The sequence below is a fragment of the Burkholderia sp. LMG 13014 genome (genome assembly GCF_905232215.1).
GTDB lineage: Bacteria > Pseudomonadota > Gammaproteobacteria > Burkholderiales > Burkholderiaceae > Burkholderia.
The window spans coordinates 1-52,355 of sequence record NZ_CAJNKE010000007.1; the positions used below are offsets into that span (position 1 = coordinate 1).

Below are 52,355 nucleotides of genomic sequence, written 5' to 3' on the forward strand. Positions count from 1 at the left end.
GTGTTCGGGGTGGGGTAGAGCATTGCACTCGTTGATCACCACCGCCACCGGCGAGATCAACCTCCCTCTTGTGGAGCGGAGCAGCTCCTATCGGCACCGCTGAGCGCTGCGCTTTATCAGCCAGCAGAGGCGGATGTTGCTAAAGCGGCACGGACGACGTACCGCGACCGAGCAAAGGGCCGGCCGTCGAAGTCGGATGTAACGCTACTTCGTTGCCTTGAAAGCAACGTTTCCGTTCTGAAGGTTTGGGCTGCGTATCGAAAGTCGTCGCACGCGATTGTCAGTGCTGCGACAGGGAGCACGACTTCGTCGGTTTCCGAAGGCGTCGCCATTCCCACCGGGATCCTGATCGTTAAGGGCCCTCGCCGAACGGGGAGGGCCTTGGAAATGATCACCAGTTGAAGGGCCCTTGAACGCGGTGCGCGACGTTTCCGCCTTCCGGCATGTAGTGGATCACGAATGACTTGCGCGTGCTCCCTGGGGCGACATAATCGGCGCCGCCGTGCACGAGCATCCCATGCCAGAAAAGGACCTCGCCCTTTTTCGCGAGGAACTCTTTGCGCTCGTATTTCGATGCAACCTCTTCAACGTACTCTTGATACCGATCTGATTGCTCGGGGGATGATGTGCGGCGTTGAGTCTGCGGGTAGTTATCGAACTCGCTGAAAAGTGGCTCGCGGTGCGATTTCGGGAAATAGACCAGCGGCCCAGAGCCGGGCTTGATGTCTTCGAGCGCAACCCACACGCCGATAAGCGCATTCATCGGCCATGTGTGGAAGACGCATGTGTCCTGATGCAGAAGTTGCATGCTTCCCTTTGAAAAGGTCAGCGAGAAGTGCGGCACGGCTGCGCGATCGAGTAGTGCGGAACAGATGCGGATAGCCTGCTTGTTGCGAAAGATCTTCGCGGCGGCCTGGTTATACAGATGGAACTCGCCGATGCGCCAGTTCGATTCCTCTCTCGCTTGACTGCGAGTTTCGCGCGGAAGGGAAAGTAGGTCGTTATGCGGCATGTGAGTCGTCTTGACTCCGTCGACGATGACGTCCGAGATGGCCAGGCCGTCGATCGCTTTGTCGGCGAACCAGGCGCTATCGACTTCTGAGGCATAGGCTTCCAGGTCGGCGAGGCCAAATACGTCCGGCATCGTGAAGTAGCCGTCTGTTACCCATTTAGACAGCAAATCGCGCTCGTCTGCGCTGAGCCCCCACCGAGCCGCGATTTCCGGAACTCGCGTTAACGCGTCGGGTTCTTCAAACCAAAGCTTGTAAGTCCGCTCGTTTTTCCAGTCGATGATGCCTGACCGGGTTGCCGCCCGTCGTTCAAAGGCTCTTTTAACTTTTGAGATTATCGAGTTCATGCAGGTCCTCGGAAATAACGCAGGAGTTTGAAAGTCCAGACGGTGTGGCTGCTCGCAGAATATCGACGAATGGATTTAACCGCCGCCTTCGGGCGGATTTTTTATGGGATTTCTGGTGGATACTGAGGCGCTCGCCGAAGCCGGGTGCGCTACTTTAAGTGAACTGGGCGTAGTCTTCGCGGACCCCCGGCGCCGCTCGGAGGGGCAGCACGACCGAACGATTCTACAGTACGGGATGCGATTTTGAGCCAGGCGAAGTCGTAAAGCGCATTCGAGATTTTTTGCAGTGCACACATATATGACGAGTTATGCGTTCGGAACGGCAATCGGCAACTTCAATCGAGCCGTCAAAGCGGTTTCCGAGAAACTCGACAAGCTCGACAAAAAGGCGGACAAGCATTGACCCTAAGCGCCAGCCCAGCTGGTCGGGTCGCGGCGTGCGGGGCAAGCGCAGCGAAGTTCGCTGTCTTGTTGCCGTGCTCGAGCGTTCCGCAGCACTAACCTCGATTCAGTACTAGAAGCAAGGCTTCGCTGTTCGGCGCAACGACCGGGAGGCGCGCGCAAACCCACCCGCGCGTCGCCTCCGAGGCGGCACCGAGGCATTCGACGCGAGGCTGCGGTGTTCCCCAGCAATGGTGCTAAAACCCCTACGAATACGGGGAGCAACGTTGGCGGAGCCCCCCGGCACGATATTTGCAAAAATTTTGTGTCTACCCGCTTGGCAGAGTGCTCAAGAGGTCGTATGATGGCGGTCTTTCGTTTTCAGCGTAGATGCAGATCGACGTTGAGGGCGGAGTCTGACGAAGATGTGGCACTGATCAGTAGCAACCATGCTTGCCTTAGCCGGGCAAGGGCGGGAGATCGGTGGTCAAGTAGGTGTCGGGAAGAGAGTGAAAATAATCTTCCGGATGTGCTTGACAGGTGTGCGATGCACCCCCATAATCGTCAGTTCTCTACGGAGGGGTGCCCGAGTGGCTAAAGGGGGCAGACTGTAAATCTGTTGGCTTACGCCTACGTTGGTTCGAATCCAACCTCCTCCACCAAGATTATCAGCGCAGTGAGCGGTAAGGAATCGGTTGTGGCCCGTGCGGGTGTAGCTCAATGGTAGAGCAGAAGCCTTCCAAGCTTACGACGAGGGTTCGATTCCCTTCACCCGCTCCAGACCGCGAAGTTGAAGCGTTAAGCGCCCATGTGGCTCAGTGGTAGAGCACTCCCTTGGTAAGGGAGAGGTCGGCAGTTCGATCCTGCCCATGGGCACCAGCAGTAAAAAGTCAGTGTCTTGTTTGCGCGCGGCGCAACCTGTGAAATTCCTTTTGGGAGTCGAAAATGGCCAAGGGTAAATTCGAGCGGACCAAGCCGCACGTGAACGTTGGTACGATTGGTCACGTTGACCACGGCAAGACGACGCTGACGGCAGCGATCACGACGGTTCTGACGAAGAAGTTCGGCGGCGAAGCGAAGGCATACGACCAGATCGACGCGGCACCGGAAGAAAAGGCGCGCGGCATCACGATCAACACGGCACACGTCGAGTACGAAACGGCTAACCGCCACTACGCACACGTCGACTGCCCGGGCCACGCTGACTATGTGAAGAACATGATCACGGGCGCAGCGCAGATGGACGGCGCGATCCTGGTTTGCTCGGCAGCTGACGGCCCGATGCCGCAGACGCGTGAGCACATCCTGCTGGCCCGTCAGGTTGGCGTTCCGTACATCATCGTGTTCCTGAACAAGTGCGACATGGTGGACGACGCTGAACTGCTCGAGCTGGTCGAGATGGAAGTTCGCGAACTCCTGTCGAAGTACGACTTCCCGGGCGACGACACGCCGATCGTGAAGGGTTCGGCGAAGCTGGCGCTGGAAGGCGACACGGGCGAGCTGGGCGAAGTGGCGATCATGAGCCTGGCCGACGCGCTGGACACGTACATCCCGACGCCGGAGCGTGCAGTTGACGGCGCGTTCCTGATGCCGGTGGAAGACGTGTTCTCGATCTCGGGCCGTGGTACGGTTGTGACGGGTCGCGTTGAGCGCGGCATCGTGAAGGTCGGCGAAGAAATCGAAATCGTCGGTATCAAGCCGACGGTGAAGACGACCTGCACGGGCGTTGAAATGTTCCGCAAGCTGCTGGACCAAGGTCAAGCAGGCGACAACGTTGGTATCCTGCTGCGCGGCACGAAGCGTGAAGACGTGGAGCGTGGCCAGGTTCTGGCGAAGCCGGGTTCGATCACGCCGCACACGCACTTCACGGCTGAAGTGTACGTGCTGAGCAAGGACGAAGGCGGCCGTCACACGCCGTTCTTCAACAACTACCGTCCGCAGTTCTACTTCCGTACGACGGACGTGACGGGCTCGATCGAGCTGCCGAAGGACAAGGAAATGGTGATGCCGGGCGACAACGTGTCGATCACGGTGAAGCTGATCGCTCCGATCGCGATGGAAGAAGGTCTGCGCTTCGCAATCCGCGAAGGCGGCCGTACGGTCGGCGCCGGCGTCGTCGCCAAGATCATCGAGTAAGCCAGTTATTCGTTGATCGACAGTTTTGGGGCTGGCAACAGCCGGCCCCAGCATGGTTTAGGGGTATAGCTCAACTGGCAGAGCGTCGGTCTCCAAAACCGAAGGTTGGGGGTTCGATTCCCTCTGCCCCTGCCAAAAAATAGCCACGTGTCCTACGTGGCATTTGTTTTAAGGTGTTATGGCGAATCCATCCGTCGAAACTGTAAATACCTCCGGCGATAAGCTGATGCTGGCCCTGGGCGTATTGCTGGTCTTGGCCGGATTCGTGGGCTTCTTCTGGCTGGCCAATCAGCAGTGGTATGTCCGCGGTGCCGCGTTGGCGGTAGGTATCATCGCCGGCGTGGCCGTCGGGCTGATGTCCGCCCCTGGCAAGAGCCTCATCGCCTTTGCCAAGGATTCGTACAAGGAAGTCCGGAAGGTCGTTTGGCCCACCCGCAAGGAAGCAACGCAAACCACACTCGTCGTGTTCGGTTTCGTGCTCGTGATGGCGATTTTCCTCTGGTTGAGTGACAAATCGATCGAATGGGTGATTTTCTCGGCGATTCTGGGTTGGAAATGATATGAGCGATACTCCGGCATCCCCGAGCGGAAAGCGTTGGTACGTCGTGCACGCCTACTCCGGTATGGAGAAGAGCGTGCAACGCGCGCTTCAAGAGCGCATCGAACGTGCTGGCATGCAGGACAAATTCGGTCAGATCCTGGTTCCGACCGAAGAAGTGGTCGAAGTCAAAGGCGGCCACAAGGCTGTGACCGAGCGTCGTTTCTTCCCTGGCTACGTGCTGGTGGAGATGGAAATGACGGACGAAACGTGGCACCTCGTGAAGAACACCGCGAAGGTCACCGGTTTCGTCGGCGGTGCACGTAACCGCCCGACCCCGATTTCCCCGAAGGAAGTCGAAAAGATCATGTCGCAGATGCAGGAAGGCGTCGAAAAGCCGCGCCCGAAGACCCTGTTCGAAGTCGGCGAGATGGTGCGTGTCAAGGAAGGCCCGTTCACGGACTTCAACGGCACCGTCGAAGAAGTCAACTACGAAAAATCGCGCGTGCGTGTGTCGGTCACCATCTTTGGCCGATCCACTCCGGTCGAACTCGAGTTCGGCCAGGTCGAAAAAGTTTGATCCCGATTCGGTGGGCAGCCTCGGCTGCCCACCTTCGCGCTTACGGCCCGCGTCATGGCCGTTGAGGAGCGTCAGTAGCCAGTGGCGAAAGCGCGTTATTACTCACCGAACGCCTTCTCTGGCGTTCCAATGAGGTTCACAAATGGCAAAGAAGATTATCGGCTTTATCAAGCTGCAGATCCCTGCAGGTAAAGCCAACCCGTCGCCGCCGGTCGGTCCGGCACTGGGCCAGCGCGGCCTGAACATCATGGAGTTCTGCAAGGCGTTCAACGCGCAGACTCAAGGCATGGAGCCGGGTCTGCCGGTGCCGGTGGTCATCACGGCATTCGCTGACAAGAGCTTCACGTTCGTGATGAAGACGCCGCCGGCGACCGTCCTGATCAAGAAGGCGGCGAAGGTGGACAAGGGCTCGAGCAAGCCGCATACCGACAAGGTCGGTTCGATCACGCGCGCTCAAGCCGAAGAAATCGCGAAGACCAAGATGCCGGACCTTACGGCAGCTGATCTGGACGCAGCCGTTCGCACCATCGCTGGTAGCGCACGCTCGATGGGCATCACTGTGGAGGGCGTGTAAATGGCTAAGATCTCCAAGCGCCGTCAGGCATTTGCCGCCAAGGTCGATCGTCAGAAGCTGTACGCGATCGAAGACGCACTGAGCCTCGTGAAGGAATGCGCGAGCGCGAAGTTCGACGAGTCGATCGACGTCGCAGTCCAGCTCGGCATCGATGCGAAGAAGTCGGACCAGGTCGTTCGTGGTTCGGTCGTTCTGCCGGCAGGTACGGGCAAGTCGGTTCGCGTTGCAGTGTTCGCGCAAGGCGAGAAGGCTGAACAAGCGCGTGCAGCAGGCGCGGAAATCGTCGGTATGGAAGACCTGGCAGAGCAGATCAAGGCTGGCCAGATGGACTTCGACATCGTGATCGCTTCGCCGGACACGATGCGTATCGTCGGTACGCTCGGTCAGATCCTCGGCCCGCGCGGCCTGATGCCGAACCCGAAGGTCGGTACGGTCACGCCGGACGTCGCAACCGCCGTCAAGAACGCGAAGGCTGGTCAGGTGCAATTCCGTGTCGACAAGGCCGGTATCATCCACGCGACCATCGGCCGTGCATCGTTCGAGCCGACAGCACTGCGTTCGAACCTGTCGGCGCTGATCGAAGCGCTGCAGAAGGCTAAGCCGGCAACGAGCAAGGGCGGCTACCTGCGCAAGATCGCACTGTCGAGCACGATGGGCGTCGGCGTGCGTGTCGACCAGGCTACGCTGGCAGCACAGTAAGCAAGTATTCGGGCCGCTTCGTTCGCGAAGCGGCCTACATGGGCTTTGGGCGGTTGTTCGTGCAGCAGGGCGAACAACCGGTTATCAAAGACCGTTGGTGGGGCGCAGCAGTCAGGTGATCCCTTAATTCAAGCCAACGCAGATGGCGAACCCGAAAAAGTTTTGCAGTGGTGAAGCCGCAGGCCGTGAAGCGATTCCCGGCGTGAGGTGGAAATACTCCTAACGAGGTCGGACGCCGTTGTTGAACGAGGTACGTGAGGTTTCGGCCATGCCGGCCGCGCCGAACGTATCGTTTCTGGAGGCTAACCGTGCCGCTTAATAGAGAAGACAAGCAAGCCGTCGTCGCTGAGGTTGCCGCGCAAGTCGCGAAGGCCCAGACCGTTGTGCTGGCTGAGTATCGTGGAATTGCGGTTGGCGATCTGACCAAGCTGCGCGCGAAAGCGCGTGAGCAACAGGTTTACCTGCGCGTGTTGAAGAACACGCTGGCGCGTCGCGCTGTTGAAGGTACGCCGTTTGCTCCGCTGGCAGAGCAGATGACTGGCCCGTTGATCTACGGCATCTCGGAAGATGCAATTGCTGCTGCTAAGGTCGTCAACGACTTCAGCAAGAGCAATGACAAGTTGGTCATCAAGGCTGGTTCGTTCGATGGCAAGGTGATGGACAAGGCTGGCGTGCAAGCGCTGGCAAGCATCCCGAGCCGCGAAGAACTGCTCTCGAAGCTGCTGTTCGTTATGCAATCGCCTGTTTCGGGCTTCGCGCGCGCTCTGGCCGCGCTGGCCGAGAAGAAGCAAGCGGAAGCTGCGTAATCGAACGTGCATCAGCGTCATTGATCGCTGGCTGTATCCGAATTCAATTTAGGAGTATTTCAAATGGCAATCGCAAAAGAAGACATCCTGGCAGCAGTCGAAGGGATGACCGTTCTGGAACTGAACGAACTGGTCAAGGCATTCGAAGAGAAGTTTGGCGTGTCGGCAGCTGCAGTGGCAGTCGCTGGCCCGGCAGGCGGCGGCGCTGCTGCTGCTGCTGAAGAGCAGACCGAATTCACGGTCATGCTGCTCGAAGCAGGCGGCAACAAGGTTGCAGTCATCAAGGCAGTTCGCGAACTGACGGGCCTGGGCCTGAAGGAAGCGAAGGACCTGGTTGACGGCGCACCGAAGCCCGTCAAGGAAGCGGTGCCGAAGGCTGCTGCTGACGAAGCCAAGAAGAAGCTGGAAGACGCAGGCGCGAAGGCCGAAATCAAGTAAGTTTCGGCTCGCTGCGCGAAGGCTGGCGGTATTTTCACCGCCGGCCTTTTTGTGCTTTGTGGGGACGTTATTCTGGCACTCATTCGGGAGCCCGAATAATCGGCCCCAGAAGCCAAAGAAAACCGCCTGATCGTTGTCATTGGTCACGAATGGCGGTTCTCTTTGTCTTCTGAAGCGACTGCAGAAGGCAAGTTTGGTCGGGTAGCGGGCAACACAGGCATCCGCTGCCGTCAGCCAGCGGTTGGTAGCGGCCAACCACCAAGCTTCTCGGCTCGTTCAAGCCGTCGAACGGCCATCGGGTCTCAGTCGGTGAACACTCGGGTTTGAAACGTCAAGGTATTCCGCCTCGATAGCACCCGCCGTGATTCGGAGATCGTATGCAATATTCCTTCACCGAGAAGAAGCGCATTCGCAAGAGTTTCGCGAAGCGCCCCATCGTTCACCAAGTTCCGTTCTTGCTGGCTACCCAGCTTGAATCATTCAGCACGTTTCTGCAAGCCGATGTGCCGGCCACACAACGCAAGCCTGAAGGTTTGCAGGCCGCGTTCACATCGGTATTTCCCATTGTTTCGCACAACGGTTTCGCGCGCCTTGAGTTCGTGAGCTATGCGCTGTCCTCGCCGGCATTCAACATCAAGGAATGCCAGCAGCGTGGCCTGACGTACTGCTCCGCGCTGCGCGCGAAGGTCCGCCTTGTCATCCTCGACAAGGAATCGCCGAACAAGCCGGTCGTCAAGGAAGTGAAAGAGCAGGAAGTGTACATGGGCGAAATGCCGCTCATGACGCCGACGGGCTCGTTCGTCATCAACGGCACCGAGCGTGTCATCGTCTCGCAGCTGCACCGTTCGCCGGGCGTGTTCTTCGAACACGACAAGGGCAAGACGCACAGCTCGGGCAAGCTGCTGTTCTCGGCACGGATCATTCCGTACCGCGGCTCGTGGCTCGACTTCGAATTCGACCCGAAGGACATCCTGTACTTCCGCGTCGACCGTCGCCGCAAGATGCCGGTCACGATCCTGCTGAAGGCCATCGGCCTCACGCCGGAACAGATCCTCGCGAACTTCTTCGTGTTCGACAACTTCACGCTGATGGACGAAGGCGCGCAACTCGAGTTCGTGCCCGAGCGCCTGCGTGGTGAAGTCGCGCGTTTCGACATCACGGATCGTGATGGCAAGGTCATCGTCCAGAAGGACAAGCGGATCAACGCGAAGCACATTCGCGACCTCGAAGCCGCGAAGACCAAGTTCATCTCGGTGCCGGAAGACTATCTGCTCGGTCGCGTGCTGGCGAAGAACGTCGTCGACGGCGATACCGGCGAAGTGATCGCGAGCGCGAACGACGAAGTCACGGAAAGCGTGCTCGAGAAGCTGCGCGAAGCGGGCATCAAGGACATCCAGACGCTCTACACGAACGACCTGGACCAGGGGCCGTACATCTCGTCGACGCTGCGTGTCGACGAAACGACCGACAGGACGGCCGCGCGCATCGCGATCTACCGCATGATGCGTCCGGGCGAGCCGCCGACCGAAGAAGCGGTCGAGGCACTGTTCAACCGTCTGTTCTACAGCGAAGAAGCGTACGACCTGTCGAAGGTCGGCCGTATGAAGTTCAACCGCCGCGTCAGCCGTGATGAAATCACCGGCCCGATGACGCTGCAGGACGACGACATCCTCGCGACGATCAAGATCCTCGTCGAGCTGCGCAACGGCAAGGGCGAAGTGGACGATATCGACCACCTCGGCAACCGTCGCGTGCGTTGCGTCGGCGAACTGGCGGAAAACCAGTTCCGCGCAGGTCTCGTGCGTGTCGAGCGCGCAGTCAAGGAACGCCTCGGCCAGGCCGAAAGCGAAAACCTGATGCCGCACGACCTGATCAACTCGAAGCCGATTTCGTCGGCGATCCGCGAGTTCTTCGGTTCGTCGCAGCTGTCGCAGTTCATGGACCAGACCAACCCGCTGTCGGAAATCACGCACAAGCGACGTGTTTCCGCACTGGGCCCGGGCGGTCTGACGCGCGAACGCGCAGGCTTCGAAGTTCGTGACGTGCACCCGACCCACTATGGCCGTGTGTGCCCGATCGAAACGCCGGAAGGTCCGAACATCGGTCTGATCAACTCGCTCGCACTGTATGCGCACCTGAACGAGTATGGCTTCCTCGAGACGCCGTACCGCAAGGTCGTGGACAGCAAGGTGACCGACCAGATCGATTACCTGTCGGCGATCGAAGAAGGCCGCTACATGATCGCGCAGGCAAACGCCGCGATCGACGAGAACGGCCAGCTGATCGACGAACTCGTGTCGTCGCGTGAAGCCGGCGAAACGATGATGGTCACGCCGGACCGTATCCAGTACATGGACGTTGCGCCGTCGCAGATCGTGTCGGTGGCAGCTTCGCTGATTCCGTTCCTTGAACACGATGACGCGAACCGTGCACTGATGGGTTCGAACATGCAGCGTCAGGCCGTGCCGTGTCTGCGTCCGGAAAAGCCGGTCGTCGGTACGGGCATCGAGCGCACCTGTGCGGTCGACTCGGGTACGACGGTTCAGGCGTTCCGTGGCGGCGTCGTCGACTATGTCGACGCAGGCCGTATCGTGATTCGCGTGAACGACGACGAAGCAGTCGCAGGTGAAGTCGGTGTCGACATCTACAACCTGATCAAGTACACGCGTTCGAACCAGAACACGAACATCAACCAGCGTCCGATCGTGAAGATGGGCGACAAGGTCTCGCGCGGCGACGTGCTGGCCGACGGCGCCTCGACGGACCTGGGCGAGCTCGCGCTCGGCCAGAACATGCTGATCGCGTTCATGCCGTGGAACGGCTACAACTTCGAGGATTCGATCCTGATCTCGGAGAAGGTCGTTGCGGACGATCGCTACACGTCGATCCACATCGAAGAGCTGAACGTCGTTGCACGTGACACGAAGCTCGGGCCGGAAGAAATCACGCGCGACATCTCGAATCTGGCTGAAGTCCAGCTCGGCCGTCTCGACGAATCGGGCATCGTGTACATCGGTGCGGAAGTCGAAGCAGGCGACGTGATGGTCGGCAAGGTCACGCCGAAGGGCGAGACCCAGCTGACGCCGGAAGAGAAGCTGCTGCGCGCGATCTTCGGCGAGAAGGCCTCGGACGTGAAGGACACGTCGCTGCGCGTGCCGTCGGGCATGAGCGGCACCGTGATCGACGTCCAGGTGTTCACGCGTGAAGGCATCCAGCGCGACAAGCGCGCGCAACAGATTATCGACGACGAACTGAAGCGCTATCGTCTCGACCTGAACGACCAGCTGCGCATCGTGGAAGGCGACGCGTTCCAGCGTCTCGCGCGCATGCTCGTGGGCAAGGTCGCGAACGGCGGTCCGAAGAAGCTCGCGAAGGGCACGAAGATCGACCAGGCTTACCTGGAAGACCTCGACCACTACCACTGGTTCGACATCCGCCTCGCGGACGACGAAGCAGCGGCGCAGCTCGAAGCGATCAAGAACTCGATCGAAGAAAAGCGTCACCAGTTCGACCTCGCGTTCGAAGAGAAGCGCAAGAAGCTCACGCAAGGCGACGAACTGCCGCCGGGCGTGCTGAAGATGGTCAAGGTGTACCTCGCGGTCAAGCGTCGCCTGCAGCCTGGCGACAAGATGGCAGGCCGTCACGGTAACAAGGGTGTCGTGTCGAAGATCGTTCCGATCGAAGACATGCCGTACATGGCCGATGGCCGTCCGGCAGACGTCGTGCTGAACCCGCTGGGCGTTCCGTCGCGGATGAACGTGGGTCAGGTTCTGGAAGTGCACCTCGGCTGGGCCGCGAAGGGCCTCGGCTGGCGTATCGGCGAAATGCTGCAGCGTCAGGCGAAGATCGAGGAAATGCGCGTGTTCCTGACGAAGATCTACAACGACTCGGGCCGCCAGGAAGACCTGGAAAGCTTCACCGACGACGAGATCCTCGAACTCGCGAAGAACCTGCGCGAAGGCGTGCCGTTTGCAACGCCGGTGTTCGACGGTGCGACCGAGGAAGAAATGGGCAAGATGCTCAACCTCGCGTTCCCGGACGACATCGCGGAACAACTCGGCATGAACCCGTCGAAGAACCAGGTCCGCCTGTACGACGGCCGCACGGGCGAAATGTTCGAACGTCGCGTGACGCTCGGCTACATGCACTACCTGAAGCTGCACCACTTGGTCGACGACAAGATGCACGCGCGTTCGACCGGCCCGTACTCGCTCGTCACGCAGCAGCCGCTGGGTGGTAAGGCGCAGTTCGGTGGCCAGCGTTTCGGTGAAATGGAAGTGTGGGCACTCGAAGCGTACGGAGCGTCCTACGTGCTGCAGGAAATGCTGACGGTGAAGTCGGACGACGTGAACGGCCGTACCAAGGTTTATGAAAACCTGGTCAAGGGCGATCACGTGATCGATGCAGGCATGCCGGAATCCTTCAACGTGCTCGTGAAGGAAATCCGCTCGCTCGGTATCGACATCGATCTCGACCGCAATTAATCGGACTACGGAGAGAAAGCAATGAAAGCTCTGCTCGATCTATTCAAGCAAGTCCAACAGGAAGAAGTTTTCGACGCGATCAAGATCGGTCTGGCCTCGCCGGACAAGATCCGTTCGTGGTCGTTCGGTGAAGTGAAGAAGCCGGAGACCATCAACTACCGTACGTTCAAGCCGGAACGCGATGGTCTCTTCTGCGCGAAGATCTTCGGGCCGATCAAGGACTACGAGTGCCTGTGCGGCAAGTACAAGCGTCTGAAGCACCGCGGCGTGATCTGCGAGAAGTGCGGCGTCGAAGTGACGCTGGCGAAGGTGCGTCGCGAACGGATGGGCCACATCGAGCTGGCCTCGCCGGTCGCTCACATCTGGTTCCTGAAGTCGCTGCCGTCGCGTCTGGGCATGGTGCTCGACATGACGCTGCGCGACATCGAACGCGTGCTGTACTTCGAAGCCTACGTGGTGATCGAACCGGGCATGACGCCGCTGAAGGCGCGGCAGATCATGACCGAAGAGGATTACTACAACAAGGTCGAGGAATACGGCGACGAATTCCGTGCCGAAATGGGCGCGGAAGGCGTGCGTGAACTGCTGCGCGCGATCAACATCGACGAGCAGGTCGAGACGCTGCGCACCGAGCTGAAGAACACCGGCTCGGAAGCGAAGATCAAGAAGTACGCGAAGCGCCTGAAGGTCCTCGAGGCATTCCAGCGCTCGGGCATCAAGCCCGAGTGGATGATCCTCGAAGTGCTGCCGGTGCTGCCGCCGGAACTGCGTCCGCTCGTGCCGCTGGACGGCGGCCGTTTCGCGACGTCGGACCTGAACGACCTGTATCGCCGCGTGATCAACCGTAACAACCGGTTGAAGCGTCTGCTCGAGCTGAAGGCTCCTGAAATCATCGTCCGCAACGAAAAGCGGATGCTGCAGGAAGCCGTCGACTCGCTGCTCGACAACGGTCGTCGCGGCAAGGCGATGACGGGCGCGAACAAGCGTCCGCTGAAGTCGCTCGCCGACATGATCAAGGGTAAGGGCGGTCGTTTCCGTCAGAACCTGCTGGGCAAGCGCGTCGACTACTCGGGCCGTTCGGTCATCGTGGTCGGCCCGACGCTGAAGCTGCACCAGTGCGGTCTGCCGAAGCTGATGGCGCTCGAGCTGTTCAAGCCGTTCATCTTCAACAAGCTGGAAGTGATGGGCGTCGCGACGACCATCAAGGCTGCGAAGAAGGAAGTCGAGAACCAGACGCCGGTGGTGTGGGACATCCTCGAAGAGGTGATCCGCGAGCACCCGGTGATGCTGAACCGGGCGCCGACGCTGCACCGTCTCGGTATCCAGGCGTTCGAGCCGGTGCTGATCGAAGGTAAGGCAATCCAGCTGCACCCGCTCGTCTGCGCGGCGTTCAACGCCGACTTCGACGGTGACCAGATGGCTGTTCACGTGCCGCTGTCGCTCGAAGCGCAGATGGAAGCACGCACGCTGATGCTGGCGTCGAACAACGTGCTGTTCCCGGCTAACGGCGATCCGTCGATCGTGCCGTCGCAGGATATCGTGCTGGGTCTGTACTACGCGACCCGCGAAGCGGTCAATGCGAAGGGCGAAGGCCTGTCGTTCACCGGCGTGTCGGAAGTGCTCCGCGCGTACGAGAACAAGGAAGTCGAGCTGGCCTCGCGCGTCAACGTGCGGATCACCGAAATGGTCCACAACGAAGACACGTCGGAAGGCGCGCCGCAATTCGTGCCGAAGATCTCGCTGTACGCGACGACCGTCGGTCGCGCGATCCTGTCGGAGATCCTGCCGCACGGCCTGCCGTTCTCGGTGCTGAACAAGCCGCTGAAGAAGAAGGAAATCTCGCGCCTGATCAACACGGCGTTCCGCAAGTGCGGTCTGCGTGCGACGGTGGTGTTTGCCGACCAGCTGATGCAGTCGGGTTTCCGTCTCGCGACGCGTGCCGGCATCTCGATCTGCGTGGACGACATGCTCGTGCCGCCGCAGAAGGAAACGATCGTCGGCGACGCCGCGAAGAAGGTGAAGGAGTACGACCGTCAGTACATGTCGGGTCTCGTCACCGCGCAGGAACGCTACAACAACGTGGTCGACATCTGGTCGGCAACGTCGGAAGCGGTCGGCAAGGCGATGATGGAGCAGCTGTCGACGGAGCCGGTGACGGACCGCGACGGCAACGAAACGCGCCAGGAATCGTTCAACTCGATCTACATGATGGCCGACTCGGGCGCCCGGGGTTCGGCGGTGCAGATTCGTCAGCTGGCCGGTATGCGTGGCCTGATGGCGAAGCCGGACGGCTCGATTATCGAGACGCCGATTACCGCGAACTTCCGCGAAGGCCTGAACGTGTTGCAGTACTTCATCTCGACCCACGGTGCACGTAAGGGTCTGGCTGATACGGCACTGAAGACCGCGAACTCGGGTTACCTGACGCGTCGTCTCGTTGACGTCACGCAGGATCTGGTCGTGGTGGAAGACGATTGCGGCACGTCGAACGGCGTGGCAATGAAGGCACTCGTCGAAGGCGGTGAAGTCGTCGAAGCGCTGCGCGACCGTATCCTCGGCCGCGTTGCGGTCGCGGACGTCGTGAACCCGGAAACGCAGGAAACGGTGTACGAATCGGGCATGCTGCTCGACGAAACGGCGGTCGAGGAAATCGAACGCCTCGGCATCGACGAAGTGCGCGTGCGCACGCCGCTGACCTGCGAAACGCGTTACGGCCTGTGCGCAGCCTGCTACGGCCGCGACCTCGGCCGCGGCTCGCTCGTGAACGTCGGCGAAGCAGTCGGCGTGATCGCGGCACAGTCGATCGGTGAGCCGGGCACGCAGCTGACGATGCGTACGTTCCACATCGGTGGTGCGGCATCGCGTGCGGCAGTGGCTTCGTCGGTCGAAGCGAAGAGCAACGGTATCGTCCGCTTCACGGCGACGATGCGTTACGTCACCAACGCGAAGGGCGAGCAGATCGTCATTTCGCGTTCGGGCGAGGCGCTGATCACCGACGACTTCGGCCGCGAGCGCGAGCGTCACAAAGTGCCGTACGGCGCGACGCTGCTGCAGCTCGATGGCGTGACCATCAAGGCCGGTACGCAACTCGCGACGTGGGATCCGATGACGCGTCCGATCATCACCGAGTACGGTGGTACGGTGAAGTTCGAGAACGTCGAGGAAGGCGTGACCGTCGCGAAGCAGATCGACGACGTGACCGGTCTGTCGACCCTGGTCGTGATCGACGTGAAGCGCCGCGGTTCGCAGGCTTCGAAGAGCGTGCGTCCGCAGGTGAAGCTGCTCGACGCGAACGGCGACGAAGTGAAGATCCCGGGCACGGAGCATGCGGTGCAGATCGGCTTCCAGGTCGGCGCACTGATCACCGTGAAGGACGGTCAGCAAGTGCAGGTCGGTGAAGTGCTCGCACGTATCCCGACGGAAGCGCAGAAGACGCGTGACATTACCGGCGGTCTGCCGCGGGTGGCGGAACTGTTCGAAGCGCGTTCGCCGAAGGATGCCGGCATTCTCGCGGAAGTCACCGGTACGACGTCGTTCGGTAAGGACACGAAGGGCAAGCAGCGTCTCGTCATCACGGATCTCGAGGGCAACCAGCACGAGTTCCTGATCGCGAAGGAAAAGCAGGTTCTGGTTCACGATGCTCAGGTCGTCAACAAGGGCGAAATGATCGTGGACGGTCCGGCCGATCCGCACGACATCCTGCGTCTGCAGGGTATCGAGGCACTGTCGCGCTACATCGTCGACGAAGTGCAGGACGTGTATCGTCTGCAGGGCGTGAAGATCAACGACAAGCACATCGAGGTGATCGTTCGCCAGATGCTGCGTCGTGTGCAGATCACCGACAACGGCGATACGCGCTTCATCCCGGGCGAACAGGTCGAACGTTCCGACATGCTGGACGAGAACGATCGCATGATCGCCGACGACAAGCGTCCGGCTTCGTACGACAACGTGCTGCTCGGTATCACGAAGGCATCGCTGTCGACCGACTCGTTCATCTCCGCGGCATCGTTCCAGGAAACGACCCGCGTGCTGACCGAAGCGGCGATCATGGGCAAGCGCGACGATCTGCGCGGCCTGAAGGAAAACGTGATCGTCGGCCGTCTGATTCCGGCCGGTACGGGTCTCGCGTTCCACAAGGCACGCAAGGCGAAGGAATCGTCGGATCGCGAGCGTTTCGACCAGATCGCAGCGGAAGAATCGTTCGACTTCGGCACGCCTAGCGCGCCGGCAGAAGAGCCGCAGCAACACCCGGCAGCCGAGTAAGTGCGGGCGGCGCGAGCCGCCTTGCCTTGCTGTCATCGCTGTCATCGAAACCGCCCGGTTCTGCCGGGCGGTTTTTTTTCATCTGTCGTTCACGCGCATGACGGGCCTGCGCCGTGCCGCCGGAGGTCGCTTGCGAGCCAGGCGTCGCCTGGCTGCAGGTGCCGCCGCAGCCATCGCAATCACTCGCACCGCGGCCTTGGCAGGCCCGTCATGCGCGCGAACGAATCCTGGCCAATCGGCCAAAACCGCACGATTCGCCACGCGTCGCGCGAGCGGGTTGTTAAAATTGCGGTCATCGTTTAGCCGTCTCTGCCCTCATTCATGTCCCGCGCCCTCGAAATCCTCGACGAAGTATTTGGTTACCCCGCATTTCGCGGCCAGCAGGGCGAGATCGTCGAACACGTCGCCGGCGGCGGCGATTGCCTCGTGCTGATGCCGACCGGCGGCGGCAAGTCGCTGTGCTACCAGATCCCGGCGCTGCTGCGCCGCGAGGCCGGGCAGGGCGCCGGCATCGTCGTGTCGCCGTTGATCGCGCTGATGCAGGACCAGGTCGCCGCACTGAGGGAAGTGGGCGTGCGCGCGGCATACCTGAATTCGACGCTGTCGGGCGCCGAGGCCGCGGCGACCGAGCGCGCGCTGCGCGAAGGCGAAATCGACCTGCTGTACGTCGCGCCGGAACGGCTGATGACGGGGCGCTTCCTCGACCTGCTCGAGCGCGCGAAGATCGGCCTGTTCGCGATCGACGAAGCGCACTGCGTGTCGCAATGGGGGCACGACTTCCGCCCGGAATACATCCAGCTGTCGGTGCTGCACGAGCGGTTTCCGTCGGTGCCGCGCGTCGCGCTGACCGCCACGGCCGACGCGATCACGCGCGACGAGATCATCCACCGTCTCGCGCTCGACGACGCGCGCGTGTTCGTGTCGAGCTTCGACCGCCCGAACATCCGCTACCGGATCGTCGAAAAGGACAACGCGCGTTCGCAGCTGCTCGATTTCATCCGCGCCGAACACACGAATGCCGACGGTACGACGGATGCGGGCGTCGTCTATTGCCTGTCGCGCCGCAAGGTCGAGGAAACGGCCGAATGGTTGAAGGCGCAGGGGGTGCGAGCGCTGCCGTATCACGCAGGGATGGAGTTCGAGGTGCGGCAGAAGCACCAGGAAATGTTCCAGCGCGAGGAAGGCATCGTCATGTGCGCGACGATCGCGTTCGGCATGGGCATCGACAAGCCGGACGTGCGCTTCGTCGCGCACCTGGATCTGCCGAAGAGCGTCGAAGGTTACTACCAGGAAACGGGCCGCGCCGGCCGCGACGGGATGCCCGCAAATGCGTGGATGGCGTACGGTCTCGGCGACGTCGTCCAGCAGCGCAAGATGATCGACGAGTCCGATGCGGACGACGCGCACAAGCGCGTCCAGACGTCGAAGCTCGACGCGCTGCTCGGGCTGTGCGAGACGATCTCGTGCCGTCGCGTGCGGCTGCTGAACTACTTCGGCGAGGAGAGCAAGCCGTGCGGCAACTGCGACACGTGCCTCGAGCCGCCCGATTCGTGGGACGCCACGCGTGAGGCGCAGATGGCGCTGTCGTGTGTGTTCCGTGCGCAGCGCGCGAGTGGCTTCAATTTCGGCTCGAGCCACCTGATCGAGATCCTGCGCGGCGGGCGCACCGAGAAGGTGTTGCAGCGCGGCCACGACCAGCTCACGACGTTCGGCATCGGCGCGTCGCTGTCGGAGCCGGAGTGGCGCGCGATTTTCCGGCAGCTCGTCGCGTACGGCTACCTGGCCGTCGATCATGGCGGCTTCGGCGCGCTCGTGCTGACCGAGGCCGCGAAGCCCGTGCTGAAGAACGAGGAGAAGGTCACGCTGCGCCGCTACGTGAAGCCGCAGCGTACGCGCCAGTCGTCGAGCCGCAGCGGTACGCGCGTCGATCCGACGGCCGGCATGGGCACGCGTGAGCGCGCGCGGTGGGATGCACTGCGCGCATGGCGTGCGGAAACGGCGAAGACGGACGGCGTGCCGGCCTATGTGATCTTCCACGACGCGACGCTCGCCGAGATCGCACGCAACGCGCCGGAGTCGATCGACGACCTGCGCCATATCCCCGGCATGGGCGTGCGCAAGCTGGAGCGCTTCGGCGACGAGATCATCGACGTCGTCGAGTCGGCCTGACACAGGCGTTCCGACCCTTCCGGTAAACCACGCGTCCGGCTGGCGGATCACGCAAGCCGTTGACTTAGTTGGTATTTCCGGAATATGATGCTGGGTTCCGGTATTCGGTGGGACGAGTTGCGTTCGAAAGTTCGCCCCGTTTCGCCGGTTCGGAAGTCAACTGTGCGTCGATTCTCGCTTTGCCCGAAATCGATGCGCAGATTTTGTTCAATTTCAGGAATAAACAATGCCAACCATCAACCAACTGGTTCGCAAAGGCCGTCAGTCGGAAACGACGAAGAGCAAGAGCCCGGCCCTGCAGGACTGCCCCCAGCGTCGCGGCGTGTGCACCCGTGTGTACACGACGACGCCGAAGAAGCCTAACTCGGCACTCCGTAAGGTCGCCAAGGTTCGTCTGACGAACGGCTTCGAAGTGATTTCGTACATCGGCGGTGAAGGCCACAACCTGCAGGAACACTCGGTTGTGCTGATCCGCGGCGGCCGTGTGAAGGACTTGCCGGGTGTGCGTTACCACATGGTTCGCGGCTCGCTGGATACCCAGGGCGTCAAGGACCGTAAGCAAGCGCGCTCGAAGTACGGCGCGAAGCGTGCAAAGGCTGCCAAGTAAGCAGTTTTTGATCAGGGATCGCCGCAGGGCGGTCAAGGCGGGAGTGCCGGATTGCCGGTGCTGTCGAGTAAGTGGTCACCCGGCCAAGCTGGTTAGTCGTGAAGATGTGATCGGGTTTGTTGGTGGCCGCGGAGCTGGAACCAGCTCCAACTGAACAAGTAAAGGAAGAATCATGCCGCGTCGTCGCGAAGTCCCTAAGCGGGAAGTGTTGCCGGATCCGAAGTTCGGTAACGTTGATGTAGCCAAGTTCATGAACATGCTGATGCTGTCCGGCAAGAAGTCGGTCGCAGAGCGCATCGTTTATGGCGCATTCGAACAAATCCAGACCAAGGGTGGCAAGGACCCGCTGGAAGTGTTCACGGTTGCGCTCAACAACGTCAAGCCGGTGGTCGAAGTGAAGAGCCGTCGCGTTGGTGGTGCCAACTATCAAGTTCCGGTCGAAGTGCGCCCGTCGCGTCGTATGGCATTGGCGATGCGCTGGCTGCGTGAGGCTGCGAAGAAGCGTAGCGAGAAGTCGATGGCCCTGCGCCTGGCAGGTGAACTCTCCGAAGCGGCCGAAGGCCGTGGCGGCGCGATGAAGAAGCGCGACGAAGTTCACCGCATGGCAGAAGCCAACCGCGCGTTCTCGCATTTCCGTTTCTAAGCGCCTGGCTGGGCTTTTAGCGGAAATAAATTCCGGGCGGGTGCGCTTTTCAGGCGCCTCGCCCGTTTGTGTTGAAGCACGATGCAGCGGCGCTGCATCGTGTCATCCCAGTAGAGGATCAAAGTGGCTCGCAAGACTCCTATCGAGCGCTACCGCAATATCGGTATTAGCGCTCACATCGACGCCGGCAAAACGACGACGACCGAGCGCATTCTGTTTTACACCGGTGTGAACCACAAGATCGGTGAAGTCCACGACGGCGCAGCCACGATGGACTGGATGGAGCAGGAACAGGAGCGTGGCATCACGATCACGTCCGCTGCTACCACCGCCTTCTGGAAGGGCATGGCCGGCGACCGTCCGGAACACCGCATCAACATCATCGACACCCCGGGCCACGTCGACTTCACGATTGAAGTCGAGCGCTCGATGCGCGTGCTCGACGGCGCATGCATGGTGTATTGCGCAGTGGGCGGCGTGCAGCCGCAGTCGGAAACGGTGTGGCGCCAGGCGAACAAGTACAAGGTGCCCCGTCTCGCGTTCGTCAACAAGATGGACCGTACCGGCGCGAACTTCTTCAAGGTCTACGACCAGCTCCGTCTGCGCCTGAAGGCGAACCCGGTTCCGGTCGTGGTGCCGATCGGCGCGGAAGAAGGCTTCAAGGGTGTCGTCGACCTGATCAAGATGAAGGCGATCATTTGGGACGAGGCATCGCAAGGTACCAAGTTCGACTACGTGGACATCCCGGCGGAACTCGTCGACACGTGCAATGAATGGCGTGAAAAGATGGTCGAAGCGGCTGCCGAGTCGAGCGAAGAGCTGATGAATCAGTATCTCGAAGCGGGCGACCTGGCCGAAGCCGAGATCTTGAAGGGTCTGCGTGACCGTACGATCGCGTGCGAAATTCAGCCGATGCTGTGCGGTACCGCATTCAAGAACAAGGGCGTGCAGCGTATGCTCGACGCCGTGATCGATTTCCTGCCGTCGCCGATCGACATCCCGCCGGTTACGGGTGAACTCGAAAATGGCGAGAAGACGGAACGCCGTGCGTCCGACGACGAGAAGTTCTCGGCACTCGCGTTCAAGATCATGACCGACCCGTTCGTCGGCCAGCTGATCTTCTTCCGCGTCTACTCGGGCGTCGTCAATTCGGGCGACACGCTGCTCAATGCGACCAAGGACAAGAAGGAACGTCTCGGCCGTATTCTGCAGATGCACGCGAACCAGCGCGAAGAAATCAAGGAAGTTCGCGCAGGCGACATCGCTGCTGCGGTCGGCCTGAAGGAAGCGACCACGGGCGACACGCTGTGCGATCCGGCACATCCGATCGTGCTCGAACGCATGATTTTCCCGGAGCCGGTGATTTCGCAGGCCGTCGAGCCGAAGACGAAGGCTGACCAGGAAAAGATGGGCCTGGCGCTCAACCGTCTCGCTCAGGAAGATCCGTCGTTCCGCGTGCAGACCGACGAAGAATCGGGTCAAACCATCATTTCGGGCATGGGCGAGCTCCACCTCGAAATTCTGGTCGACCGGATGAAGCGCGAATTCGGCGTGGAAGCGACCGTCGGCAAGCCGCAGGTGGCATACCGCGAAACCATTCGCAAGTCGGCCGCGGACGTCGAAGGCAAGTTCGTCAAGCAGTCGGGTGGTCGTGGTCAGTACGGCCATGCGGTCATTACGCTTGAGCGCAGCGAACTGGGCAAGGGCTACGAGTTCGTCGACGCGATCAAGGGCGGCGTGATTCCGCGTGAATACATCCCGTCGGTTGACAAGGGTATCCAGGAAACGCTGAAGAGCGGCGTGCTGGCTGGCTTCCCGGTTGTCGACGTGAAGGTCACGCTGACGTTCGGTTCGTACCACGACGTCGACTCGAACGAAAATGCGTTCCGCATGGCCGGTTCGATGGCGTTCAAGGAAGCGATGCGTCGTGCGGATCCGGTTCTGCTCGAGCCGATGATGGCCGTGGAAGTGGAAACGCCGGAAGACTTCATGGGTAACGTGATGGGCGACCTGTCGGGTCGTCGCGGCATCATCCAGGGCATGGACGACATGGTTGGCGGCGGCAAGATCGTGCGCGCCGAAGTGCCGCTGTCGGAAATGTTCGGCTACTCGACGTCGCTGCGTTCGCTGACGCAGGGTCGCGCAACGTACACGATGGAATTCAAGCACTACGCTGAAGCTCCGAAGAACGTTGCAGAAGCGATCATCAGCGCGAAGACGAAGTAATTCGTTATCACAATCGATTATTTTTGAAAGAAGAGAATCATGGCAAAAGGTAAATTCGAGCGGACCAAGCCGCACGTGAACGTTGGTACGATTGGTCACGTTGACCACGGCAAGACGACGCTGACGGCAGCGATCACGACGGTTCTGACGAAGAAGTTCGGCGGCGAAGCGAAGGCATACGACCAGATCGACGCGGCACCGGAAGAAAAGGCGCGCGGCATCACGATCAACACGGCACACGTCGAGTACGAAACGGCTAACCGCCACTACGCACACGTCGACTGCCCGGGCCACGCTGACTATGTGAAGAACATGATCACGGGCGCAGCGCAGATGGACGGCGCGATCCTGGTTTGCTCGGCAGCTGACGGCCCGATGCCGCAGACGCGTGAGCACATCCTGCTGGCCCGTCAGGTTGGCGTTCCGTACATCATCGTGTTCCTGAACAAGTGCGACATGGTGGACGACGCTGAACTGCTCGAGCTGGTCGAGATGGAAGTTCGCGAACTCCTGTCGAAGTACGACTTCCCGGGCGACGACACGCCGATCGTGAAGGGTTCGGCGAAGCTGGCGCTGGAAGGCGACACGGGCGAGCTGGGCGAAGTGGCGATCATGAGCCTGGCCGACGCGCTGGACACGTACATCCCGACGCCGGAGCGTGCAGTTGACGGCGCGTTCCTGATGCCGGTGGAAGACGTGTTCTCGATCTCGGGCCGTGGTACGGTTGTGACGGGTCGCGTTGAGCGCGGCATCGTGAAGGTCGGCGAAGAAATCGAAATCGTCGGTATCAAGCCGACGGTGAAGACGACCTGCACGGGCGTTGAAATGTTCCGCAAGCTGCTGGACCAAGGTCAAGCAGGCGACAACGTTGGTATCCTGCTGCGCGGCACGAAGCGTGAAGACGTGGAGCGTGGCCAGGTTCTGGCGAAGCCGGGTTCGATCACGCCGCACACGCACTTCACGGCTGAAGTGTACGTGCTGAGCAAGGACGAAGGCGGCCGTCACACGCCGTTCTTCAACAACTACCGTCCGCAGTTCTACTTCCGTACGACGGACGTGACGGGCTCGATCGAGCTGCCGAAGGACAAGGAAATGGTGATGCCGGGCGACAACGTGTCGATCACGGTGAAGCTGATCGCTCCGATCGCGATGGAAGAAGGTCTGCGCTTCGCAATCCGCGAAGGCGGCCGTACGGTCGGCGCCGGCGTCGTCGCCAAGATCATCGAGTAATATCGACGATCCGCGGATCCCGGCGGGGTCCGCGATTCCGCGGTAGTGGTTTTACCGTCGAAACCGGGTGTCCAGCTTGCGCTGGCACCCGGTTTTGTTTTTTCGGTACGCCGATGTGCGGGGCGAGAAACTCGCACCATCGCTCCAGAATTTCGTGTAGAATCGCGGGCTTAGCAGTGGAAGTACCGTTCGGAACTTGATGTCTCGCTCCCCGCAGGCGTCATGTTTCGCGTTCTTTTAGTGTCCGGCGATGCAACATCGCCTCGCTCTTTCCAAGGAATCGTCATGCAGCAACAGAAAATCCGCATTCGCCTGAAGGCATTCGACTATCGTCTGATCGATCAATCGGCTGCCGAGATCGTCGATACCGCGAAGCGGACTGGCGCAATCGTCCGTGGCCCGGTGCCGCTGCCGACGCGCATTCAGCGTTTTGACATCCTGCGTTCGCCGCACGTCAACAAGACGTCGCGCGATCAGCTCGAAATCCGTACCCACCAGCGCCTGATGGACATCGTCGATCCGACCGACAAGACGGTTGACGCGCTGATGAAGCTCGACCTGCCGGCTGGCGTCGACGTGGAAATCAAGCTGCAGTAAGGCTTCCGGCGCCGATCGGCAAGCCGGGCGGCGCTAAGTCTTTGATTGCTTGCGGAAAACGCGAGGTCGGGCTATAATGCTTGGCTTTTCGCGTATTCGCGGAAAAAAGTTGGGCCTTGCGTGCCCGGCATTTTGTAAATCAGCCCCGACCAATCGCAGTCGGGAATGGAGAAAATGATGAGCCTTGGACTCGTAGGTCGCAAGGTTGGCATGACCCGTATCTTCACGGCGGAAGGGGATTCGATTCCCGTCACCGTGCTGGACGTGTCGGACAACCGCGTGACGCAGATCAAGACTGTTGAAACCGACGGCTACACGGCCGTGCAGGTTGCATTCGGCTCCCGTCGTGCATCGCGCGTGACGAAGCCGCTGGCAGGTCATCTCGCCAAAGCCGGTGTCGAAGCCGGTGAAATCCTCAAGGAATTCCGCATTGACGCGGCCAAGGCAGCTGAGCTGTCGAATGGCGCCGTGGTCGGTGCAGATCTTTTCGAAGTGGGCCAGAAGGTCGACGTGCAAGGCGTGTCGATCGGTAAGGGCTACGCCGGTACGATCAAGCGTTACAACTTCTCCTCCGGCCGTGCTACGCACGGTAACTCGCGCTCGCACAACGTGCCGGGCTCGATCGGTATGGCGCAAGATCCGGGTCGTGTTTTCCCGGGTAAACGCATGACGGGTCACATGGGTGACGTGACGGTGACGGTGCAGAACCTCGAAATCGCTCGTATCGACGCAGAGCGCAAGCTGCTGCTCGTGAAGGGTGCGATTCCGGGCGCGAAGGGCGGCAAAGTCTTCGTGACGCCGGCCGTCAAGACCAAGGGGGCGAAATAATGGAACTCAAGCTCCTGAACGAAAATGGTCAGGAAGGTGCAGTGGTCAACGCATCGGACGTCGTGTTCGGTCGTGACTACAACGAAGCGCTGATCCACCAGGTCGTCGTCGCTTACCAGGCGAATGCTCGCCAGGGTAACCGCGCACAGAAGGACCGTGAGCAAGTCAAGCACACGACGAAGAAGCCGTGGCGCCAGAAGGGTACGGGCCGCGCTCGTGCCGGTATGTCGTCGAGCCCGTTGTGGCGTGGCGGTGGTCGTATCTTCCCGAATTCGCCGGAAGAAAACTTCTCGCACAAGGTCAACAAGAAGATGCATCGCGCAGGTCTCTGCTCGATCTTCTCGCAGCTGGCCCGTGAAGGCCGTCTGTCGGTCGTCGAGGACATCATCCTCGAAGCGCCGAAGACCAAGCTGCTGGCCGAAAAATTCAAGACCATGGGTCTCGACTCCGTTCTGATCATTACGGATACGGTCGACGAGAACCTGTACCTGGCATCGCGCAACCTGCCGCACGTGGCAATTGTCGAGCCGCGCTACGCTGACCCGCTCTCGCTGATCTACTTCAAGAAAGTGCTGGTCACGAAGGCTGCGGTCGCCCAGATCGAGGAGTTGCTGTCATGAGCGAGATTCGCAAGAACGATCATCGTTTGATGCAGGTCCTGCTCGCACCGGTGATCTCGGAAAAGGCGACGCTGGTTGCCGACAAGAACGAGCAAGTCGTGTTCGAAGTCGCACCGGATGCCACGAAGCAGGAAGTGAAGGCGGCTGTCGAGCTGCTGTTCAAGGTTGAAGTTGATTCCGTCAACGTGCTGGTTCAGAAGGGCAAGCAAAAGCGCTTTGGCCGTTCGATGGGCCGCCGCAAGGACGTGAAGAAGGCGTACGTTTGCCTGAAGCCCGGCCAGGAAATCAACTTTGAAGCGGAGGCCAAGTAATCATGGCAATCGTTAAAGTTAAGCCGACATCGCCGGGTCGCCGCGCGATGGTCAAGGTGGTCAACAAGAATCTGCACCAGGGCAAGCCGTTCGCGGCACTGCTCGACTCGCAGAGCTCGACCGCCGGTCGTAACAACAACGGCCGTATCACCACGCGTCACAAGGGTGGTGGTCACAAGCAACACTATCGTATCGTCGATTTCCGTCGCACGAAGGATGGCATCCCGGCAAAGGTCGAGCGTCTCGAGTACGACCCGAACCGTAGCGCGAACATCGCGCTGGTGCTCTACGCAGACGGCGAACGTCGCTACATCATCGCCCCGAAGGGCCTGACCGTCGGCCAACAGCTGATGTCGGGTTCGGAAGCGCCGATCCGCGCAGGCAACACGCTGCCGATCCGCAACATTCCGGTCGGTACGACGATCCACTGCATCGAGATGCTGCCGGGCAAGGGCGCGCAAATGGCGCGTTCGGCTGGTACGTCGGCAATGCTGCTGGCACGTGAAGGCGTCTACGCGCAGGTTCGTCTGCGTTCGGGCGAAATCCGCCGCGTGCACATCGAGTGCCGTGCAACGATCGGTGAAGTCGGCAACGAAGAGCATAGCCTGCGCCAGATCGGCAAGGCTGGCGCGAACCGCTGGCGCGGTATCCGCCCGACGGTGCGTGGCGTTGCGATGAACCCGGTTGATCACCCGCACGGTGGTGGTGAGGGCAAGACGGCTGCAGGTCGCGATCCGGTTAGCCCGTGGGGTACGCCGGCTAAGGGTTATCGCACCCGTAGCAACAAGCGCACGACGACGATGATCGTCCAGCGCCGTCACAAGCGTTAAGGAGTAGGCAATGGCACGTTCTGTTAAAAAAGGTCCGTTCTGCGACGCCCATTTGCTGAAGAAAGTTGAGGCGGCTGCAGCTTCGCGCGACAAAAAGCCGATCAAGACCTGGTCGCGTCGCTCGACGATTCTGCCGGATTTCATCGGCCTGACGATCGCTGTTCACAACGGCCGTCAACACGTTCCGGTGTACATCTCGGAAAACATGGTCGGCCACAAGCTTGGCGAGTTCGCACTGACCCGTACGTTCAAGGGTCACGCAGCCGACAAGAAGGCCAAGAAATAAGGGGCAATCAAGATGGAAGTGAAAGCAATTCATCGCGGTGCCCGCATCTCGGCGCAAAAAACGCGCCTTGTGGCTGACCAGATCCGCGGTTTGCCGGTCGACAAGGCGCTGAACGTTCTGACGTTCTCGCCGAAGAAAGCGGCTGGCATCGTGAAGAAGGTTGTGCTGTCGGCAATCGCGAATGCGGAGCACAACGAAGGCGCCGATATCGACGAGCTCAAGATCAAGAGCATCTTCGTCGACAAGGCTGCATCGCTCAAGCGTTTCACCGCGCGCGCCAAGGGCCGCGGTAACCGCATCGAGAAGCAATCCTGTCACATCACTGTGACGGTCGGGAATTAAGGAGCCATACGATGGGACAGAAAATTCATCCGACTGGCTTCCGCCTGGCTGTCAGCCGTAATTGGGCTTCGCGTTGGTACGCGAACAACAACAATTTCGCGGCGATGCTGCAGGAAGACATCGGTGTTCGTGAATACCTGAAGAAGAAGCTGAAGAACGCTTCGGTCGGTCGGGTCGTCATCGAGCGTCCGGCGAAGAACGCGCGCATCACGATTTACAGCTCGCGTCCGGGTGTGGTCATCGGCAAGAAGGGCGAGGATATCGAACAGCTGAAGACGGAACTGCAACGCCGCATGGGCGTTCCGGTTCACGTCAACATCGAAGAGATCCGCAAGCCGGAAACCGATGCTCAGCTGATCGCTGACTCGATCACGCAACAGCTCGAGCGCCGGATCATGTTCCGTCGCGCGATGAAGCGTGCGATGCAGAACGCGATGCGTCTGGGTGCCCAGGGCATCAAGATCATGAGCGCGGGCCGTCTGAACGGTATCGAAATCGCCCGTACGGAGTGGTATCGCGAAGGTCGCGTGCCCCTTCACACGCTGCGTGCCGATATCGACTACGCGACCTCGGAAGCGAAGACGACCTACGGGATCATCGGCGTCAAGGTGTGGGTGTACAAGGGCGACACGCTCGGCCGCAACGACGCACCGGTGGTGGAAGAAGTAGCCGAAGACAAGCGTCCGCGTCGCAATGCGCGTCCGGGCGACCGTCGTCCGCGCCGTGACGGCGAAGGCGGCGCTCCGGGTGCTCGCCGTGGCGCACCGCGCCGTGGCGCCGGCAAGCCCGAAGACGGCAAGACTGGAGAATAACGATGCTGCAACCGAAACGCAGAAAGTATCGTAAAGAGCAGAAGGGTCGTAACACCGGCAAGGCGACGCGCGGCAACGCAGTGTCGTTCGGTGACTTCGGCCTGAAGGCTATCGGTCGCGGTCGTTTGACCGCACGCCAGATTGAAGCGGCGCGTCGTGCAATGACGCGTCACATCAAGCGTGGCGGCCGCATCTGGATCCGGATCTTCCCGGACAAGCCGATTTCGCAGAAGCCGGCCGAAGTGCGTATGGGTAACGGTAAGGGTAACCCGGAGTACTACGTCGCCGAGATTCAGCCGGGCAAGATGCTCTATGAAATGGACGGCGTAACCGAAGAACTGGCACGCGAAGCGTTCCGTCTGGCTGCAGCCAAGCTGCCGCTGAAGACGGCATTCATCGTGCGCCAGCTCGGCGCCTAAGGAGAAAATATGAAGGCTTCCGAACTTCTCCAGAAAGACCAGGCCGCGCTCAACAAGGAGCTGGCGGACCTGCTGAAGGCGCAATTCGGCCTGCGCATGCAACTCGCGACCCAGCAGCTCACGAACACGAGCCAGCTGAAGAAGGTTCGTCGCGACATCGCACGTGTGCGGACCGTCATGACTCAGAAGGCGAACCAGAAATGAACGATAGCGTGAAAACCTCGCTGAAGCGGACGCTGGTCGGTCGGGTCGTCAGCAACAAGATGGACAAGACCGTCACCGTGCTGATCGAGCACCGCGTCAAGCATCCGATCTACGGCAAGTACGTCGTGCGCTCGAAGAAGTACCACGCGCACGATGAAGCGAACACCTACAACGAGGGTGACCTCGTTGAAATCCAGGAAACTCGTCCGCTGTCGAAGACGAAGGCCTGGACGGTGTCGCGCCTCGTCGAAGCCGCTCGCGTCATCTAAGCGGGCAGCGCAGTAGGCAGTAACAAGCACTTCTCCGCGAAGTGCTTGAAATCGCAAAGTTTTTGCTTGCGTGACCAGGATTATTTGTTATAATCCTGGTCTTCCCTCTTTATGGGAGCCCCGTCGCGGGCGAAGTTGGTGGGGGAAGCGGACTGGCGCCTGCCTGTCCGAAAGATTCACCGAATTGCGATGGCGGGTTTCGTTTGCCGTCGCTGCTGTTCCAACCCAAGCAGCCGATTGGCTGACGGGACCAAGACTGACCGAATGCATCATGGTGGTGCATCCGGATTAAGTTGGGAAAGACAAACCATGATCCAGACCGAATCTCGGCTCGAAGTAGCCGACAACACGGGTGCACGTGAAGTTCTGTGCATCAAGGTGCTCGGCGGCTCGAAGCGTCGTTACGCCGGCATTGGCGACATCATCAAGGTGAGCGTCAAAGAGGCAACGCCGCGCGGGCGCGTGAAGAAAGGCGAAATTTACAACGCCGTGGTGGTCCGCACCGCCAAGGGCGTGCGCCGTCAAGACGGCTCGCTGATCAAGTTCGACGGCAACGCCGCTGTGCTTTTGAATAACAAGCTCGAGCCGATCGGCACCCGTATCTTCGGGCCGGTCACGCGTGAGCTGCGTAGCGAACGATTCATGAAGATCGTTTCGCTGGCGCCGGAAGTGCTGTAAGGAGTCGCGATGAACAAGATTCGCAAAGGTGACGAAATCATCGTCGTCACTGGCAAAGACAAGGGCAAGCGCGGCGTCGTGCTGGCTGTCGGTGCAGAGCATGTGACGGTTGAAGGTATCAACCTCGTCAAGAAGCATGTGAAGCCGAACCCGATGAAGGGTACGACGGGCGGCGTGGAAGCGAAGACGATGCCCCTGCATATTTCGAACGTCGCACTGGTCGACGCGAATGGCAAGGCGTCGCGTGTTGGCATCAAGGTCGAGGAAGGCAAGAAGGTTCGCTTCCTGAAGACGACCGGTGCTGTACTGAGCGCCTGACGCAGCGGAGTAAAAAATGGCTCGTTTTCAAGAGTTTTACAAAGAAAAGGTTGTGCCCGGCCTGATCGAGAAGTTCGGTTACAAGTCGGTCATGGAAGTGCCGCGCATCACCAAGATCACGCTGAACATGGGTCTTGGCGAAGCGATCGCTGACAAGAAGATCATCGAGAACGCCGTTGGCGACCTCACGAAGATCGCTGGTCAGAAGCCGGTCGTGACGAAGGCACGCAAGGCAATCGCAGGCTTCAAGATCCGCCAGGGTTACCCGATCGGCGCGATGGTGACGCTGCGTGGCCAAGCAATGTACGAATTCCTCGACCGTTTCGTGACGGTTGCCCTGCCCCGCGTGCGTGACTTCCGCGGCGTGTCGGGTCGTGCTTTCGATGGCCGTGGCAACTACAACATCGGTGTGAAAGAGCAGATCATTTTCCCCGAAATCGACTACGACAAGATCGACGCACTGCGTGGGCTGAACATCAGCATCACGACGACTGCGAAGACCGACGACGAAGCAAAGGCTCTGCTCGCCAGCTTCAAGTTCCCGTTCAGAAACTGAGGTTACCGTGGCTAAACTGGCACTGATCGAACGTGAAAAGAAGCGCGCCCGCCTGGTCGCGAAGTTCGCAGCAAAGCGCGATGCGCTGAAGGCGATCGTCGAAGACCAAAGCAAGTCGGAAGAAGAGCGCTACGAAGCACGCCTTGAGCTGCAGCAACTGCCCCGCAACGCAAACCCGACCCGCCAGCGTAACCGCTGCGCGATCACGGGCCGTCCGCGTGGCACGTTCCGTAAATTCGGCCTCGCGCGTAACAAGATTCGTGAAATCGCATTCCGTGGCGAGATTCCTGGCCTGACCAAGGCGAGCTGGTAATAGGAGAAACGTAAATGAGCATGAGTGATCCTATCGCCGATATGCTGACTCGCATCCGCAATGGGCAGATGGTCGAGAAGGTATCGGTGTCGATGCCCTCGTCGAAAGTCAAGGTTGCAATCGCGCAAGTCCTGAAAGACGAAGGCTATATCGACGATTTCGCCGTGAAGGCGGAAGGTGCGAAGTCCGAACTGAATATCGCGCTGAAGTACTACGCTGGCCGTCCGGTTATCGAACGCATCGAACGCGTGTCGAAGCCTGGCCTGCGCGTGTACCGCGGCCGTAACGACATTCCGCAGGTCATGAATGGCCTCGGTGTGGCAATCGTGTCGACGCCGAAGGGCGTGATGACCGACCGCAAGGCGCGCGCTACCGGCGTCGGCGGCGAAGTCATCTGCTACGTCGCTTAAAGCCGAGGAGAGAGAAACATGTCTCGAGTAGGTAAGAGCCCGATCGCGCTGCAAGGCGCGGAAGTCAAGCTGGCCGACGGTGCAATCACCGTCAAGGGCCCGCTGGGCACCATCACGCAAGCGATCAATCCGCTCGTGAACGTGGCGAACAACGACGGCACGCTGAACCTGTCGCCGGTGGACGAAAGCCGCGAAGCAAATGCACTGTCGGGCACGATGCGCGCGATTATCGCGAATGCCGTGCACGGCGTGACCAAGGGTTTCGAGCGCAAGCTGACGCTGGTTGGCGTCGGTTATCGTGCGCAAGCGCAAGGCGACAAGCTGAACCTGTCGCTGGGTTTCTCGCACCCCGTGGTGCACCAGATGCCGGAAGGCGTCAAGGCAGAAACCCCGACGCAAACCGAAATCGTGATCAAGGGGATCAACAAGCAACAAGTCGGTCAAGTGGCTGCGGAAGTTCGCGGTTACCGTCCGCCGGAGCCCTACAAGGGCAAGGGCGTGCGCTATTCCGACGAGGTTGTGATCCTCAAAGAAACGAAGAAGAAGTAAGGGTGCGCAATCATGGATAAGACTCAATCTCGCCTGCGCCGCGCTCGCCAGACGCGTATCAAGATCGCTGAGCTGCAGGTCGCGCGTCTCGCCGTGCATCGCACGAACACGCACATCTACGCTCAAGTGTTCTCGCCCTGCGGCACCAAGGTGCTCGCCAGCGCGTCGACGCTCGAAGCTGAAGTGCGCGCTGAACTGGCCGACAAGTCGGGCAAGGGCGGCAACGTTAATGCCGCGACGCTGATCGGCAAGCGTATTGCCGAGAAGGCAAAGGCTGCCGGCATCGAATCCGTCGCCTTCGATCGCTCGGGCTTCCGCTACCACGGCCGCGTCAAGGCGCTGGCTGAGGCAGCTCGCGAAGCTGGGCTCAAGTTCTAAGGAAGGAATTCGTCATGGCAAAGATGCAAGCGAAAGTTCAGGCTGACGAGCGCGACGACGGCCTTCGTGAAAAGATGATTTCGGTCAATCGCGTGACCAAGGTCGTGAAGGGTGGCCGTATTCTCGGCTTCGCCGCACTGACCGTGGTTGGCGACGGTGATGGCCGTATCGGTATGGGCAAGGGCAAGGCGAAGGAAGTGCCGGTCGCTGTCCAGAAGGCAATGGAACAAGCTCGTCGCAACATGTTCAAGGTGCCGCTCAAGAACGGCACGTTGCAACACGAAGTGCACGGCAAGCATGGCGCATCCGCTGTCCTCCTCGCTCCGGCGAAGGCAGGTACGGGCGTGATCGCCGGCGGCCCGATGCGCGCAGTGTTCGACGTGATGGGCGTTCAGAACGTCGTGGCGAAGAGCCACGGTTCGACGAACCCGTACAACCTCGTTCGCGCCACGCTGGACGGTCTGCGCAAGCAGTCCACCCCGGCAGACATCGCGGCGAAGCGCGGCAAGTCCGTCGAAGAAATTTTGGGCTAAGCCCGGGTGGTCACCATGTCTGAAAAAACTGTCAAGGTTCAGCTCGTTAAGAGCCTGATCGGGACCCGCGAATCGCACCGCGCGACCGTGCGTGGCCTGGGCCTGCGCCGACTCAACTCGGTCAGCGAGCTTCAGGACACGCCGGCGGTCCGCGGCATGATCAACAAGGTCTCGTACCTCGTTAAGGTCATCGCGTAAGCGGCCCTACGGATCAAGGAGTTGATATGGAATTGAATAACCTGAAGCCGGCAGCTGGCGCCAAGCACGCCAAGCGTCGCGTCGGCCGTGGCATCGGTTCGGGCCTCGGCAAGACGGCTGGCCGTGGTCACAAGGGTCAGAAATCGCGTTCGGGCGGCTTCCACAAAGTCGGTTTCGAAGGCGGTCAGATGCCGCTGCAACGTCGTCTGCCGAAGCGCGGCTTCACGTCGCTGACGAAGGAATTCGTCGGTGAAGTGCGCCTGAGCGACCTCGAGAAGCTGCCGGTCGATGAGATCGATCTGCTCGCACTGAAGCAAGCCGGCCTGGTCGGTGAGCTGACGAAGAGCGCAAAGATCATCGCGACGGGCGAACTGAAGCGCAAGATCGTCGTGAAGGGTCTCGGTGCCACCAAGGGTGCGCGCGCTGCGATCGAAGCGGCCGGCGGTTCGTTCGCCGAGTGACACGCGTAGCGCGTCGTCACTTGCATTCATCGGAGAAGGTACTTGGCTAACAGCCCGAGTCTTGCAAAACCCGGTCGAAGCACGGCGAAATTCGGCGATCTGCGTCGGCGAGCGATGTTCCTGCTCCTGGCGCTGATCGTCTATCGCATCGGCGCGCACATTCCCGTGCCGGGCATCGATCCGGATCAACTGGCTAAGCTGTTCCAGAGCCAGGCGGGCGGCATCCTGGGCATGTTCAACATGTTCTCGGGTGGCGCGCTTTCCCGCTTCACGATCTTTGCGCTGGGGATCATGCCGTACATCTCGGCGTCGATCATCATGCAGTTGCTGGCGATCGTATCGCCGCAGCTCGAGGCGCTGAAGAAGGAAGGGCAGGCAGGGCAACGGAAGATCACGCAGTACACGCGGTATTTCACCGTAGTGCTCGCGACCTTCCAGGCGTTCGGTATCGCGGCTGCGCTGGAAAACCAGCCGGGCCTCGTCACTGACCCCGGCATGCTGTTCCGTCTGACGACGGTCGTGACGCTGGTTACCGGCACGATGTTCCTGATGTGGCTCGGCGAGCAGATTACCGAGCGTGGTCTGGGCAACGGTATCTCGATCATCATCTTCGGCGGGATCGCAGCAGGGTTCCCGAATGCCGTCGGTGGGTTGTTCGAGCTGGTGCGTACGGGTTCGATGAGCATCATTTCGGCGATCATCATCGTCGTTCTGATCGCCGCGGTGACTTACCTGGTCGTGTTCATCGAACGCGGTCAGCGCAAGATCCTCGTGAACTACGCGAAGCGCCAGGTCGGCAACAAGATCTACGGTGGGCAGTCGTCGCATCTGCCGCTGAAGCTGAACATGTCGGGCGTGATTCCGCCGATCTTCGCATCGTCGATCATTCTGTTCCCGGCAACGATTCTCGGCTGGTTCAGTACCGGTCAGCCGACGGGAAGCTGGATTTCCAATACGTTGCATAACGTTGCGGAAGCGCTTAAGCCGGGCCAGCCGGTCTATGTGCTGCTGTACACGCTGGCAATCGTGTTTTTCTGCTTCTTCTACACCGCGCTGGTGTTCAACAGCAGGGAAACCGCAGACAACCTGAAGAAAAGCGGCGCGTTTGTTCCGGGCATCCGTCCGGGCGATCAGACCGCACGATATATCGACCGCATCCTCACGCGTCTGACGCTGGCCGGTGCGATCTACATCGTCTTCGTGTGTCTGCTGCCAGAGTTTCTGGTGCTGCGCTGGAACGTGCCGTTTTATTTTGGTGGAACGTCGCTGCTGATCATTGTCGTCGTCACGATGGACTTTATGGCGCAGGTGCAGTCGTACGTTATGTCGCAACAGTATGAGTCTCTGCTCAAGAAGGCGAACTTCAAGGGCGGCAACATCCCGATGCGTTGAAAGGACTATGGCCAAAGACGATGTAATCCAGATGCAGGGTGAGGTGATCGAGAACCTCCCGAATGCGACCTTCCGTGTGAAGCTGGAAAACGGCCATGTCGTGTTGGGGCATATTTCCGGAAAGATGCGGATGCACTACATCCGCATTCTGCCCGGCGACAAGGTGACGGTTGAGTTGACGCCTTACGATCTGTCTCGTGCGCGGATCGTGTTCCGGGCGAAGTGATTTGAAAAAAGGGTATTATCATGAAAGTGATGGCATCGGTTAAGCGCATTTGCCGCAATTGCAAGATCATCAAGCGCAAAGGCGTCGTTCGCGTGATCTGCAGCTCGGATCCGCGCCACAAGCAGCGCCAAGGCTGACCGCGCGTTTGTTTGCGCTTTTTGTTTGAGGAAAAACAATGGCTCGTATCGCAGGGGTTAACATCCCGAATCACCAGCACACCGAGATCGGCCTGACGGCAATCTTTGGTGTCGGCCGCACCCGTTCGCGCAGCATCTGCGTGGCAGCTGGCGTCGATTTTTCGAAGAAGGTCAAGGACTTGACCGACGCAGACTTGGAAAAGCTGCGTGAAGAAGTGGGCAAGTTTGTCGTCGAAGGCGATCTGCGCCGTGAAGTGACGATGAACATCAAGCGCCTGATGGACCTCGGTTGCTACCGTGGTGTTCGTCATCGCAAGGGCCTGCCGATGCGCGGTCAGCGTACGCGTACGAACGCACGTACTCGCAAGGGTCCGCGTCGTGCAGCGCAAGCGCTGAAGAAGTAAGCGGAACTGACAGTTACAGGAAAACGTAATGGCTAAGGCTTCGAACACCGCGGCGCAACGCGTTCGCAAGAAGGTTAAGAAGAACGTCGCTGAAGGCGTGGTTCACGTTCACGCGTCGTTCAACAACACGATCATCACGATCACCGATCGCCAAGGCAATGCACTGGCATGGGCGACGTCGGGCGGCCAGGGCTTCAAGGGCTCGCGCAAATCGACGCCGTTCGCTGCTCAGGTCGCAGCCGAGTCGGCAGGTCGCGTCGCGCTGGAATACGGCGTGAAGAATCTGGAAGTGCGGATCAAGGGCCCGGGCCCGGGTCGTGAGTCGGCAGTGCGCGCACTGCACGGCCTCGGCATCAAGATCACCGCGATTTCGGACGTCACCCCGATTCCGCACAACGGCTGCCGTCCGCCGAAGCGTCGTCGTATCTAAAGATGTGCTGGCACGTTCGTGCTAGCACATTGCCTGTCGCCGCTTAGCGTCGACGGGCGTTGCTTTTTTGATTGACTAAGCCCACCGTTCGCCCCAAAGGGAGCGGACTAGCGCGGATTTCGATCCGCGTGACTGATTGATAAAGGAATGCAAAGTGGCACGTTATATCGGCCCCAAAGCCAAGCTGTCCCGCCGTGAAGGCACCGACCTGTTCCTGAAGAGCGCACGCCGCTCGCTCGCCGACAAGTGCAAGCTCGACAGCAAGCCGGGTCAGCACGGCCGTACCTCGGGCGCACGTACGTCCGACTACGGTACGCAGCTGCGCGAAAAGCAGAAGGTCAAGCGTATCTACGGCGTGCTGGAGCGTCAGTTCCGCCGCTACTTCGCTGAAGCCGACCGCCGCAAGGGCAACACGGGTGAAAACCTGCTGCAACTGCTCGAGTCGCGTCTCGACAACGTCGTGTATCGCATGGGCTTCGGCTCGACCCGCGCTGAAGCGCGTCAGCTGGTCAGCCACAAGTCGATCACCGTGAACGGCGTCGTTGCGAACGTCCCGTCGCAGCAAGTGAAGTCGGGTGACGTCGTCGCGATCCGCGAAAAGGCGAAGAAGCAAGCGCGTATCGTCGAAGCGCTGTCGCTGGCCGAGCAAGGCGGCATGCCGAGCTGGGTTGCAGTCGATGCGAAGAAGTTCGAAGGCACGTTCAAGCAAATGCCGGAACGCGCTGAAATCGCAGGCGACATCAACGAAAGCCTGATCGTCGAATTGTATTCGCGTTAATCCGATTGACGGCCGAGGTACCCCGATTGCGTTACGCAAGGAGGGGCCTCGGCTGTTTATTTTCTGGTTGTTACCGGTCAGCCTTATCGGTGTAACGAGCCGAGGGTATTGAAAAGGAAAGCCCATGCAAACCAGTTTGCTGAAACCCAAGATCATCGCCGTGGAATCGCTGGGCGAGAACCACGCGAGGGTGGTCATGGAACCGTTCGAACGCGGTTACGGCCATACCTTGGGCAATGCGCTGCGTCGCGTGCTGCTGTCGTCGATGGTTGGCTACGCGCCGACCGAAGTGACGATCGCGGGCGTGGTGCACGAGTACTCGACGCTGGATGGCGTGCAGGAAGACGTCGTCAACCTGCTGCTGAACCTGAAGGGCGTGGTGTTCAAGCTGCATAACCGTGACGAAGTGACGGTTACGCTGCGCAAGGAAGGTGAAGGCGTTGTCACGGCCGGCGATATCGAGCTGGCTCACGACTGCGAAGTCATCAACCCGAATCACGTGATCGCGCACCTGTCGAAGGGCGGCAAGCTCGACGTTCAGATCAAGATCGAAAAGGGTCGCGGCTATGTGCCCGGCAACGTCCGTCGCTACGGCGAAGACACGGCCAAGATCATCGGCCGCATCGTCCTCGACGCATCGTTCTCGCCGGTTCGCCGCGTGAGCTACGCTGTCGAAAGCGCACGTGTCGAGCAGCGTACCGACCTCGACAAGCTCGTGATGAACATCGAGACGAGCGGTGTGATCACGCCGGAAGAAGCGATCCGTCAATCGGCCCGCATCCTGGTCGACCAGCTGTCCGTGTTCGCGGCGCTGGAAGGCACGGAAACGGCAGCCGAAGCGCCGTCGCGTGCACCGCAGATCGATCCGATCCTGCTGCGTCCGGTGGACGATCTCGAGCTGACGGTTCGTTCGGCGAACTGCCTGAAGGCCGAGAACATCTACTACATCGGCGACCTGATCCAGCGCACGGAAAACGAGCTGCTGAAGACGCCGAACCTCGGTCGCAAGTCGCTCAACGAGATCAAGGAAGTGCTCGCTTCGCGCGGTCTCACGCTGGGCATGAAGCTCGAAAACTGGCCGCCGGCTGGTCTCGACAAGTAAGCCTGGTTGTTGCTGTAGTTGGCAAAGATGCGGATTTTCCTTTAAAATCCGCATCTTGCTTTTTTCACTACCGGCCCGTGCACCCGTCGAGGTGCGATAGAAGAGCTGGATCAAAACTTTGAATCAAGGAAACTGAAATGCGCCATCGTCATGGTCTGCGGAAACTGAACCGCACGAGCAGCCACCGTCTGGCTATGCTCCGTAACATGTCCAACTCGCTGATCGAGCACGAAGTCATCAAGACGACGCTGCCGAAGGCGAAGGAACTCCGTAAAGTCGTCGAGCCGCTGATCACGCTCGGCAAGAAGCCGTCGCTGGCAAACCGTCGCCTGGCGTTCAACCGCCTGCGCGATCGTGACTCGGTGGCGAAGCTGTTCGACGTGCTCGGTCCGCGTTTCGCGAACCGTCCGGGCGGCTACCTGCGCGTGCTGAAGTTCGGCTTCCGCGTGGGCGACAACGCACCGATGGCACTGGTCGAGCTGCTCGATCGTCCGGAAGTCGACGAAACGGAAAACGTGCAAGAAGCTGAATAAGCTTCCGGTACGCAGCAGTATCTGAAAGGGGCCGAGCGATTGCTTGGCCCTTTTTGTTTTTCAGGCGCCGGCTGCGATCGATTGTCGCAGGGTGGTGCCGGCAGCGTTGCGCGGGCTGCGCTACGATACGGGGCAGCCGGCGCGCGCCCCAGGTGGGCAATCCGCGTCGGCATGAGCCGATAGACCAGCCAGGAGGGCGCGGATGATAGTGGTGCTGATGCTGACGACGGTGCCCGATGCCGCGACCGCTCAGGCGCTTTCAGACGGTGCGCTCGACGCGCGGCTTGCCGCGTGCGTGTCGGAGCTCGGTGCGATCAAGTCGCGCTATCACTGGCAGGGCAAGGTCGAAACGGCCGACGAGATCCAGTTGCTGTTCAAGACGAGCCCCGTGCGGGCGCTCGAACTGGAGCGATTTATTCTCGCGCATCATCCTTACGAGACGCCTGAAGTCGTCTCGTGGCAGACGACGGCATCGGCCGCGTACGGTCAGTGGGTGACCAGCGAAACTCAACGTCTATTTCATGTTTAACGGTATGGCGCTTCCCGTGCGCGTGCGCGCGCTGCGGTTCCTTGCAGTCCTGTTGTCGTTCATGCTCGTGCTGGGCGGCCTGTCGGTCGCGCGCGCGGCCGACGATTTTCTCGATCCGTCGGTAGCGTTCAAATTCAGTGCGAGCGAATCGCCGGGGCAGGTGGACGTCCGCTTCAAGGTCGCCAACGGCTATTACCTGTACCGCGAGCGGTTCGCGTTCGCGGTGAAGAGCGGGCAGGCGACGCTCGGCGATCCGCAATTCCCGGCCGGCCACGTGAAATTCGATCAGACGTTCCAGAAGAACGTCGAGACCTACCGTGACGAAGTCGTCGTGCACGTGCCCGTCAAGCAGGCGTCGGGCCCGTTCGAACTCGCGGTGACGTCGCAGGGGTGCGCGGACGAGGGCATCTGCTATCCGCCGGCCGAGCACGTCGTGAAGGTCGACGGCGCCGCGCTGGGCGCCGCCTCGTCGTCCGGCGATACGGCCGCCGCGGGCAGCTGGTTCGACAAGGTCACGAGCGCCGATTTCGCGCAGTCGCTGCTCGAAGGGCACGGCTTCTTCACGATCGTCGCACTGTATTTCGTCGCGGGCGTCGTGCTGAGCCTGCTGCCGTGTTCGTACCCGATGATCCCGATCGTGTCGGCGATCATCATCGGCCAGGGCACGCGCGCGACGCATGCGCGCGGCTTCGCGCTGTCGCTGACTTACGTGGTCGGCATGGCGCTGGTTTATACGGTGCTCGGCATCGCCGCGGCGCTGGTGGGCCAGAGCCTCGGCGCGTGGCTGCAGAACCCGTGGGTGCTCGGTGCGTTCGGCGTGCTGCTGACCGCGTTTGCCGTCTCGCTGATCTCGGGCAAGGACATCGCGCTGCCCGCGCGCTGGCAGAACGGCGCGGCCGAGGCATCGGGCGCGCGCCAGGGCGGCCATTTCGTCGCGGTCGCGGCGATGGGCGCGCTGTCCGCACTGGTCGTCGGTGCGTGCATGACGGCGCCGCTGTTCGCGGTGCTCGCCTTCATCGCCCATACGGGCAATGCACTGCTCGGCGGTGCCGCGCTGTTCGCGATGGGGCTGGGGCTGGGCGTGCCGCTGCTGGTCGTCGGCGTCGGTGCCGGGACGGTGCTGCCGCGCGCCGGTGCCTGGATGGATGGCGTGAAGGTGTTCTTCGGCATCGTGCTGCTCGCAGCCGCGCTGTGGATCGTGTGGCCGGTGCTTGCCGGTGGCCTGAAGATGGTGCTCGCCGCGTTGTGGCTGCTGATCGCGGCCGCGGCGCTCGGGCTGTTCACGCCGAATGCCGGCGCCACATCTATCTGGCGTCGCCTCGGTCGTGGCGTGGGCGCCGCGCTCGCGATCTGGGCGGCTACGCTGCTGGTCGGCCTGGCTGCGGGGTCGACCGATCCGGTCAAGCCGTTGGCGGTGCTGGCTGCACGCACGGTTGCGTCAGGCGGCCCTGCGACGGCAGGTGCGCAGGACGGCCCCGCGTTCGCATCGGTGCGCTCGAGTGGCGAACTCGACGCGCTGCTGAAGACGTCCGGCCAGCCCGTGATGCTCGACTTCTACGCCGACTGGTGCGTGAGCTGCAAGGAGATGGAGCATCTGACGTTTACCGACGCGCGCGTGCAGGCGCGGCTCGCGCAGCTTCATCTCGTGCGCGCGGACGTCACCGCGAACAACCCGGACGACCAGGCGCTGTTGAAGCGCTTCAACCTGTTCGGGCCGCCGGGCATCATCTTCTTCGATCGCAACGGTAACGAGATCGGGCGTGTGGTTGGCTATCAGGCAGCTGAGACGTTCCTGCGCAGCCTCGACCGGGCTGCGGTCCCGACGGTATGACCATGCCCGTCGGGTGCGTGCCGGTGGCGAAACGGCGCGCTCGTGCGGCATGAGCTGACAATCGACAAGGGCAGGCGGCCCGATCGACGGCGAAAAAAAAACGGCGGGACACCGAAGTGTCCCGCCGTTTTTGTTTCCGCCTGCCGGCGGGCAATCAGCGTTGCGCTTTCAGCAGACGCGCGGCGTCGAGCGCGAAGTACGTGAGGATGCCGTCGGCGCCCGCACGCTTGAACGCGAGCAGCGATTCGAGCACGACCTTGTCGTGGTCGAGCCAGCCGTTCATCGCGGCAGCCTTCAGCATCGCGTATTCACCGCTCACCTGGTACACGTAGGTCGGGAAGCGGAACTCGTCCTTCACGCGGCGCACGATGTCGAGGTAGGGCATGCCGGGCTTGACCATCACCATGTCGGCGCCTTCGTCGATGTCGAGGCGCACTTCGCGCAGCGCTTCATCGCTGTTCGCCGGATCCATCTGGTAGGTCATCTTGTTGCCCTTGCCCAGATTGGATGCCGAGCCGACCGCGTCGCGGAACGGGCCATAGAACGCCGATGCGAACTTGGCCGAATAGGCCATGATGCGCGTGTGGATATGGCCGTCGCTTTCCAGCATTTCGCGGATCGCGCCGATGCGGCCGTCCATCATGTCCGACGGGGCGACGATGTCGACACCGGCTTCGGCCTGCGCGCGCGCCTGGTCGATCAGGATCTCGATCGTGTCGTCGTTGATCACGTAGCCATTTTCGTCGAGCACGCCGTCCTGGCCATGGCTCGTGTACGGATCGAGTGCGACGTCGGTCAACACGCCGAGCTCGGGGAAGCGCTTTTTCAGCTCGCGCACCGCGCGCGGGATCAGGCCTGCCGGATTGGCTGCCTCGCGGCCGTCAGGCGTTTTCACCGACGGCTCGATGGCCGGGAACAGCGACAGCACGGGCACGCCGAGTTCGACGCATTGCTCGGCGACCTGCATCAGCAGATCGACGGACACGCGTTCGACGCCCGGCATCGATGGCACCGGCTGCCGTTCGTTGGTGCCTTCGACGACGAATACCGGATAGATCAGGTCGTCGGTGGTCAGGCGGTTTTCGCGCATCAGGCGGCGGGAGAAGTCGTCGCGGCGCATCCGGCGCGGACGATGAAGCGGATGGAAGCTCATGGCGATTGGGTAGAAATCAGGGCAGTAAGGACCTTACGGAACCCTTCGGTCATTTTCGGGAGCGTTGGTATATGATAGCGATCGAGCGGTACGCGTCGCGTGCAGCTCCCCGCTTCTCCTCCCTGAGCGGGTGCCTGTCGTTTTTCGATTAGGCTGTTTGACCCGCCGTTCAACGGCGGGTTTTTTTATGCGCCGGCCGAAACCGCAGGCACCGTCAGGTGCGCGCCGCCGATCCCGGCCGCGCGTTGCCCGATCATTGTGCTACAGGCGCGCTTTCTTCGTCGGCGACGGACGGCCGCAGCCAGCTCTCGATCAGCGCGTGCGCCTCGTCGAGCCCCGTGCGCTTCATTGCCGAGAACAGCTGGACCGTCAGCTTGCCCTGGACGCCCTGGTCACGATACGCATCGAGCCCCTTTTGCGTGGTCCGTAGCGCATTGATGCTTTCCTGCCGCGTCAATTTGTCGCACTTCGTCAGCAGCGTGTGGATCGGCTTGCCGGTCGGCACGAACCACTCGATCATGCGGCGATCGAGGTCGGTCAGCGGACGGCGCGAATCCATCATCAGGATCAGGCCGCACAGCTGCGAGCGGGTCGCGAGGTAGGACGACAGCAGCATTTCCCAGTGGGCCTTGGCGGCACCGGGCACTTCCGCATAGCCGTAGCCGGGCAGGTCGACGAGATTCGCGACGGGCTCGGCGGCCGGGCCGACGGAGAAGTAGTTGATATGCTGCGTGCGGCCGGGCGTCTTCGACGCGAAGGCGAGCCGCTTCTGGTTGCACAGCACGTTGATCGCCGTCGACTTGCCGGCATTCGAGCGGCCTGCGAACGCGATTTCCGGCTGGACCGTCGGCGGCAGGTCGCGCAGATGGTTGACGGTCGTGTAGAAGCGGGCTTGATGGAGCAGAAAGGCCATGGGAACCGGAAGGACGGGCGGCGCAAGCCGCTTGGTGGAGGCGGGGTAGCCCCGATAGGCGCGGGAGCTTTCAACACGATATTGTACAATACGGCGGTTTTGCCGAAGGCTACCGGGCGCCTGCCTCGCGCTTTTATGTAGCTTCTGCGGTAGACTGAACGCCGTCGTTTTTTGCAGAACCTCAAATTCCCACAAGACGAAACAGGGTGTGCGAATGAATCGACTGTGCAAGTCTCTGATGGTGCTTCAGGTTGCAGCAGGGTTCGTAGGTTTCGTAGCGGAGGCAAACGCGGCGGAGGCGGCAAAGCCGGATCTCGACCGCGGCAAGGCGATTGCCGGGCAGGTCTGCGCGTCGTGTCACGGCGCCGACGGCAACAGCGCGTCGGGCAGTTTCCCGAAGCTTGCCGGCCAGCATCCCGAATATCTGGTCAAGCAGTTGAACGACTTCAAGACGCAGCCGGGCGCGAAGGGGCCGGTGCGGAACAACGCGGTGATGGTCGGATTCGCGAGCGCGCTGAGCGCGGACGACATGCGCAACGTCGCCGCGTACTACGGGTCGCAGTCGACGAAGCTCGGCACCGCACGCGATGCGGCGACCGTGCCGATCGGCCAGAAGATCTATCGCGGCGGCATTGCGGAGAAGGGCGTCCCCGCCTGCGCGAGCTGCCACGGGCCGACAGGGCAGGGGATCCCGGTCCAGTACCCGCGTCTGTCGGGGCAATGGGCCGATTACACGGTCGCGCAGTTGACCGCGTTCCAGCAGGGTGCCGGCGCGCGCAACAACAACGAGGCGATGCATCAGATCGCGACGCGGCTGTCGGACAACGAGATCAAGGCCGTCGCGGATTACATCGCGGGCCTGCGTTGAGCGGTCAGCAGCGAGAATGACCGGGCGCCCGAAGGGCGACCGGAGTCAGAACAAGAAAAGGGTGGGGCGCCGCATCGTTGCGGTTGCCTCGCCCTTCTTTTTTGTCGGCACGCGCCGGGCCAAGCCAGGATGGCGAGGCTTGCGGGAGATGGGGGGCTGGGCTCCCCAAGCGAACACAGTAAGCGAGGGGGCTGTTTCCCCTAAGTCGGAGTTTGAATGAGCGTTACCACGTCGGGGTTGCAGTCGAAGTCGGGTCAGGGTGCGTCCAAGCGCGCGGTCGAGCTGCTGAGCTCGATGCGCTTCGCGATTGCGCTGCTGGTGGTGCTGTCGATTGCGAGCATCATCGGCACGGTCCTGACCCAGGACGATCCGTATCCGAACTATGTGAACCAGTTCGGGCCGTTCTGGGCGGACATCTTCCGCTCGCTCGGCCTGTACAACGTGTACAGCGCGTGGTGGTTCATGCTGATCCTGATCTTCCTCGTCGTGTCGATCTCGCTGTGCGTGATCCGCAACGCGCCGAAGATGCTCGCCGATGCGAAGAGCTGGAAGGACAAGGTTCGCGAAGGCAGCCTGCGCGCGTTCCACCACAAGGCCGAATACACGACTTCCGGCACGCGCGCGACGGTTGCGGCGACGCTCGCCACGTTCGTCACCAAGGCCGGCTACAAGCACGTCGTGCGTGAAAACGACGGCGCGACGCTGATCTCCGCGAAGCGCGGCGCGATGACCAAGTGGGGCTACATCTCCGCGCACCTCGCGATCGTCGTGATCTGTATCGGCGGCCTGCTCGACAGCAACCTGCCGATCAAATTCCAGATGTGGATGTTCGGCAAGAGCCCGGTCAACACGAGCGCGACGATCAGCGACATCTCGCCCGACCATCGCCTGTCCGCGTCGAACCCGACGTTCCGCGGCTATGCATGGGTGCCCGAGGGCCAGTTCGTGTCGACCGCGATCCTGAACCAGCCGAGCGGCTCGCTGATCCAGGACCTGCCGTTCTCGATCCAGCTCAACAAGTTCATCGTCGATTACTACACGACGGGCATGCCGAAGCTGTTCGCGAGCGATATCGTCGTGATCGATCGCGAGACCGGCCAGAAGATTCCGGCGCGCGTCGAGGTCAACAAGCCGTTCACGTACAAGGGCGTGTCGATCTACCAGTCGAGCTTCCAGGACGGCGGCTCGCAGATGCAGATGACGGCCTACCCGATGACGGGCGGCAATGCGAAGACCTTCCCCGTGAAGGGAACGATCGGCAGTTCGGCGCCGCTGCAGATGCCGGGCAGCGACGGCGACACGATCGAGTTCTCCGATTTCCGCGCGATCAACGTCGAGAACATGGCCGACGCGAACGGCAAGCCGGACGTGCGCGGCGTGGCGACGACGAGCTCGCTGAAGGAAGCGTTCGACGAACGGCTCGGCTCCGGTGCGAAGACGTCGAAGCCGACGCAGCTCCACAACATCGGCCCGTCCGTGCAGTACAAGATCCGCGGCAAGGACGGCCAGGCGCGCGAGTTCAACAACTACATGCTGCCCGTCGACATGAAAGGCGAGCGCGTGTTCCTCGCCGGCGTGCGCGCGAGCCCGAACGACCCGTTCCGCTACATGCGCATTCCGGCCGACAGCCAGGATTCGATCGGCGAATGGATGCACCTGCGCGCCGCGCTCGAGGATCCGTCCGTACGCGCCGAAGCCGCCGCGCGCTTCGCGCAGCGTTCGCTGCCGGGCACCGACGCATCGCTGCGCAGCCGCCTGCAGGACAGTGCTTTGAAGGTGCTGACCCTTTTTGCGGCGAGTGACGACAGCGTCGGCCGTGGTGCCGACGGCCAGCCGATCGGCGGCTTCCAGGCGGTGGCGACGTTCATCGACCGCTCGGTGCCCAAGGCCGAGCAGGAGAAGGCCGCGAGCCTGCTGCTACGCATGCTCGAAGGCTCGATGTGGGAGGTGTGGCAGATCGCGCGCGAGCACGCAGGCGAGCCGGCGGCGCAGCAGGGCACCGACACGATCCGCTTCGTGCAGAACGCGATCAATGCGCTATCTGACAGCTTTTTGTATGGATCGCCGGTCTATTTGCAGCTTGACTCATTCAAGCAGGTGCAAGCTTCGGTATTTCAGTTGACGCGCGCACCCGGCAAGAATCTGGTGTATCTTGGCAGCCTGCTGCTGGTCGCCGGCATCTTCTCGATGTTCTACGTGCGCGAGCGGCGCCTCTGGTTCTGGTTGAAGGACGCCGGTTCGGGCGTCGATGTGGTGATGGCAATGTCCTCGGCCCGCAAGACCTTCGATTTCGAGAAAGAATTCGTGCAGACGCGCGACGCGGCCGGTGCCGCCCTGCACGCCGCACCTCGCGACGCCGCGCCGGCCCGTGCGGCATCGACGGCCCGCCCGCCTGCCGGCGGCGGTTCCGATTCCGAGAATTCCACCCGGTAACATCATGGATCTCACGCAAGTTTCCTCTTCCCATCGGGCGTCGGCCCAGGCTCCAGTTGTGGCGCCGCTGTTCGACGACCGTCCGTTCCTCGCGCGCCTGTCGCTGCTCGACTGGCTGTTCGCACTGGCGCTCGTGGTGGGCGCGGGCTATGCGCTCGTGCACTACAACGCGCACATGGATTACTACGACAAGGCGGTGATGATCGGCACCGTGCCGGCGCTCATCACGCTCGGCTGGCGCTGGAAGCCCGCGCGGCTGATGATGGCGTCGATCGCCGTGCTGGCGCTGCTGTCGATCCAGATCTATCAGGGCGATCTCGCGCGCGCCGATTCGGCGTTCTTCCTCAAGTATTTCCTGTCGAGCCAGTCTGCGATCCTGTGGATGAGCGCGCTGTTCGTGCTCGCGACGATCTTCTACTGGATCGGCTTGCTCGCGCGCTCGGAGTCGGGTTCCGCGATCGGCCAGAAGCTCACGTGGGTCGCCGTGCTGATGGGCTTCACCGGCCTGATGGTGCGCTGGTACGAGTCCTACCTGATCGGTGCGGACGTCGGGCACATTCCGGTATCGAACCTGTATGAAGTGTTCGTGCTGTTCAGCCTGATCACCGCGCTGCTCTATCTCTATTACGAAGGCCACTACGGCACGCGTGCGCTTGGCGCGTTCGTGCTGCTGGTGATCAGCGCGGCCGTCGGCTTCCTGATGTGGTACTCGGTCGCGCGCGATGCGCAGCAGATCCAGCCGCTCGTGCCGGCGCTGCAAAGCTGGTGGATGAAGATCCACGTGCCGGCGAACTTCATCGGCTACGGCAGCTTCGCGCTGTCGGCGATGGTGTCGGTCGCGTACCTGATGAAGGAGCGCGGCGTGCTCGCCGATCGCCTGCCGACGCTCGAAGTGCTCGACGACGTGATGTACAAGTCGATCGCGGTCGGTTTCGCGTTCTTCACGATCGCGACGATCCTCGGCGCGCTGTGGGCGGCCGAAGCATGGGGCGGCTACTGGAGCTGGGACCCGAAGGAAACCTGGGCACTGATCGTGTGGCTCAACTACGCGGCGTGGCTGCACATGCGCCTGATGAAGGGCCTGCGCGGCACGGTGGCCGCATGGTGGGCGCTCACGGGCCTGCTCGTGACGACCTTCGCGTTCCTCGGCGTCAACATGTTCCTGTCCGGGCTGCACAGCTACGGCAAGCTGTAAGATTTCCGCTGCTCGTCCGACTATGAGACCGCCGGTGCACCGTGTGCCCGGCGGTTTTCTTTTGTAACGGGCGGGCGGTCCGGGCGTCGAACGGCGCAAGACGGGTCGGGTCGAACGCTCATGAAGCGGCGCGTGGCGCATGCAGGAGGAGCAGCACGATGTGGATCAAACGCCCTTTGCGGAACGTACTGACGGGCGGCGATATTGCGCCCGGCGAAATCACGCCGCGTGCGGTGTTCGAGAACCGGCGGCGCGTATTGCAGGCGGCCGGCCTCGCGGCGGCAGGCGGGCTGCTCGGCGGCAGCGGTGCAGCGTTGGCCGCCTATGCGTCGCCCGACGCGCGTGCGGCAAAGCTCGCGGCGAAGACGAATCCGAAGTTCGTCGCGGCCGACAAGGTGACGCCGTTCAAGGACATCACGTCCTACAACAACTTCTACGAATTCGGCACCGACAAGAGTGACCCCGCGCAGAACGCCGGCACGTTGCGGCCGCGCCCGTGGCGCGTGAGCGTCGAAGGCGAGGTGCTGCATCCGAAGGTGTTCGATCTCGACGAACTGCTGAAGCTCGCACCGCTCGAGGAGCGTGTGTACCGGTTGCGCTGCGTCGAGGGATGGTCGATGGTGATCCCGTGGATCGGCGTGCCGCTGTCCGAACTGATCAAGCGCGTGCAGCCGACCGGCAACGCGAAATACGTGCAGTTCATCACGCTGGCCGATCCGTCGCAGATGCCCGGCCTCTCGACGCCCGTGCTCGACTGGCCGTACTCGGAAGGGCTGCGGATGGATGAGGCGATGAATCCGCTGACGCTGCTGACGATGGGCGTCTACGGGCAGGTGCTGCCGAACCAGAACGGTGCGCCGGTGCGGATCGTCGTGCCGTGGAAGTATGGCTTCAAGAGCGCGAAGTCGCTCGTGAAGATCCGCTTCGTCGACAAGCAGCCGAAGACGAGCTGGAACACGTATGCGGCGAACGAGTATGGCTTTTATTCGAACGTGAACCCGAACGTCGATCATCCGCGCTGGAGCCAGGCGACCGAGCGGCGCATCGGCGAGGACGGCTTTTTCACGCCGAAGCGCAAGACGCTGATGTTCAACGGCTACGGCGATCTGGTCGCGTCGATGTATCAGGGCATGGACCTGAAGAAGAATTTCTGAGCGCGACGGTGAGAAACGACATGCCTCCTTCGACGCTGACGGCCGCGCCTGCAACTGGCGCCGGCGCGGCTGCACGTGCCGCACGGGGCGGTGCGGTCCGTCCCGCCGCGCCACGCTGGCTCGCGCCGGTCAAGGTGCTGGTTTTCGCGGCCGGCCTTTATCCGCTCGCGCGTCTCGTGCTGTTCGGGCTGACCGACCGGCTCGGCGCGAATCCGATCGAGTTCATCACGCGCTCGACGGGCCTCTGGACGCTCGTCTTGTTGTGCATCACGCTCGCCGTCACGCCGCTGCGGCGCATGACCGGGTTCGCCGCGCTGCTGCGTTTTCGCCGGATGATCGGGCTGTTCGCATTCTTCTACGCGACGCTGCACTTCACGACCTACCTGTGGTTCGACAAGTGGTTCGACGTCGTCGCGATCCTGAAGGACGTCGGCAAGCGCCCGTTCATCACGGTCGGTTTCGCCGCGTTCGTGCTGCTGATTCCGCTCGCGGCAACGTCGCCGCGTGCGATGGTGCGCCGGCTCGGCCGCCACTGGGCGACACTGCACAGCACGATCTATGCGATCGCGCTGTTCGGCGTGCTGCACTTCTGGTGGATGAGGGCCGGCAAGCACAATCTCGCGCAACCGAAGCTGTATGCGGCGATCGTCGCCGTGTTGCTCGGCTGGCGGCTCATTGCATGGGGATGGCGGCGCGTGCGCGCGTGACGGCGCAACCGGAAAAAACAAAAGGCGATGACCGGGAAGTCATCGCCTTGTTTCGCGAGCGTTGCAGGCGGCGCGTCGTTATTTCGCGATGGCCGGGCTCGACGCCGGTGCGGGCTTGGCGGATGCGCCGCTCGACAATTCGGGCGACAGCGTGAGCGGCGTACCGGACGAATCGGGCACACTGTCGGACGACGCGTTTTCATCGGTCGGCGTCACGTCCGACGGCGGCGCGTCCTGCTGCTGGAGTGGCTTGGGCATCGGAGGCACGGTGGGCAGATAGAGCGCGCCGCTTTGACCGCAGCCGGCAAGAATCGCCAAAGCCGCTACAATCGCGCTCATCCGGAAAACGACTCGCATGATCGTCCCTGAACAATTGAACCGATAGAGTTTAGCATGTCCGATACCGAATACCTGACCCGTGCCGAGGCCGTGCTGGCGGCCGTCGAGCGTACTGTCGACGACGCCAACGACGGCGATCACGACATCGATCTGGAGCGCAACGGCAGCGTCCTGACGCTGACGTTCGAGAACGGCTCGAAGATCATCGTCAACCTGCAGCCGCCGATGAAGGAAGTGTGGATCGCCGCGAAGGCGGGCGGTTTCCACTACCGTTTCATCGACGGCGAATGGCGCGATACGCGCACGGGCACCGAGTTCTTCTCGGCGCTCACCGAATACGCGACGCAACAGGCCGGCCTGGCGATCACGTTCAGGGCGCCGTAACGGCCTGAACCGAAGCCGGGGCTACGCCCCGACGCGTCGTGCCAAAGAAAAAGCGCCCCCGCGGGGGCGCTTTTTTCATGTCCGGGCCGGTGATCAGTGCGCGAACAGGTTCATGATGTCCTGCTTCTCCTGCTCGTCAACGTGCGGCACGGTGGCGTCGACGTTCTGCGCGGCCGGTGCCTGCGGTACGCCGACCGTCGACACGAAGCCGTGACCCGGCGCGAACTCGGTGAAGTACAGCTCGCCGCCGAGCGATTCGACGCCGTCCGGCACCGTCGGCTTGAACTCGGGCACGCCCTTCAGCGCGGCACCCATATAGTCGATCCAGACGGGCAGCGACAGGCCGCCGCCCGTTTCGCGATCGCCGAGGCTGCGCGGATTGTCGTAGCCGATCCACGCGATCGCGGCGAGCGTGTGCTGGTAGCCGGCGAACCACGCGTCGTGCGAGTCGTTCGTCGTGCCGGTCTTGCCCGCGAGGTCGGTGCGCTTCAGCACGTTGGTCCGTGCGCCCGTGCCGCGCTGCGCGACGCTCTGCAGCAGGCTGTTCATCACGTACGCGTTGCGTGCGTCGATCGCGCGCGGCGCGTTCTGCTCGGCGACGAGCGGCTGCGCGCGCACGACGATCGCCCCGTTCGGATCGGTGACTTCGGCGATCAGGTACGGATTGACGCGGTAGCCGCCGTTCGCGAAGACCGAGTACGCGCCTGCCATCTGCAGCGGCGTGACCTGGCCCGCGCCGAGTGCCATCGGCAGGTAGGCCGGATGGCGTTCGGCGTCGAAGCCGAAGCGCGTGATGTACTGCTGCGCGTACTTCGTGCCGATGTGGTTCAGGATCCGGATCGACACGAGGTTGCGCGAGCGCTGCAGCGCGGTGCGCATCGACATCGGGCCTTCGAAGCCGCCACCGTAGTTCTTCGGCTCCCACGGCTGGCCGCCCGTTTCGGCGGCGCTGAAATACAGCGGGCCGTCGTTGATCACGGTTGCCGGCCCGAGGCCCTTGTCGAGCGACGCCGAATAGATGAACGGCTTGAACGACGAACCCGGCTGCCGCCACGCCTGCGTGACGTGGTTGAACTTGTTCTTGTTGTAGTCGAAGCCGCCGACGAGCGAGCGGATCGCGCCGTCCTGCGGGACGATCGACAGGAACGCCCCCTCGACCTGTGGCAACTGCGTGATCGACCATTTGCCGGCGTCGTTCTTCACGACGCGGACGATCGCGCCCGGGCGGATGCGGCGATTCGGCTGCGCGTTGGCCGACAGCGCGCCCGATGCGAAGCGCAGGTTGTCGCCTTCGATCGTCGCATTGCTGCCGTCGATGAATGCAACCGTGATCTGGCGCGGGCTGGCGGCCGTGACGACCGCGGCAATCAGTTCGCCGTTGTCGGGGTGTTCGAGCAGCGCATCGTCGATCGCCTGTTCGCGGTCATCGGCACCGGCCGGCAGCTCGATGAAGCCTTCCGGCCCCCGATAGCCGTGCCGGCGTTCGTAATCCATGATGCCCTTGCGCAGCGCGGTGTAGGCGACCTGCTGGTCCGCGGAGTCGATCGTCGTGACGACGTTGAAGCCGCGCGTGTAGGTTTCCTCACGGTACTGCGCGTACATCATTTGTCGGACCATTTCCGCGACGTACTCGGCGTGCACGCTGAAATCGCGGCCTGGGCCCTTGACGACGAGCGGCTGGGCGACGGCCTCGTCGTACTGCTCGCGCGAGATGAAGTTCAGCTCGAGCATCCGTTGCAGGATGTATTCCTGGCGCACCTTCGCGCGCTTCGGGTTCACGACCGGGTTGTACGCGGACGGCGCCTTCGGCAGCCCCGCGAGCATCGCTGCTTCGGCGAGCGTGATGTCCTTCAGGTCCTTGCCGAAGTAGACCCGCGCGGCGCTTGCGAAGCCGTACGCGCGCTGGCCGAGATAGATCTGATTCATGTAGACCTCGAGAATCTGATCCTTCGTCAGCGCCCGCTCGATCCGGTACGCGAGCAGCATCTCGTAGATCTTGCGCGTGTAGGTCTTCTCGCTCGACAGGAAGAAGTTGCGCGCGACCTGCATCGTGATCGTGCTCGCACCCTGCGACGCATGGCCGTTCGTCAGCGCGACGATGCCGGCGCGGACGATGCCGGTGAGGTCGACCCCGCCGTGATCGTAGAAGCGCGCGTCCTCGATCGCGAGGATCGCATTCTTCAGCGAGTCGGGCACGTCCTTGAAATGGACGACGTCGCGGCGCTCTTCGCCGAATTCGCCGATCAGCACGTGATCGGACGTATAGATGCGCAGCGGCACCTTCGGCCGATAGTCGGTCAGCGCGTCGAGCGACGGCATGTTCGGCCAGGCGACGACGAGCGCGTAGCCGAGCACGAGGCCGCCGGCCACGACGAGCGCCACGCACATCGTGGCGAATCCGAGCAGGACTTTTTGCCACCAGGGCCGCTTCTTCGGCTCCGGGGCGGGAGGCGGGGACGTAGGAGTCGTGGATTGCATAGGCATACCGGAAAACAGTCCCGCGATTATAGCTGCCCGGTAAGACCGGTCCTGACGCGAGGGGCCGCCCGCCGCGAAGCGGTGGGCTGGCGTACTACCAGCATAGCCCGCGCACGGCCGTGGCGAGCGGATGCTGGCCGTTAGGCCGACTGTCGGCCGCGCGCGCCGCTTTGCAGAATCAGGTCTCGGAAACGCGGCGTGGGCCGCGACGATCTCGGGAGGCTGGGATGGCAGGACGATGGGGAGCGTGGTTTGCGCGGGGCGGGCACCGGTCGACGGGAATCGACGTCGGTTCGGACGAGGTGAGGGTGGTCGTGCTGAGC

The 52,355-nt window shown here is 61.7% G+C and carries 56 protein-coding genes and 4 tRNA genes; 55 read left to right on the forward strand and 5 right to left on the reverse strand.

The features are described 5' to 3' along the window. Positions 1–391: 391 nt before the first annotated feature. Positions 392–1,357 carry a phytanoyl-CoA dioxygenase family protein gene (locus tag JYJ84_RS02075; protein WP_174963615.1) on the reverse strand — a complete coding sequence of 322 codons (966 nt, stop codon included), beginning with the start codon at positions 1,355–1,357 and terminating at the stop codon, positions 392–394. A gap of 957 nt (positions 1,358–2,314) precedes the next feature. Between JYJ84_RS02075 and JYJ84_RS02080 the strand changes: the two genes are divergently transcribed. The 49 genes from JYJ84_RS02080 (at position 2,315) to dsbD (ending at position 40,408) form a co-directional block, all read left to right on the forward strand. Beyond that, positions 2,315–2,400, forward strand: a tRNA-Tyr gene (locus JYJ84_RS02080). Positions 2,401–2,444: 44 nt separating this feature from the next. Continuing rightward, positions 2,445–2,518: transfer RNA gene (locus JYJ84_RS02085), tRNA-Gly, on the forward strand. A gap of 24 nt (positions 2,519–2,542) precedes the next feature. Further along, positions 2,543–2,617: transfer RNA gene (locus JYJ84_RS02090), tRNA-Thr, on the forward strand. Between the two features lie 66 nt (positions 2,618–2,683). Next, positions 2,684–3,874: an elongation factor Tu gene (gene tuf / locus JYJ84_RS02095; RefSeq protein WP_011350666.1), complete on the forward strand. Its 1,191-nt coding sequence runs from the start codon at positions 2,684–2,686 to the stop codon at positions 3,872–3,874. Positions 3,875–3,933: 59 nt separating this feature from the next. Continuing rightward, positions 3,934–4,009: transfer RNA gene (locus JYJ84_RS02100), tRNA-Trp, on the forward strand. Positions 4,010–4,052: 43 nt separating this feature from the next. Beyond that, entirely contained in the window at positions 4,053–4,433 is a 381-nt protein-coding gene (gene secE / locus JYJ84_RS02105) for a preprotein translocase subunit SecE (protein WP_006482892.1), read from the forward strand. Position 4,434: 1 nt separating this feature from the next. Further along, positions 4,435–4,992, forward strand: coding sequence for a transcription termination/antitermination protein NusG (gene nusG, locus JYJ84_RS02110; RefSeq protein ID WP_006400672.1), 558 nt, complete (start codon positions 4,435–4,437; stop codon positions 4,990–4,992). Between the two features lie 142 nt (positions 4,993–5,134). Further along, on the forward strand, positions 5,135–5,566 hold the full coding sequence (rplK, locus tag JYJ84_RS02115) for a 50S ribosomal protein L11 (RefSeq protein WP_006477201.1): 432 nt from the start codon (positions 5,135–5,137) through the stop codon (positions 5,564–5,566). Beyond that, the gene (rplA, locus tag JYJ84_RS02120) at positions 5,567–6,265 is read left to right on the forward strand and encodes a 50S ribosomal protein L1 (protein WP_175223643.1); all 699 of its coding nucleotides are present in this window, start codon (positions 5,567–5,569) and stop codon (positions 6,263–6,265) included. A 308-nt stretch (positions 6,266–6,573) separates the two neighbouring features. After that, on the forward strand, positions 6,574–7,071 hold the full coding sequence (gene rplJ / locus JYJ84_RS02125; RefSeq protein ID WP_038715103.1) for a 50S ribosomal protein L10: 498 nt from the start codon (positions 6,574–6,576) through the stop codon (positions 7,069–7,071). Between the two features lie 63 nt (positions 7,072–7,134). Further along, positions 7,135–7,509, forward strand: a complete 375-nt coding sequence (gene rplL / locus JYJ84_RS02130) for a 50S ribosomal protein L7/L12 (RefSeq protein ID WP_011350669.1) — start codon at positions 7,135–7,137, stop codon at positions 7,507–7,509. A 377-nt stretch (positions 7,510–7,886) separates the two neighbouring features. After that, entirely contained in the window at positions 7,887–11,993 is a 4,107-nt protein-coding gene (gene rpoB, locus JYJ84_RS02135) for a DNA-directed RNA polymerase subunit beta (protein WP_175223644.1), read from the forward strand. A gap of 21 nt (positions 11,994–12,014) precedes the next feature. Continuing rightward, a complete protein-coding gene (gene rpoC, locus JYJ84_RS02140) occupies positions 12,015–16,259 on the forward strand; it encodes a DNA-directed RNA polymerase subunit beta' (protein WP_122944195.1) in 4,245 nt (1,414 codons plus the stop codon). A gap of 321 nt (positions 16,260–16,580) precedes the next feature. Then, positions 16,581–18,428, forward strand: a complete 1,848-nt coding sequence (gene recQ, locus JYJ84_RS02145; protein WP_174963393.1) for a DNA helicase RecQ — start codon at positions 16,581–16,583, stop codon at positions 18,426–18,428. Positions 18,429–18,654: 226 nt separating this feature from the next. Continuing rightward, on the forward strand, positions 18,655–19,035 hold the full coding sequence (gene rpsL / locus JYJ84_RS02150; RefSeq protein WP_006400662.1) for a 30S ribosomal protein S12: 381 nt from the start codon (positions 18,655–18,657) through the stop codon (positions 19,033–19,035). A gap of 172 nt (positions 19,036–19,207) precedes the next feature. Further along, a complete protein-coding gene (gene rpsG, locus JYJ84_RS02155; RefSeq protein ID WP_006477195.1) occupies positions 19,208–19,678 on the forward strand; it encodes a 30S ribosomal protein S7 in 471 nt (156 codons plus the stop codon). Positions 19,679–19,801: 123 nt separating this feature from the next. After that, positions 19,802–21,904: an elongation factor G gene (gene fusA / locus JYJ84_RS02160; protein ID WP_122944197.1), complete on the forward strand. Its 2,103-nt coding sequence runs from the start codon at positions 19,802–19,804 to the stop codon at positions 21,902–21,904. Between the two features lie 39 nt (positions 21,905–21,943). Further along, complete coding sequence (tuf, locus tag JYJ84_RS02165; protein ID WP_011350666.1) at positions 21,944–23,134, forward strand: elongation factor Tu; 1,191 nt, start codon at positions 21,944–21,946, stop codon at positions 23,132–23,134. 285 nt (positions 23,135–23,419) lie between these two features. Continuing rightward, entirely contained in the window at positions 23,420–23,731 is a 312-nt protein-coding gene (gene rpsJ / locus JYJ84_RS02170; RefSeq protein ID WP_004199280.1) for a 30S ribosomal protein S10, read from the forward strand. A gap of 177 nt (positions 23,732–23,908) precedes the next feature. After that, positions 23,909–24,559, forward strand: coding sequence for a 50S ribosomal protein L3 (gene rplC, locus JYJ84_RS02175; protein ID WP_006482922.1), 651 nt, complete (start codon positions 23,909–23,911; stop codon positions 24,557–24,559). Next, positions 24,559–25,179: a 50S ribosomal protein L4 gene (gene rplD / locus JYJ84_RS02180; protein ID WP_011350675.1), complete on the forward strand. Its 621-nt coding sequence runs from the start codon at positions 24,559–24,561 to the stop codon at positions 25,177–25,179. The genes rplC and rplD overlap by 1 nt, the downstream gene beginning before the upstream one ends. Continuing rightward, positions 25,176–25,490 carry a 50S ribosomal protein L23 gene (rplW, locus tag JYJ84_RS02185; protein ID WP_004199275.1) on the forward strand — a complete coding sequence of 105 codons (315 nt, stop codon included), beginning with the start codon at positions 25,176–25,178 and terminating at the stop codon, positions 25,488–25,490. Before rplD ends, rplW begins: the two co-directional genes overlap by 4 nt. A 2-nt stretch (positions 25,491–25,492) precedes the next feature. After that, positions 25,493–26,320: a 50S ribosomal protein L2 gene (rplB, locus tag JYJ84_RS02190; protein WP_006482900.1), complete on the forward strand. Its 828-nt coding sequence runs from the start codon at positions 25,493–25,495 to the stop codon at positions 26,318–26,320. 10 nt (positions 26,321–26,330) lie between these two features. Then, on the forward strand, positions 26,331–26,606 hold the full coding sequence (gene rpsS / locus JYJ84_RS02195; RefSeq protein WP_004199273.1) for a 30S ribosomal protein S19: 276 nt from the start codon (positions 26,331–26,333) through the stop codon (positions 26,604–26,606). A 12-nt stretch (positions 26,607–26,618) separates the two neighbouring features. Then, positions 26,619–26,948: a 50S ribosomal protein L22 gene (gene rplV / locus JYJ84_RS02200; RefSeq protein WP_114175686.1), complete on the forward strand. Its 330-nt coding sequence runs from the start codon at positions 26,619–26,621 to the stop codon at positions 26,946–26,948. An 11-nt stretch (positions 26,949–26,959) separates the two neighbouring features. Next, positions 26,960–27,760: a 30S ribosomal protein S3 gene (gene rpsC, locus JYJ84_RS02205; RefSeq protein WP_006482899.1), complete on the forward strand. Its 801-nt coding sequence runs from the start codon at positions 26,960–26,962 to the stop codon at positions 27,758–27,760. 2 nt (positions 27,761–27,762) lie between these two features. Then, positions 27,763–28,179 carry a 50S ribosomal protein L16 gene (gene rplP / locus JYJ84_RS02210; RefSeq protein ID WP_006752927.1) on the forward strand — a complete coding sequence of 139 codons (417 nt, stop codon included), beginning with the start codon at positions 27,763–27,765 and terminating at the stop codon, positions 28,177–28,179. A gap of 9 nt (positions 28,180–28,188) precedes the next feature. Beyond that, the gene (gene rpmC / locus JYJ84_RS02215) at positions 28,189–28,383 is read left to right on the forward strand and encodes a 50S ribosomal protein L29 (protein ID WP_006400652.1); all 195 of its coding nucleotides are present in this window, start codon (positions 28,189–28,191) and stop codon (positions 28,381–28,383) included. Beyond that, on the forward strand, positions 28,380–28,652 hold the full coding sequence (gene rpsQ / locus JYJ84_RS02220) for a 30S ribosomal protein S17 (protein ID WP_043191859.1): 273 nt from the start codon (positions 28,380–28,382) through the stop codon (positions 28,650–28,652). Before rpmC ends, rpsQ begins: the two co-directional genes overlap by 4 nt. A 309-nt stretch (positions 28,653–28,961) precedes the next feature. Next, positions 28,962–29,330 (forward strand): 50S ribosomal protein L14, encoded by a 369-nt coding sequence (rplN, locus tag JYJ84_RS02225; protein WP_006482918.1) that lies wholly within the window; start codon positions 28,962–28,964, stop codon positions 29,328–29,330. A 9-nt stretch (positions 29,331–29,339) separates the two neighbouring features. Beyond that, the gene (gene rplX, locus JYJ84_RS02230; protein WP_175222801.1) at positions 29,340–29,648 is read left to right on the forward strand and encodes a 50S ribosomal protein L24; all 309 of its coding nucleotides are present in this window, start codon (positions 29,340–29,342) and stop codon (positions 29,646–29,648) included. A gap of 16 nt (positions 29,649–29,664) precedes the next feature. Next, positions 29,665–30,204 (forward strand): 50S ribosomal protein L5, encoded by a 540-nt coding sequence (rplE, locus tag JYJ84_RS02235; protein WP_006477186.1) that lies wholly within the window; start codon positions 29,665–29,667, stop codon positions 30,202–30,204. 7 nt (positions 30,205–30,211) lie between these two features. Then, complete coding sequence (gene rpsN / locus JYJ84_RS02240; protein WP_011350676.1) at positions 30,212–30,517, forward strand: 30S ribosomal protein S14; 306 nt, start codon at positions 30,212–30,214, stop codon at positions 30,515–30,517. Positions 30,518–30,531: 14 nt separating this feature from the next. Further along, on the forward strand, positions 30,532–30,927 hold the full coding sequence (rpsH, locus tag JYJ84_RS02245) for a 30S ribosomal protein S8 (RefSeq protein WP_011350677.1): 396 nt from the start codon (positions 30,532–30,534) through the stop codon (positions 30,925–30,927). Positions 30,928–30,945: 18 nt separating this feature from the next. Beyond that, entirely contained in the window at positions 30,946–31,476 is a 531-nt protein-coding gene (rplF, locus tag JYJ84_RS02250; RefSeq protein ID WP_006758786.1) for a 50S ribosomal protein L6, read from the forward strand. A gap of 12 nt (positions 31,477–31,488) precedes the next feature. Further along, positions 31,489–31,854 (forward strand): 50S ribosomal protein L18, encoded by a 366-nt coding sequence (rplR, locus tag JYJ84_RS02255; RefSeq protein WP_006477183.1) that lies wholly within the window; start codon positions 31,489–31,491, stop codon positions 31,852–31,854. Positions 31,855–31,868: 14 nt separating this feature from the next. Further along, positions 31,869–32,387: a 30S ribosomal protein S5 gene (gene rpsE / locus JYJ84_RS02260; RefSeq protein WP_006482895.1), complete on the forward strand. Its 519-nt coding sequence runs from the start codon at positions 31,869–31,871 to the stop codon at positions 32,385–32,387. Positions 32,388–32,402: 15 nt separating this feature from the next. After that, on the forward strand, positions 32,403–32,585 hold the full coding sequence (rpmD, locus tag JYJ84_RS02265; RefSeq protein ID WP_006400644.1) for a 50S ribosomal protein L30: 183 nt from the start codon (positions 32,403–32,405) through the stop codon (positions 32,583–32,585). A 26-nt stretch (positions 32,586–32,611) separates the two neighbouring features. Next, positions 32,612–33,046, forward strand: a complete 435-nt coding sequence (gene rplO / locus JYJ84_RS02270; protein ID WP_006477180.1) for a 50S ribosomal protein L15 — start codon at positions 32,612–32,614, stop codon at positions 33,044–33,046. Positions 33,047–33,088: 42 nt separating this feature from the next. Next, positions 33,089–34,438 (forward strand): preprotein translocase subunit SecY, encoded by a 1,350-nt coding sequence (gene secY, locus JYJ84_RS02275; protein ID WP_006482915.1) that lies wholly within the window; start codon positions 33,089–33,091, stop codon positions 34,436–34,438. A 7-nt stretch (positions 34,439–34,445) separates the two neighbouring features. After that, on the forward strand, positions 34,446–34,664 hold the full coding sequence (gene infA / locus JYJ84_RS02280) for a translation initiation factor IF-1 (RefSeq protein WP_004521905.1): 219 nt from the start codon (positions 34,446–34,448) through the stop codon (positions 34,662–34,664). 20 nt (positions 34,665–34,684) lie between these two features. Beyond that, positions 34,685–34,801, forward strand: a complete 117-nt coding sequence (rpmJ, locus tag JYJ84_RS02285; RefSeq protein ID WP_004199844.1) for a 50S ribosomal protein L36 — start codon at positions 34,685–34,687, stop codon at positions 34,799–34,801. Between the two features lie 38 nt (positions 34,802–34,839). Beyond that, positions 34,840–35,205 (forward strand): 30S ribosomal protein S13, encoded by a 366-nt coding sequence (gene rpsM / locus JYJ84_RS02290; RefSeq protein WP_006477178.1) that lies wholly within the window; start codon positions 34,840–34,842, stop codon positions 35,203–35,205. A gap of 28 nt (positions 35,206–35,233) precedes the next feature. Further along, positions 35,234–35,635, forward strand: coding sequence for a 30S ribosomal protein S11 (gene rpsK / locus JYJ84_RS02295; RefSeq protein WP_085042827.1), 402 nt, complete (start codon positions 35,234–35,236; stop codon positions 35,633–35,635). A 154-nt stretch (positions 35,636–35,789) separates the two neighbouring features. Then, the gene (gene rpsD / locus JYJ84_RS02300; RefSeq protein ID WP_011350679.1) at positions 35,790–36,413 is read left to right on the forward strand and encodes a 30S ribosomal protein S4; all 624 of its coding nucleotides are present in this window, start codon (positions 35,790–35,792) and stop codon (positions 36,411–36,413) included. 124 nt (positions 36,414–36,537) lie between these two features. Beyond that, positions 36,538–37,515 carry a DNA-directed RNA polymerase subunit alpha gene (locus tag JYJ84_RS02305; protein WP_006477176.1) on the forward strand — a complete coding sequence of 326 codons (978 nt, stop codon included), beginning with the start codon at positions 36,538–36,540 and terminating at the stop codon, positions 37,513–37,515. Positions 37,516–37,652: 137 nt separating this feature from the next. Then, positions 37,653–38,048: a 50S ribosomal protein L17 gene (gene rplQ / locus JYJ84_RS02310; RefSeq protein ID WP_006477175.1), complete on the forward strand. Its 396-nt coding sequence runs from the start codon at positions 37,653–37,655 to the stop codon at positions 38,046–38,048. A gap of 202 nt (positions 38,049–38,250) precedes the next feature. Further along, the gene (cutA, locus tag JYJ84_RS02315) at positions 38,251–38,577 is read left to right on the forward strand and encodes a divalent-cation tolerance protein CutA (RefSeq protein WP_174958643.1); all 327 of its coding nucleotides are present in this window, start codon (positions 38,251–38,253) and stop codon (positions 38,575–38,577) included. Continuing rightward, positions 38,570–40,408: a protein-disulfide reductase DsbD gene (gene dsbD / locus JYJ84_RS02320; RefSeq protein ID WP_175222800.1), complete on the forward strand. Its 1,839-nt coding sequence runs from the start codon at positions 38,570–38,572 to the stop codon at positions 40,406–40,408. Before cutA ends, dsbD begins: the two co-directional genes overlap by 8 nt. A gap of 154 nt (positions 40,409–40,562) precedes the next feature. On the opposite strand, the gene hemB is transcribed toward dsbD, so the two are convergent. Then, entirely contained in the window at positions 40,563–41,561 is a 999-nt protein-coding gene (hemB, locus tag JYJ84_RS02325) for a porphobilinogen synthase (RefSeq protein ID WP_174958646.1), read from the reverse strand. A 253-nt stretch (positions 41,562–41,814) separates the two neighbouring features. After that, positions 41,815–42,474: a ribosome biogenesis GTP-binding protein YihA/YsxC gene (yihA, locus tag JYJ84_RS02330; protein WP_122944201.1), complete on the reverse strand. Its 660-nt coding sequence runs from the start codon at positions 42,472–42,474 to the stop codon at positions 41,815–41,817. A 214-nt stretch (positions 42,475–42,688) separates the two neighbouring features. Between yihA and JYJ84_RS02335 the strand changes: the two genes are divergently transcribed. The 5 genes from JYJ84_RS02335 (at position 42,689) to msrQ (ending at position 48,831) form a co-directional block, all read left to right on the forward strand. Continuing rightward, complete coding sequence (locus JYJ84_RS02335) at positions 42,689–43,342, forward strand: cytochrome c (RefSeq protein ID WP_122944202.1); 654 nt, start codon at positions 42,689–42,691, stop codon at positions 43,340–43,342. Positions 43,343–43,558: 216 nt separating this feature from the next. Beyond that, the gene (locus JYJ84_RS02340; protein WP_122944203.1) at positions 43,559–45,775 is read left to right on the forward strand and encodes a cytochrome c biogenesis protein ResB; all 2,217 of its coding nucleotides are present in this window, start codon (positions 43,559–43,561) and stop codon (positions 45,773–45,775) included. 4 nt (positions 45,776–45,779) lie between these two features. Beyond that, entirely contained in the window at positions 45,780–46,970 is a 1,191-nt protein-coding gene (gene ccsB, locus JYJ84_RS02345) for a c-type cytochrome biogenesis protein CcsB (RefSeq protein WP_122944204.1), read from the forward strand. Positions 46,971–47,128: 158 nt separating this feature from the next. Beyond that, complete coding sequence (gene msrP, locus JYJ84_RS02350; protein WP_122944205.1) at positions 47,129–48,124, forward strand: protein-methionine-sulfoxide reductase catalytic subunit MsrP; 996 nt, start codon at positions 47,129–47,131, stop codon at positions 48,122–48,124. 20 nt (positions 48,125–48,144) lie between these two features. Beyond that, positions 48,145–48,831 (forward strand): protein-methionine-sulfoxide reductase heme-binding subunit MsrQ, encoded by a 687-nt coding sequence (gene msrQ / locus JYJ84_RS02355; protein ID WP_122944206.1) that lies wholly within the window; start codon positions 48,145–48,147, stop codon positions 48,829–48,831. A gap of 78 nt (positions 48,832–48,909) precedes the next feature. On the opposite strand, the gene JYJ84_RS02360 is transcribed toward msrQ, so the two are convergent. Beyond that, positions 48,910–49,188 (reverse strand): lipoprotein, encoded by a 279-nt coding sequence (locus JYJ84_RS02360; RefSeq protein ID WP_122944207.1) that lies wholly within the window; start codon positions 49,186–49,188, stop codon positions 48,910–48,912. A 36-nt stretch (positions 49,189–49,224) separates the two neighbouring features. Between JYJ84_RS02360 and cyaY the strand changes: the two genes are divergently transcribed. Further along, positions 49,225–49,554 (forward strand): iron donor protein CyaY, encoded by a 330-nt coding sequence (gene cyaY / locus JYJ84_RS02365; protein WP_122944208.1) that lies wholly within the window; start codon positions 49,225–49,227, stop codon positions 49,552–49,554. Positions 49,555–49,647: 93 nt separating this feature from the next. Here the strand turns inward: cyaY and JYJ84_RS02370 are convergent, their stop codons facing one another. Then, positions 49,648–52,038 (reverse strand): penicillin-binding protein 1A, encoded by a 2,391-nt coding sequence (locus JYJ84_RS02370; RefSeq protein ID WP_174976778.1) that lies wholly within the window; start codon positions 52,036–52,038, stop codon positions 49,648–49,650. Positions 52,039–52,355: the final 317 nt, after the last annotated feature.

What these genes read in the sequence shown, in the direction of transcription:
- JYJ84_RS02075 (WP_174963615.1), bottom strand. Translation starts at nt 1,357, where the DNA reads ATGAACTCGATAATCTCAAAAGTTAAAAGAGCCTTTGAACGACGGGCG.
- tuf (WP_011350666.1), top strand. Translation starts at nt 2,684, where the DNA reads ATGGCCAAGGGTAAATTCGAGCGGACCAAGCCGCACGTGAACGTTGGT.
- secE (WP_006482892.1), top strand. Translation starts at nt 4,053, where the DNA reads ATGGCGAATCCATCCGTCGAAACTGTAAATACCTCCGGCGATAAGCTG.
- nusG (WP_006400672.1), top strand. Translation starts at nt 4,435, where the DNA reads ATGAGCGATACTCCGGCATCCCCGAGCGGAAAGCGTTGGTACGTCGTG.
- rplK (WP_006477201.1), top strand. Translation starts at nt 5,135, where the DNA reads ATGGCAAAGAAGATTATCGGCTTTATCAAGCTGCAGATCCCTGCAGGT.
- rplA (WP_175223643.1), top strand. Translation starts at nt 5,567, where the DNA reads ATGGCTAAGATCTCCAAGCGCCGTCAGGCATTTGCCGCCAAGGTCGAT.
- rplL (WP_011350669.1), top strand. Translation starts at nt 7,135, where the DNA reads ATGGCAATCGCAAAAGAAGACATCCTGGCAGCAGTCGAAGGGATGACC.
- rpoB (WP_175223644.1), top strand. Translation starts at nt 7,887, where the DNA reads ATGCAATATTCCTTCACCGAGAAGAAGCGCATTCGCAAGAGTTTCGCG.
- rpoC (WP_122944195.1), top strand. Translation starts at nt 12,015, where the DNA reads ATGAAAGCTCTGCTCGATCTATTCAAGCAAGTCCAACAGGAAGAAGTT.
- recQ (WP_174963393.1), top strand. Translation starts at nt 16,581, where the DNA reads ATGTCCCGCGCCCTCGAAATCCTCGACGAAGTATTTGGTTACCCCGCA.
- rpsL (WP_006400662.1), top strand. Translation starts at nt 18,655, where the DNA reads ATGCCAACCATCAACCAACTGGTTCGCAAAGGCCGTCAGTCGGAAACG.
- rpsG (WP_006477195.1), top strand. Translation starts at nt 19,208, where the DNA reads ATGCCGCGTCGTCGCGAAGTCCCTAAGCGGGAAGTGTTGCCGGATCCG.
- tuf (WP_011350666.1), top strand. Translation starts at nt 21,944, where the DNA reads ATGGCAAAAGGTAAATTCGAGCGGACCAAGCCGCACGTGAACGTTGGT.
- rpsJ (WP_004199280.1), top strand. Translation starts at nt 23,420, where the DNA reads ATGCAGCAACAGAAAATCCGCATTCGCCTGAAGGCATTCGACTATCGT.
- rplC (WP_006482922.1), top strand. Translation starts at nt 23,909, where the DNA reads ATGAGCCTTGGACTCGTAGGTCGCAAGGTTGGCATGACCCGTATCTTC.
- rplD (WP_011350675.1), top strand. Translation starts at nt 24,559, where the DNA reads ATGGAACTCAAGCTCCTGAACGAAAATGGTCAGGAAGGTGCAGTGGTC.
- rplW (WP_004199275.1), top strand. Translation starts at nt 25,176, where the DNA reads ATGAGCGAGATTCGCAAGAACGATCATCGTTTGATGCAGGTCCTGCTC.
- rplB (WP_006482900.1), top strand. Translation starts at nt 25,493, where the DNA reads ATGGCAATCGTTAAAGTTAAGCCGACATCGCCGGGTCGCCGCGCGATG.
- rpsS (WP_004199273.1), top strand. Translation starts at nt 26,331, where the DNA reads ATGGCACGTTCTGTTAAAAAAGGTCCGTTCTGCGACGCCCATTTGCTG.
- rplV (WP_114175686.1), top strand. Translation starts at nt 26,619, where the DNA reads ATGGAAGTGAAAGCAATTCATCGCGGTGCCCGCATCTCGGCGCAAAAA.
- rpsC (WP_006482899.1), top strand. Translation starts at nt 26,960, where the DNA reads ATGGGACAGAAAATTCATCCGACTGGCTTCCGCCTGGCTGTCAGCCGT.
- rplP (WP_006752927.1), top strand. Translation starts at nt 27,763, where the DNA reads ATGCTGCAACCGAAACGCAGAAAGTATCGTAAAGAGCAGAAGGGTCGT.
- rpmC (WP_006400652.1), top strand. Translation starts at nt 28,189, where the DNA reads ATGAAGGCTTCCGAACTTCTCCAGAAAGACCAGGCCGCGCTCAACAAG.
- rpsQ (WP_043191859.1), top strand. Translation starts at nt 28,380, where the DNA reads ATGAACGATAGCGTGAAAACCTCGCTGAAGCGGACGCTGGTCGGTCGG.
- rplN (WP_006482918.1), top strand. Translation starts at nt 28,962, where the DNA reads ATGATCCAGACCGAATCTCGGCTCGAAGTAGCCGACAACACGGGTGCA.
- rplX (WP_175222801.1), top strand. Translation starts at nt 29,340, where the DNA reads ATGAACAAGATTCGCAAAGGTGACGAAATCATCGTCGTCACTGGCAAA.
- rplE (WP_006477186.1), top strand. Translation starts at nt 29,665, where the DNA reads ATGGCTCGTTTTCAAGAGTTTTACAAAGAAAAGGTTGTGCCCGGCCTG.
- rpsH (WP_011350677.1), top strand. Translation starts at nt 30,532, where the DNA reads ATGAGCATGAGTGATCCTATCGCCGATATGCTGACTCGCATCCGCAAT.
- rplF (WP_006758786.1), top strand. Translation starts at nt 30,946, where the DNA reads ATGTCTCGAGTAGGTAAGAGCCCGATCGCGCTGCAAGGCGCGGAAGTC.
- rplR (WP_006477183.1), top strand. Translation starts at nt 31,489, where the DNA reads ATGGATAAGACTCAATCTCGCCTGCGCCGCGCTCGCCAGACGCGTATC.
- rpsE (WP_006482895.1), top strand. Translation starts at nt 31,869, where the DNA reads ATGGCAAAGATGCAAGCGAAAGTTCAGGCTGACGAGCGCGACGACGGC.
- rpmD (WP_006400644.1), top strand. Translation starts at nt 32,403, where the DNA reads ATGTCTGAAAAAACTGTCAAGGTTCAGCTCGTTAAGAGCCTGATCGGG.
- rplO (WP_006477180.1), top strand. Translation starts at nt 32,612, where the DNA reads ATGGAATTGAATAACCTGAAGCCGGCAGCTGGCGCCAAGCACGCCAAG.
- infA (WP_004521905.1), top strand. Translation starts at nt 34,446, where the DNA reads ATGGCCAAAGACGATGTAATCCAGATGCAGGGTGAGGTGATCGAGAAC.
- rpmJ (WP_004199844.1), top strand. Translation starts at nt 34,685, where the DNA reads ATGAAAGTGATGGCATCGGTTAAGCGCATTTGCCGCAATTGCAAGATC.
- rpsM (WP_006477178.1), top strand. Translation starts at nt 34,840, where the DNA reads ATGGCTCGTATCGCAGGGGTTAACATCCCGAATCACCAGCACACCGAG.
- rpsK (WP_085042827.1), top strand. Translation starts at nt 35,234, where the DNA reads ATGGCTAAGGCTTCGAACACCGCGGCGCAACGCGTTCGCAAGAAGGTT.
- JYJ84_RS02305 (WP_006477176.1), top strand. Translation starts at nt 36,538, where the DNA reads ATGCAAACCAGTTTGCTGAAACCCAAGATCATCGCCGTGGAATCGCTG.
- rplQ (WP_006477175.1), top strand. Translation starts at nt 37,653, where the DNA reads ATGCGCCATCGTCATGGTCTGCGGAAACTGAACCGCACGAGCAGCCAC.
- cutA (WP_174958643.1), top strand. Translation starts at nt 38,251, where the DNA reads ATGATAGTGGTGCTGATGCTGACGACGGTGCCCGATGCCGCGACCGCT.
- dsbD (WP_175222800.1), top strand. Translation starts at nt 38,570, where the DNA reads ATGTTTAACGGTATGGCGCTTCCCGTGCGCGTGCGCGCGCTGCGGTTC.
- hemB (WP_174958646.1), bottom strand. Translation starts at nt 41,561, where the DNA reads ATGAGCTTCCATCCGCTTCATCGTCCGCGCCGGATGCGCCGCGACGAC.
- yihA (WP_122944201.1), bottom strand. Translation starts at nt 42,474, where the DNA reads ATGGCCTTTCTGCTCCATCAAGCCCGCTTCTACACGACCGTCAACCAT.
- JYJ84_RS02335 (WP_122944202.1), top strand. Translation starts at nt 42,689, where the DNA reads ATGAATCGACTGTGCAAGTCTCTGATGGTGCTTCAGGTTGCAGCAGGG.
- JYJ84_RS02340 (WP_122944203.1), top strand. Translation starts at nt 43,559, where the DNA reads ATGAGCGTTACCACGTCGGGGTTGCAGTCGAAGTCGGGTCAGGGTGCG.
- ccsB (WP_122944204.1), top strand. Translation starts at nt 45,780, where the DNA reads ATGGATCTCACGCAAGTTTCCTCTTCCCATCGGGCGTCGGCCCAGGCT.
- msrP (WP_122944205.1), top strand. Translation starts at nt 47,129, where the DNA reads ATGTGGATCAAACGCCCTTTGCGGAACGTACTGACGGGCGGCGATATT.
- msrQ (WP_122944206.1), top strand. Translation starts at nt 48,145, where the DNA reads ATGCCTCCTTCGACGCTGACGGCCGCGCCTGCAACTGGCGCCGGCGCG.
- JYJ84_RS02360 (WP_122944207.1), bottom strand. Translation starts at nt 49,188, where the DNA reads ATGCGAGTCGTTTTCCGGATGAGCGCGATTGTAGCGGCTTTGGCGATT.
- cyaY (WP_122944208.1), top strand. Translation starts at nt 49,225, where the DNA reads ATGTCCGATACCGAATACCTGACCCGTGCCGAGGCCGTGCTGGCGGCC.
- JYJ84_RS02370 (WP_174976778.1), bottom strand. Translation starts at nt 52,038, where the DNA reads ATGCCTATGCAATCCACGACTCCTACGTCCCCGCCTCCCGCCCCGGAG.